Genomic DNA, 40897 nt, shown 5'->3' with positions numbered 1-40897 from the left:
CGCGAGAGGCTCGGCGTGACAAACAACGTGCATGCTGTCGCGAAAGCTTTTCGCCTGGGGCTGATCAGCTAGCCTCACGCAATCGCGTGATGCCGCACCGGTTGGCGATAAACTATTGGGGTGGCCTCGGAATTGGAGGAGAACGGGCTCAGCGACAGGATCGCAATTCATCCTGGCGCGAGGAGCATACAACCCAGACCCCCATCGCCCTTCTGCGGGCAAGCCTCACGGTCCTGCGGTCGCCGAATAGTCTTCGCACCTGGTCGTGGGATATGATCTCCACGTCTATCGGCTCGAGCACCGATCGATGTCGGCGATCAGTTCGTTCGGCGCGGACGTGGCAGAGAATGCCGCCGAAAACACCGCCGCCCGCGATCGAGATCGCGCAGTTGTATGCCCGATTCCATTCCAGGCTGAGCCCGCATTCCGCGATCCGCAGGTCGGCCTCGTCGGCGAATTCGGCCGGCGCAGGTTATTGCCGGGTTGAGAATGCCGCAGTCAAAAGGACGACGGGCCAAAGGCCGGCTCGCGCTGTTCTATAGGGCTGCCGTGCGTCGGTGCTTCGCAGATTTGCAACTGGCGTTTTTCTACCCAAGGAGTCCGGCGGTCGCTCTTGCCTGCAGGCTCGCCGCAACAAGCCGGGTTTTTGGAGACCGAGCTTGCCATTTGTCGCGGAGCGGCGGGTCATCAGAAGCCAGACAGAACCGCTTTTCTTCGGCCGTATTCGATTGCTGGCACAACACGAGGCCGGACACACCGAACGGAAACCACGAACACGTTTTCGGCGCTTCTATCCTAAGCCGATCAATTCACGGCGCCAGAGCCTTACCCGAAGCTCTGTCGAGCAAAGTCCATAGCCTTCCCGCGCTCGCTCGCCAGCTACTTGAACTGGTCGTTGTCTATCACTCGCCGAAAAAGCGGCCGCCCCAATACGTGATGTCAGTCGTTCAGGTCGTCGCATGTCCGACATTGTCGGCTATCGGACAACGCCTTCAAGGTCATAGCCGTTGCTGCAAGCGGCCTTTCCTTTGGCACGGCATTTGCGTGCCTATCGACGACCGGGGCTCCGCCTCGGAAATCAGGAGAAATCATCCCAACCCAGCTCGCCAAACCCGCAGTCATGTCGACGTGATAGCACGACCTTCCCTCGCCACGGGTGGCCTGTTCCTTCACCGCTTCTCCATGGTTCTTGCGGACACGAGCTTACCGCGCGTCGGATTTATCGGCCCGGCGCCGCGTTACCAACGCACTCGGGGAGGCCATGAGCTTTTTTCGACCCAACTCAGCCTTGGTGGCTAACGCCCCTGTGGCAGGAGGTGCCGACTCGGGCCGTTGCTCGCCGGCAAACCGACTTGTCGGCGTCGACCTGGCGCGCGGATTGGCTGTGTTCGGCATGTACGCCGCACATGTCGGACCCGATCCAAGCGAAGGGGGGGGCACCGGCTTCTTTCTAGAACTCGCTCATGGTCGCTCTTCTGCGCTCTTTGCTTTCTTGGCGGGGTTCTCCCTTGTCCTTATTTCTGGAACAGTCCCAAAGACAGGACAGGCAGGTCGCCAAGCTGCGACCAAAATCGTGATACGCGCGCTCATCCTGCTAATCTTAGGTCTGCTGCTGCAGCAGGCCATCGGAACGCGGGTGGAGGTGATCCTCGCCTCTTACGGGCTGTGCTTTCTGCTGGTTCTTCCACTCTGTCGGCTGGATGCGGTCACCCTTGCAGCCATAGCGCTTTCCACGGCACTTGTGTCTCCTCAGCTAAGATTCCTGATTAACGGGGTGATGGATAAGGAGATGGCCTTTGACCAGTTCGTCACCCTGTTGATTAGCGGGATGTTCCCTGCCATCACATGGATACCATTCATGATCGCAGGCATGGCAGTCGCACGTCTGAATCTGACGAAGGTAACCACCCGCCGGTGGTTGGCGACCGCTGGAATGGCGCTTGCCGTCCTTGGATATTTAGGGTCCGCGCTCGCATTGCACTATGTGCCGGGGGTCGCACAGACGATCACCGCGTATGGTGGGGACGTGGGCGATCTCTGGTGGTCGGATGCGGGAGGGTTCTACTCGTTCCGCAAGTTCGGGGGCGAGGCCGATTGGTTGTGGGTGGCCTCACCGCACAGTGAGACCACCTTCTCGATCCTGGGAAACACCGGCGTTGCCCTCCTGGTTCTGGCGATCAGCCTGGCCGTTTCCGACACGCGTCTTCGCATGCTGACCGCTCCAATCTCGGCTGTCGGTTCCATGTCGTTGACGGCTTATGTCCTGCACATCGGGGGAATCTGGGTGGTCAAACCAGGATGGTCACCGTCACTCTACCTGCTGGGAGGCTTCGTGCTCGCAACCAGTGCGTTCGCAATGTTATGGAGGCGCACGTTCGGCCGAGGTCCGCTCGAGGCGCTGATGGGCAAAGCCGCAGACCTGTCTCGCTGCGTGCCTTAGCACTGCGTCAACCGAACAGCATGCGAGATCCGCGGCCATTTGAGGAGCTCCTGCGGTTCCACTACGCCGAGAACTGACCGGCATGTCGGATAACTTTTCGTGTAGATGCGACGGTGGCGCGAATAGCCGCTGTTCATACTCGTGTGGTCCTCGAAATCCTTCAGATCCAGCGTCGCAGCAATTCTTGCAGACGCAAAACGAACCTCGAATCCCGTGCGTCTGTCGCCTCGCCAGCAGGACGTGCTGCGCTGGGCCGCTGAAGGCCTCACCGTCGACAACATCGCTGATCGCCTCAACATCAGCCGCAACACAGCAGACACGCATCTGCGATCGGTGCGCGAGAGGCTCGGCGTGACAAACAATGTGCATGCTGTCGCGAAGGCTTTCCGGCTGGGACTGATCAGCTAGCCTCACGCAATCGCGTGATGCCGCATGGGTCCGCGATGAACCATTGGGTTGGCCTCGAAACTGGAGGACAACCGAGATGCTTCTTGTCGTCACGTCGCAAAATGCAGACGAATATAAGGCGGAGCTGGATCAGGCGTTTAGGCTTCGGCACAAGGTGTTCGTCGAAGAAAAGGGCTGGAACGACCTGCGGCGTGAAGACGGCCGTGAGGTCGACCGCTTCGACGACAGGCGTGCCGTCCACATGCTCTTCACCACGGACAACCGTGTGATCGGCTACCAACGCCTGCTGCCGTCGACGCGACCTCATCTTCTCTCGGACGTCTTGCCGGAGCTGTGCGAAGGCACGCGTCCCGTCGGAGAAAACATCTGGGAATGGTCGCGTTACTGTGTCGAGCCGCAATATCGCGAACGGGGACGGATGCTGAGTCCCGTTGCCAATGCGCTTTTGTCGGGCATCGTCGAGTGGGGCCTCGGCAGCGGGGTCGACACGATCATCGTAGAAATGAACCCGCTCTGGCTGCTGCGCCTGGTTCAGTTGCATTTCAAGGTAACGCCGCTGGGACTGCCGAAAATGATCGGTGCAGAAGAGACGGTCGCGGTGACAGCCAGTTTCGACGAGCGCACGCTGCAAAGGCTTCGTGACACACGCAGCCCAGGCAGCAACAAATCCGCATCGTAATCGCAAGCCTCGGTCCGCGCACGCAAGAGGTGCCATGCGCCGCTCCATCCAACTTCTCACGCTTCATTTTGCGACCGTCGTCGCCGAGGAAGGCAGCTTCCTCGGCGCATCGCGGCGACTGCGGATTCATCATTCCGCGCTCAGCAGGCGCATAAAAGATCTCGAATTGAGGCTGGGCGTGACTTTGTTCGAACGCCACCCCGGCGGGGTCAGAGCAACGGTCGCAGGCCAAACTTTCCTGGCCAAAATACGACACATTCTGAAAGATCTGGACGACACGCTTCAGGGGCTTGAATCAGCGGGCCACGGCGATAGCCAGCCGCTATCGATCGGATCGGACGGGCCACCTTGCCACTGCGGGTTTCTCAGTGCTGTTGTTACCTCCTTGGGCAAAGATCCCAACTTGCTCGCGTTTCTACGCAAGCATCATCCCGAGTTCTGATGCTCGCATTATCGTCCCGCGCGCGAAATTCGCTGCCTTTGATGTCGCGGCGGACCCAAGCGAACGCTCGATCCGTGGCCATGAACGGAGACAACATCGGCGCAATTAATCCGGCCGGATCTGCTTGCGGCCGACCGGCTTGACGGCCGAAGAGTTTGTGGCGTCCAGACTATAGGATCCATGTCTCAGGATCGTTCATGGAGACGCTGAACCGAGCGACTAGAGCTGGTTCTTGGGATGCAAGCGAAGTCCTGCACCTGGGGACGCGGCCAGCGGGACAGCGCGAGGGGTACCGCTCGCAACACGGTTCGCCGAAGACGCTCGGTTTTCGGAGAACCGATGCCGCGACTTTAGCTCACCGATCGTTGGGCGCGGCGCCGACCGACCATCATTGACGACGTCCCGCCTGAGCTCGCGAGGCAGGCCTTTGCTGCTGCGCACAGAGGAAGGATCAGGGACAGCAGCCCATCAACCCAGGATGGCGACGGCGCATACGCCCAGACTTCAATCGCCTTTTACGGCGTGCTTGCGGCGCGCGTGCACTCGCCCAACAATTCGCCCAGTCAGGCCACGGCATTTCCGACCTGTCATCCCTCTTCATCTTTCGTCTTCCGCCGGGTGCGGTTTGGCTTCGGGAAATCCTGTTGTGGAGCCACACAAAGATCTTGTGAGCAAACCTGCTCACCCTTGTAGTTGGCCAGGGCCTGCAGCAATCGCTGTCCAATCCGCCGTTTCGTTTTTTCCGAGAAATTCTGCCAATCGGCGAGCGACTTCAGTGCCACTTCGATCAACTCGATCGCGCGATCCTTGTCGCCGCTCTCGTAAAAGTACTGACCGAGCGCCGGATAATACAGGAACTTGAAGGCGCCGTCGCCTGCCGGGGGATCCAGAGCCAGGATGTGTTCGGATAGCTCCTTGCCCATCGCGAAGCGCTCGGCAGAAGGAAGGTACGAATAGTCCTCCTCCGGATCGAAGAGTTGTTCCAGCGCATCAGAGAGCCAATTCACGCAATTTTGGTTGATCGCGTCGCGAACGAAGAGCTGCATGACCGGCATGCCTGCCCGCATGTCGCGCATTTCGTGAAGCAGCAGATTCGCATGGCACGTGCGGATATTGGGATCGTCCGGGAACAAGGCGACACCCTCTTCGATGGCCGAGAGCGCCGTGTGCCACTCCTGTGCCTTGAACGCCGCATAATACTTCTCAAAAATCGGCATCTTCACCATTCTGGCTTCGTCTTCGGCAATCCGCTTCGCATCACCGGCTTTCGCTTGCTTGCTGGTGCGCCAGCGGCCTTTGATCACTTTGGGCAAGACCTTACCGAGGTCCATCGGATGACCGATAAAGGCGATGGCGCCATCACGATCGACAACGAACGAGGTCGGAATCCCGAGGGAGAGGCTGGGTTCCATCCAAAGCTTGTCCATTTCGCCTGTGAAGTCGAACGCGATCCGATAGTTCAGATACGTGCAGTTTTCGGTCAACCACGCGTCCAACTTGGTTCGCGCCTCGTCCGCGGTTGGAGCATTTTCAGAAGCTGCGACTGCGACGACCTCGAGGCCGCTGTCTTTGTATTTGTCCTGCAGCTCCGCCAGATGGGGCATCGCCGACACGCATGGGCCACACCACGTCGCCCAAAATTCGACGATGTACAGTTTCCCAGGCTGGAAGGCTGTCAGCGGCTCGCCACGCAGCCAGCTCTGCACCTTGATGGCAGGGGCCGGGGAATCCATTCGAAGCACCATGTCGCTCTCCAAAGCTATTGCCAAATGTGTGTCTTTGTCGGAAACGGAACACACAAACTAAAAGATTCGCACGTCTTGCGTGGTCAGCCCTCAGCAGGGTTGCCATTCGTCAGTTTGAGCAAAGGCCGTGCCAGCACGCTCAAGGCACTGCGACCAATGCGGGCCGACCGCTCGAGGGCCAGCAGTTCAACCATCTCGTCCAGCGTGGTGTCCTTGCAAGCCTCGATCAACCCGGCGATGAAGGCTTCATGCGCATCGAGACCGGAGGCGCGCCGCCAGCCCTGTGGCCGAGGCGTTCGCTCGCCGATTTTCGCCGCGCCATCCAACGGCTCGCACTCGATATCCCCACGCCGAACCGCGCCGCCGCCTGTCGCGCCGACGTACCCTCATCGCAAGCCTTCAAAACCAGCGACCGAGGGCCCTCACTGAGTGTTCTTGCTATCATCCACCTCATTAAAGTGGACGTTGAATCAGCTCAGAAAAGCTGTGTCACATCACAATCAATTCATCGATCTGTGGATGTGCTTTAGCGCTCGCTGGCGGTAAAATTGAGGTCGGCTCGTTGAGCAGCAGCACTTCGGAGCTGGCCAAAAGTACGCGCGCGCGGCGCGGGTTGCCGCCCTCTGTCGCGAGCAGGATAGCGTCTTTACACTGCGTTGGCTCCGCACCGTTTGAAAGATCTGGACGACACGTTTGAGGGGCTTGAATCAACGAGCCACGACGATGGCCAGCCGCTGAAGGACGGATCGAAGAGGCCACCTTGCCATTGCGGGTTCGTCAGTGCTGTTGTTGCCTCCTTGGGCACAGATCCCAACTTGCTCGCGTTTCTACGCAAGCATCATCCCGAGTTCTGATGCTCCATCATCGTTCCGCGCGCGAAATTCGCAGCCTTTGGTGCCGCGGCTGACCCAAGCGAACGCTCGATCCGTGGCCATGAACGGAGACAACATGGGCGCAGCTAAATCTGGCCGGATCTGCTTGCGGCCGACCTTGACGGCCAAGAGTTTGTCCAGACTATACGACCCATGTCTCGCCATGTCTCGGGGCATCGATGGAGAAGTTGAACCGAAGGGGCGGCTGCAGAGCTGGTTCTGGGGTGCAGGCGAACTCTTGCACCTTGGCTACGCTGCTAGCAGGACAGCGCGAGGAGTACCGCTTCCAACAAGGTTCGCGCCGAAGACGCTCCGTTTTTTTTTGGAGAACCAATGCCGCGACTTTAGCTCACCGATTTTTTGGCGCGGCGCCAACCGGCCATCATTGACGACGGCCCGCCTGAGCCCGTGAGGCAGGCCTTTGCTGCTGCGCGCAAAGTGGGCTCAGGGACAGCATAACATCCAACCCAGGATGGCAACGGCGCACAGACCCAGACTTCACTCGCCCTTTACGGCGTACTTGCCACGCGCATGCACTCGCCAAAATTCGCCCGATCAGGCCAAAGCATTTTCCGACGTGTCATCCCCTTCATCTTCCGTCTTCCGGGTGCGGTTTGGTTTCAGGAAATCCTTTTGTGGAACCGCACAGAGATCTCCTGAACAAACCTTCTCACCCCTGTAGTTGGCCAGGGCCTGCAGCAACCCCGGTCCAAGGTTCTGTTTCAGTTCGTCTGAGCCATCCTGCCAATCCGCTAGCGACTTCATTGCCACTTCGACCAACTCGATCGCGCGATCCTTGTCGCCGGTCTCGTAAAAGTACTGACCTAGCACCGGATAATATAGGAACTTGAGGTCGACGTCGCCTTCCGGGGGATCCAGAGCCAGGATGTGTTCGGATAGCTCCTTGCCCATCGCGAAGCGCTCGGCAGACGGAAGGTACGAATAGTCCTCCTCCGGATGGAAGAGTTGTTCCAGCACCTGAGACACCCAATTCACGGAATTTCTGTTGATCGCGTCGCGAACGAATTGGCGCATGACCGGCAAGCCTGCCCGCATGTCGCGCATTCTGTGAAGCAGCAGATGCGCCTGAGTCAGGCGCAAATCGAGGTCGTCCGGCAACAAGGCGATGCCTTCTTCGATGGCCGAGCGCGCCGTCTTCCAATCCTTTTTCTCCACCGCCGCCCGAAATTTCTCAAGGATCGGCTTCTTCAGCGCTTGTTCGCGCGCTATGGGTTCGTCTTTCGCAATCCGCTCCGCATCGGCGGCTTTCGCTTGATCGCTGCTGCGCCAGCTGCCGTTGAGCACTTTCGGCAAGACCTCATCGAGTTGCATCGGATGACCGATAAAGGCGATGTGACCGTCACGGTCGACCACGAACGAGGTCGGAATCCCGACAGAAAAGCTGGGCTCCATCCAAAGCTTGTCCATTTCGCCTGTGGAGTCGAACGCGATCCGATAATTCAGATTCGAGAACTTTTCGGTCAACCACGCGTCCAACTGGCTTCGGGCCTCATCGGCCGTTGGAGCGTCTTCAGAAGCCGCGACTCCGACGATCTCGACTCCGCTGTCCCTGTATTTCTCCTGCAACTGCATCAGATGCGGCATCCAGTCCTCACATGGTCCGCACCACGTTGCCCAAAATTCGACGATATACACTTTGCCGGGCTTGAAGCTCGTGAGGGGCTCGCCACGCAGCCAGCTCTGCACCTTGATGGCAGGGGCCGGGGAATCCATTCGAAGTACCATGTCGCTCTCCAAAGCTATTGCCAAATGTGCGAGTCTGTCTTTGTCGGAAACGGAACACACAAACTAAAAGATTCGCACGTCTTGCGTGGTCAGCCCTCAGCAGGGTTGCCATTCGTCTTGAGCAAAGGCCGTGCCAGCTCGCTCAAGGCACTGCCACCAATGCGGGCCGACCGCTCGAGGGCCAGCAGTTCAACCATCTCGTCCAGCGTGATGTTCTTGCAAGCCTTGATCAATCCGGCGATGAAGGCTTCATGCGCATCGAGACTGGAGGCGCGCCGCCAGCCCTGTGGCCGAGGCGTTCGCTCGCCGATTTTCGCCGCGCGATCCAATGGAGCGCACTCGATATCCCCACGCCGAACCGCGCCGCCGCCTGTCGCGCCGACGTACCCTCATCGCAAGCCTTCAAAACCGCCGACCGAACGTCCTCACTGAGTGTCCTTGCCATCATCCACCTCATTAATGTGGACGTTGAATCAGCTCAGCAAACCTCTGTCACATCACAATGAATTCATCGATCCCTGGATGTGCTCTAGCGCTCGCCGGCGGTAGAATGACAGTCGGCTCGTTGAGCAGCAGCACTTGCTGGTCAAAAGTACGCGCGCGATCTCCACGACCTGTCTGCCTCGTGCAGAACAGCCAGCCTGCCTGCCGATCGCTGACTTTTCTCTAGCGCGATTGACGAGGCGCGCGGCGCGGGTTGCTGCCCCTCTGTCGCGAGCTGGATATCATCTTTAGCCCACTGCGCTGCCTCAGCACGTCTTCCTTCTTACGCGGTCCTTCGCCTCAAATGAGGCGCGTGACGGGTTGGGTGCAGACCTCAAGCCTGTCCGACGGCAGCTCAGCGCTGGAGATCGGATCTCCGCATGGGCCTCAGCAGAACGTGGGAGCCGCCAGGCTGATGATCCCTGCCGCCTCAGATTGGTTGCACGGCGGTGTCGACACGGCCCGACCCCATGTTAACGGACTTGTCCTCGCGCCGCTTGCGCCTTGCGGCTGCGATAGCCGCGATCCGATCGCATGAAGGCCTCGAGCATATGGGGGATCAGAGCCGCCGCTTGGACGGGCTCATACAAGCGGCTGTATTCCGCCGCGTAGCGCTCCAGTTCGTCCTTAAGCGGCTCGGGAAGCGCGATCGTCATGCGGACCGTCCCGAATTTCGGCAATGGACCAAGTTTCAGGTTTCCCATGCGCCGCCTCCTATACAAGGTGCGACAGAGTTATGTTGACCGTTCAGAGAATCGGCATAGGCGATCAGATCGCGATGAACGGTCGCCGGCGTGACTGGCCGATCGTCGGGAATTGCAGAGAGTTTCAGCTTGGTCATGATGGATCCTTCGCGCCATATGGCGCCAGCACAAGATCGCGATTGACGATAACGCGAACCGGAAAACCCGGCCGGATTGTTAGCGTCGGCTGGACATTGAGCTGATTGCGCACGATCTGCTGGCCGACATTGCTGAGCGAATCCTGTGCGCCTTCGCGAATGGCCTTGGCGATATCGCTTTCTTCGTTGCTGGAACCAAGCGAGGTGCCGATGCCAAGCAGCGTCGAGAGCGCTGCAGCCCGAAACAGCTGGCCCCAGTGATGGTCGACCTCGTCCTCGAGCCCAGAGAACCCTTCGGCATCCGTGCCCTGCTGGCGCTCCAGCACAATCGAGGTGCCATTGGGCATGATGAGCCGGTTCCACACCAGCAGTACGCGCGACTGGCCGAAGGCGACCTGGCTGTCATACTGGCCAATCAGTTTTGCTCCTTGCGGGACGAGCAGGTATGACCCTGTCGGGCTATCATAGACATTCTCCGTGACCTGAGCGCTGATTTGGCCGGGCAGGTCAGAGCGGATGCCAGTGATGAGGGCAGCTGGAATGACCGTTCCGGCCTGCACAACGTAGGGCGATGCTTTTTCGGCGAGGCGATCGGGACTGACGGTGCGGCGATCGGGCTTAGCATTGACGAAGGCGAGCTTGCGATTTTGAGCCGGGCCCGGCTCGAGCGCCGGCAGTTCGGGCGGCGACGCCAATCCTGACAAGGCGTCGCCGCCGCTATTTGCGCCGCCAGAACTCTGTCGCGCTGAATTGGCCCGCGAATTCGTGTCGGTGAACAGCTTTGCCACGCGGGCGGCCTCGATCTCGGCCAGGCGGCGTTGTTCTTCCGGATCGGCACGCGGTGTTTGGATGTCTGGGACCTGAACCTGCTGGCCTCGCTCTTGCGCGCGCAGGATCGGCCGTCCGAGATCGCCGGGCAATGCAGGCCCGAGTTTCGGGACGCCCGAATAGTCCTTTGGCAGGCCCTGCAGTCCGTCGGCGGTGGTACGGTTTTCCGTGCTGAACAGTTCGGATGACTGCTCGTTGCCGCGCCGTCTGCTATCGAGTGCCCAGATCAGCGTGCCGAGGATCGCGACGCTTGCGACGCCGCCAAGGCCAATGAGCACCTTGCGCGACAGTCGCGTCACCCTTGCGGGCTCTGGTCGCAGCCGCAGCTCCGCTTCGATAGCCGGGCTATATGAATTGGAAGTTTCGCTCATCGAAACAGCCTCACGCGGCGCCGCGGCTTCTTACCGTCGGTGCGCACGATCCGGACGCGCTTTTCGCTCGTTTTGTCGCCCAGCCTCAGTTCGGCCGCGGCAAACAGCCGGTCGACGACATAGTAGTTTTGGCGGGCGCGGTAGTTGACCAGTTGGGAGCCACCTGACGGACCGATGACGAACAGCGGCGGCATTTCACCGTGACCGATGCCAGATGGGAATTCGATATAGACTTTTGCGCCATCGTCGAAAGCGCGCAGCGGCTTCCAGGGTGCTGGGTCGCCCTCGATCCGATAGCGGAAGTTGAGTTTCTGAATGTCGACGCCGGAAGCCACAGGCTGCGCAGCGGAAGCCTGGGCGTTCTGCCGACGCAGGGCAATCAACTGATCCTGCGGGTACTGCCAGGAGACAGAGGCCATGTAGGTTTTCTCGGTCGAGCGTAGCTCGAGATGATAGGTGCGACGGTCACTGTTGATGACTAGGTTGGTCTGGAGATCGGGGCGCGTCGGCTTGACGAGAATGTGGACCTGACGCCGGTCCCCTGCCCCGCTTTGCGTATCACCGATGATCCAGCGAACGGTGTCGCCGGCGGCGACGGGACCGGAGCCGACAAGTTGCTCGCCCGGCTGCAAAGCGATGTCGGTGACCTGGCCCGGGGCGGCATAGATCTGGTAGAGCGCGCCCTCGCTCCAGGGATAAAGCTGGATTGCGTTGATGAAGCCGTCGCGGACGGGCTGCATTCGCGCGGCCTCGTTCGCCTGGCTTATGCGCAGCTTCGGGTCGGCAACCTCCGCCTTCGCTTTGCCGCTGTTTTTGACCGACTTCAACTGACCGGGGAGCGGAAGAGGCTTCGGCAGTTCGACCACCTTCACGGGGCTAGGCGCATCGGCCTTCTGGACGGCAGGCGCGGCATCGTCGTAGTCGATCTCGGGCGGAATGTATTTTTTCGAGGCGCAGCCGACGAGCGCTGTCGCGGATAGCAGGCCTGCGGCAAGCACGCGCGCCGCCCGTTGGCCCCTTGTCGGTGTTCGTGCGGGACGCATCATGAAAGCTCCTTCGACCAGTTTATGGCGTTGACGTAGACACCGAGCGGATTGGCTTTCAGCCGCTCGGCATCGCGGGGTTGTTGAATGATGATGGTGAGGATGGCGGTCCAGCGTTCGGTGCTAGCCAGGCTGCCGTTCTCGTAGCGGCGCTCGGTCCAGGCGACGCGAAACGAGTCCGGTGAGGCACGGATGACGCTCGAGATCTCGATTGCGACCTGGACTTTGCCGACCTTAGCAAAAGGGTCGTTCAGGCGGGCGTAGTCGTTGAGAGAGGTGGCGCCGCGATCGGTTGTGTAGTCGTAGGCGCGCAACCAGTTCTGGCGCACGATGACAGGATCGTCCGCGATACTTCGCACCTGCTCAATGAAGCGGGCGAGATGCCATGCGATGTGCGGATCCGTCGGCTTGAAGTCGGCCATGGCCGGTCCCACCACCTGGGCCTCGCCAAACTTGTCGACCTGAACCACCCAGGGAACGACGGAGCCCCGCGTCGATTGCCAGACCAATGCCGACGCAAAGCCGCCGGCGAGCACGAGCGACCCGAACGCCATCAGCCGCCAGCTTTTCGCCTGCACACGCGCCGAGCCAATGCGCTCATCCCACGCTTGGACTGCGCGCTGATACGGCGTCTCCGGCTGGGTCGTCTTGCCGTACCGGACGGAAGGTCGTTTGAAAGGATTCATCGGTGGTCATCCTGATGGAGAGAAACATTCATCGAGCCGCCGCCATGATCGGCAGAGCGGACGGTATGCGCTGCCAAGCCGGCCCCATGCCTCAGGGTCTGGCCGCGCTTCATGCGAGTGGCCCATTCCGGCGGCGAGCCGGCTGTGGAGTTCGAAGGGGACGCGGTGGCCGGTCTGGCAAAGGAGGGATCGTTTGCGGCTGCGCTCATGCTGCCAACAGGCGATTGCCCGCCGGTAGCATTCCATCCCGCAGACCGACCGGATTGATTGCTGCTGCCGAGCGCCGACGCGGCGCGCGACATGGCTTGCCTGACCGGCTGAAGTGCGACCCCGACCCCGGCTCGAGCGACACCGCCGAGACCGGCGGCGACTGCGCCGGCACCGCGCTGTCCCGACGCTGCGGCGGCGAGCCCATAAGCAGTCGACGTACTTCCCGCTAGATGAGCGCCGCCTCGCACCGCAGCAGCCGACATGCGCCCTGCGGCGCCAACGGCACTTGCGGCACCACTCAGTCCCGCACGCGCGCCCATGTAACCCGCGGCGCCTAGTCCCGCGGCGGCGAGGCTCGTGCCGACTGCGGCACCAGCGCCGAGTTGCGGCGCTCCTGAGACGAGCCCTGTCGCAACGCCCGGGCCGAAGATCGAGAGCCCCATCAGCGACAGAGCGCCGAGCACAAGTGACAGCGCATCCGTGATCGTGGGTTGGTCAGCGAAGCCTTGGGTGAATTCGCCAAAGAGACCCGAGCCGATGCCGACGATGACGGCGAGCACGAGAATTTTCACACCGGAAGCAACGATATTGCCGAGCACTTTTTCGGCGAGGAAGGCCGTCCTGCTGAACAGCGCAAACGGAATCAGCACAAAGCCGGCAAGTGTCGTCAGCTTGAACTCGATGAGCGTGACAAAGATCTGCACGGCCAGGATAAAGAAGGCGATGAGGACAATTGCCCAGGCGATCATCAGAACGGCGATCTGGACAAAGTTCTCGAAGAAGGAGACGTAGCCCATCAACTGGCTGGCGGCTTCCAGGATAGGATTGCCTGCGTCAATGCCAACCTGCGCGACGCGGCCTGGCTGCAGCAGCGCGGCACCGGAAAGTGCCGACCCTCCCGCCTTGAGGCCGAGCCCGGAAAAGCTCTCGAAGACGATGCCGGCGAGACGATTGAAGTTACCGATGATGAAGGCGAAGAAGCCTATGTAGAGCGTCTTCTTCACCAGTCGGTGCAGCACGTCCTCGTCAGCGCCCCAGGCCCAGAATATTCCCGCAAGCGTGATGTCGATGACGATCAGGGTTGAGGTGAGGAAGGCGACCTCACCACCGAGCAGGCCGAAGCCGGAATCGATGTATCGGGTGAAGGTTTCGAGAAAGCGGTCAATGACGCCGGTGTCGTTCATGGCGTCTTGTCCTCGCCGATCGAGCGGTCGATCCGGCCGAACCGGTCGTCGGCCGGCCACGCCGGTTTGTCGCGATTGCTGGGCATGAAGAAGCGGCGTCGGCTTTCTTCCCAGGCCGCCTTACAGGCAATGTCGCGGGTGGCCTGTTCGCCGAGCATGCGGCAACGCGTGAGCTCACGGACCAGCGGACCGCTATCGGGATCGGCCGGGCGCAGGATTGGCGGAGCAGTGTATTTGTCGTCGTTGCGCGAGATGATGGTGATGGCGACCGCCAGTGCGAGCGCCGTTACCCCGATCAAGCGGGCGGTCGTCTTGAAGTCCATAGGAGAAAGTCCTTAGTCGTGGAACATGCGCACGCTGCTCGGGCTGTAGTTTTTGCCTGTCATGAACCGGCTGAACTGTTCTCGCGCCTGTTCCTGGGCGGCTGCTTGCCTGGCGCTCTCAAGGGCTGCGACCCGCCCTTGGGCGGCTATCATTGCGGTGAGGTCGGCGACCTGCCTTGCCTGAACGGCGAGAAGCTGGTTGCCGGCCTGCGTCGCCTGCAGAATACCGACCGCCGACTGGCTGGCGTCGACGGCCGCGCTCGTCTGCTCCCGTGTCCCCTCGATGTTGTCGACGGCGACAGCTCCGGCCTTCAACGAATGCTCGAATGAAGCAACCGAAGTTTGCCAGCGTTCACGCGCATCATCGACAAGCTGCCTGCTGGAGAGATCCGAGCCGAAATTCCCGTAGGTCGACTTGAACTGGCTTTCGATGTCCTGGACCCTGTAGGCAAGCTTGTCGGCCTCGCCGAGCAGGCTCTTCATCTCAGAGAAATTGCCCTCGATCTGGCCAAGCAGCGATGTCGGCAGCGAGGTAAGGTTTCTCCCCTGATTGATCAGCATCTGCGCCTCGTTCTGCAGGGAGGCGATCTGGTTCTGGATCTGCTCCAGCGCGCGCGCGGCCGAGAGTACGTTCTCCGCATAATTCCTGGGATCGAAGACGATCAGTGCCGACGCCGGGCCGCAGGACAGGGCGACGCCGACGGCGACAACACCAGCAGCAGCCAGATGCCGGACGCGGAGACGGTTGTGGACACAATTCATGACGAAACCTCCTTTGCGGATTGGTCGACGATGTTGGTGAGGTAGGGAACGAGGTCAGCGGCCCAGGAGAGACCGCGATCGGCAAGCCAGGCCTCGAGAAAATTGGCAGGGCCGCTCTCCGCGATGATCCGCTCAATTGAGGCCTGATCAGTCTTTGACGAGGCGGCGCAAAGCGCGAGGGCGATCGGACCGAGGCCCAACTCGAACAGCCGGTTGCCGCGCCTGGACTGGCAATAGTAGTCGCGCTTCGGAGTCCCTCGGGCGACGATCTCGATCTGGCGGTCGTTCAATCCAAAGCGGCGATAGATGTCGGTGATCTGCGGCTCGATGGCGCGCTCGTTCGGCAGAAACAGCCGCGTCGGGCAGCTCTCGACGATGGCAGGCGCGATTGGCGATCCGGCGATGTCGGAGAGCGACTGCGTGGCGAAGACGACGGAGGCGTTCTTCTTCCTCAACGTCTTCAGCCATTCGCGTAATTGATCGGCAAAACCGCCGTCGTCGAGCGCCAGCCAGCCTTCGTCGATGATCAGCAGTGTTGGCCTGCCGTCCATCCTCTGCTCGATGCGGTGGAACAGATAGGCGAGCACAGCGGGCGCAGCACCGGTGCCGATCAACCCTTCGGTCTCGAACGCCTGAACGGATGCTTCACCGAGACGCTCGTGTTCGGCGTCGAGCAACCGGCCAAACGGGCCGCCGATACAATAGGGCCGCAGCGCCTGCTTCAATGGCGCGGATTGCAGCAGCACCGACAGGCCGGTGAGTGTCCGCTCCTGGAGCGGCGCACTGGCGAGCGATGTCAGCGCCGACCACAGATATTCCCTTACCTGCGGCGTCACGGGTACGCCTTCGCGCAGGAGAATGTCGACGAGCCAGTCGGCCGCCCAGGCCCGTTCGGGCATGTGATGGATGCCGGCCAAAGGTTGCAGCGAGACGTCGCCGATGTCGTCGGACAGATCAGCCAATTTGAGCAGCCCAAGCGGATCGTCCGGGCCCTGCCCGCTCGATGCACTGCTGCCGAGATTCTGCCAATCGCCCCCTATGGCGAGCACGGCCGCACGGATCGATCCGCCGAAATCAAAGGCAAAGACCTGATTGTCTGGGTAACGCCGAAACTGAAGCGCCATCAGTGCGAGCAGGACCGATTTGCCAGCTCCGGTCGGGCCGACAACAAGCGTGTGTCCAACGTCGCCGACATGCAGGCTGAACCGGAAGGGCGTTGAGCCTTCCGTCCTGGCGAATAACAATGGCGGCGCTCCAAAATGCTCGTCCATTGCCGGACCTGCCCAGACCGCCGAAAGGGGGATCATATGGGCGAGGTTTAGCGTCGATAGCGGTGGCTGGCGGACATTGGCATAGACATGGCCCGGGATACTGCCGAGCCAGGCCTCGACGGCGTTGACACGCTCGACGATCGCCGTGAAATCGCGTGACTGGATGATCTTTTCCGTCAGCCGGAGTTTTTCGTCAGCAATTGACGGATCGAGATCCCACACCGTCACCGTCGCGGTGACGTAGGCCTCGCCAATCTGGTCAGAGCCGAGTTCCTGTAGTGCGGCGTCCGCGTCGGCTGCCTTGTTGGCGGCATCCGTGTCGACGAGGACCGATGCCTCATTGGTCATCACCTCCTTGAGGATCGCCGCGACGGACTTCCTTTTGGCGAACCACTGCCGGCGGATCTTTGTCAGCAGGCGGGTCGCGTCGGTCTTGTCGAGCATGATTGCCCGCGTCGACCAGCGGTATGGGAACGCAAGTCGGTTGAGTTCATCAAGGATCCCGGGAAAGGTCGCGGTCGGGAAGCCTGTGATTGTGAGCGTGCGCAGATGGGACTCGCCAAGCCGCGGCTCCAGCCCGCCGGCGAGCGGTTGATCGACGAGCAATGCATCGAGATGCATCGGCGTCTCGGGAACACGGACACGATGGCGATTGGTTGAGACCGTCGAGTGCAGGTAAGTCAGCGTCTCGGTATCATCGAGCCAGTCGACTTCGGGAACGAAACCTTCGATGAGGTTCAGCACACGGTCGGTGCGGTCGACGAAACTCTTCAAAAGCTCCACGGGGTCGACGCCGCTCTTTTCCCGGCCTTCGTAGAGCCAGTTTTCCAACCGGGATGTTTCCTCGGCCGGCGGCAGCCAGACAAAGGTCAGAAAGTAACTGCTTTCGAAGAGCTCAGCATGGAACTCGCCACAGCCCTGCCCGGGTGATCCATGGTAGGAGCCACCTTCGAACTGTTCGCGGCGTTCAAGGTCGATCAACGCTGACGCGCTGTCAGGAAAAAGCCCTGCCGGATAGTCTTGAGCTGTAAGTCGGGCGGCTTCGACGAAGATCGCCCAGCCGGAGCCGAGACGACGTAGCGCATTGTTGAGGCGGGCCGTCGAGCCGACCAGTTCGGCCGGCGTTGCACTGTCGAGATCGGGGCCGCGAAACCGCGCGGTTCGCTGGAACGAGCCGTCCTTGTTGAGCACGATGCCTGGGGCCACCAATGCGGCCCAGGGCAGATAGTCGGCTAGGTTTTGCGAGCGTTTGCGGTATTCGATGAGGTTCATCATCGAGAAAACCTCTCAGCAGCCGAAATGCGCGGGATAGCGCAGGTGCCGGCGAACCACGTCGAGGAACTGGGCGTCGCGCTTGGCGGCCAGCACGGCCGCGAAATGACCGATGGCCCAGATCACGATGCCGGCGAACCAGAGTCGCAGCCCAAGACCGACCGCGCCGGCCAGCGTGCCGTTGACAATAGCGACCGCGCGCGGTGCGCCGCCGAGCAGAATCGGTTCGGTGAGCGCCCGGTGGACCGGTGCGAAGAAGCCGCGGACATCCTCTTCCATTAGATCTGCGCTCCACCGCCGAACGAGAAGAACGACAGGAAGAACGAACTCGCCGCGAAGGCGATGGACAGGCCGAACACGATCTGGATCAGACGGCGGAATCCGCCCGAAGTGTCGCCGAAGGCGAGCGACAGGCCGGTGACGATGATGATGATCACGGCGACGATCTTGGCGACCGGTCCTTCGATCGATTCGAGGATTTGTTGAAGCGGTTGCTCCCACGGCATGGAAGAACCTGCCGCATGAACAGGGACAACCATCATGGCCCCGATCGCGGTAGCCGTGGCGGCGCGCGGGAGGACCGCGCCAAGCTTAGGGATAGACGATGAAGTGAAGCGGATCGGGGTCATTCTGAAGCTCCATGGATGACTCGGGATTCACGGTTGGATTGGTCTCGATTTTGGCTTCGAGGATGCGGTAGTCGCCGGTGACGGGATCGAGCCCGTCAACGAGCGCGATCTCGACGAGGCGACGGGCTGAACCGCGTCCTGCGAGCACAGCAACGAGATCAATCGTCTCGGCGATCAAAGCGCGAGGAACCGTGACAACGGCCTCCTGTACGAGTTGCTCGAGTCGGCGCAGCGCGCCGAGTGCGGTGCTCGCATGGATGGTACCGATGCCACCGGGATGGCCGGTGCCCCAGGCTTTCAAGAGATCGAGTGCTTCCGCTCCGCGTACTTCACCGATCGGGATGCGGTCGGGGCGAAGCCGCAGCGACGACTTGACCAGATCGGAGAGCGAGGCGACGCCCTCCTTGGTCCGCAGAGCGACAAGATTGGGCGCAGCACACTGCAGCTCGCGCGTATCCTCGATCAGCACGATCCGATCTGAGGTCTTCGCCACCTCTGCTAGCAGCGCGTTGACCAGCGTCGTCTTGCCCGTCGACGTGCCACCGGCGACCAATACGTTCTTACGCTTTTCAATGGCGAGCCGCAGCACGTCGGCCTGCGCATCAGTTATTACGCCGGCGCCTACGTAATCCTGGAGCGTGAACACGGCGACGGCGGGCTTGCGAATGGCAAAAGCGGGGCCGGCTACAACCGGTGGCAACAGGCCTTCAAACCGTTCACCCGTTTCAGGCAGTTCGGCCGAGACACGCGGAGCGCCTGGATGTACTTCGGCGCCGACGTGATGCGCAACGAGCCGGATGATCCGCTCGCCATCTGCCGGGATCAGCATCTCGTCGGCGGGTGACAGGCCTTCTTTCAGCCGGTCGACCCACAGGCGGCCGTCTGGGTTCAGCATCACCTCGACGATCGAGGGATCTTCAAGAAACCCGGCTATAGCCGGGCCGAGCGCTGTGCGCAGCATGCGCGCCCCACGCGACACTGCTTCCCTGCCGGCATTTTGATTGTCTGCCACGATGATCCCCATTTTCTCGGGCGATTTGTTTCGCACCGCTGACGGGGATGATTAGAAGAAGCAGGAATGTGAGCGTTGCAACAAGGAAAACGGCCGGCAGCAACGCGACGTGCAGAGACTTGCAAAATGCGGTGCAGACGAGCTGACCGCCTCGGCCCACTAGCCCGGATGCGACTCAGCCGTGTCCGTCGATGCTGGAGGCGCAATGTCCTCGGCAATTTCTTGGCTGAGCTTTGGCCCCTTGCTCAATCTGCGCCCGAGCGCATCGACGAAAGCGTCATAGCGCTGCCGACCTTTCGCGCGCGCTTCAGGCTGAGCGGCGTCAGGTAAGGCCGGAGTTGAGGTGAGCCAGAAGCGCACGAACAACGCCAGCGTCTCGATCGAGATACCGAGATCGCGTTCGACGCGCTGAACGCGCCGGTCGATCTGGTCGAGCCGCCTTGTGATTGCCGCCTCTTTGCGCTCCTCAGCATCCGGAGACAAAAAAGAAGCGATAGCTGCCTCGGCGATCAGCGACAGCGACACATCTCTCTTGGCGGCGTAGTCGGCAAGCGCATTCATGACCTCCGGTTCCAGATAAGCAGACAGGCGGCGCTTTTTCACGGAGGTCAAAGTTCGATTCCATCTTTGGGATCGAGTGCGGCCTGTCGCGCGGTGCGCCGCATCGTCTGGTCGACCGAACGCCGGCGGGCGGCCTCATCATCGGATTCGTCGCGATCAAGGTCGAATTCATCATTGTGCGCCAGCGTGGGCGCGGGCGCGATATCCTCATGCTCGGGTAGTTCTGGCTGGCGGCGGATACCGCAATTGTCAGGGTCACCGTCTTGCCGGCAATACAATGCGCGCGTTGCCTGCGCCGGCTGCACCTTGGCAACCGACAATCCAGTCCAGTCATCTGGACGCGATACTCCGTCGGTGGTTGTGGGCTTGGGCGGAGGCAGGACGCGCTCGGCAAGCCGCGGATCTGCGAAATAGCGCGCCTTTTTCGCTCGGATCGGGGGCAGTCCAGAGACCATCACAATGGCATCGGTTGGTGGCAACTGCATGATCTCGCCGGGGGTCATCAGCGCGCGGGCGGTCTCCTGTCGCGAGATCATGAGATGCCCAAGCCACGGCGACAGACGATGCCCGGCATAGTTCTTCATCGCCCGCATTTCAGTTGCCGTTCCCAGAGAGTCGGAGACGCGCTTGGCGGTCCGCTCATCGTTGGTCGCGAAACTCACACGCACATGGCAGTTGTCGAGGATGGAATTGTTCGGCCCGTAGGCTTTTTCGATCTGGTTGAGCGACTGGGAAATGAGGAACGACTTGATGCCATAACCGGCCATGAAGGCGAGCGCCGACTCGAAGAAATCAAGCCGGCCAAGCGCCGGGAATTCGTCGAGCATCAGAAGCAAGCGATGCCGGCGATCCTTCGCATGCAGATCTTCCGTCAGCCTGCGGCCGATCTGATTGAGGATAAGCCGGACGAGCGGCTTGGTGCGGCTGATGTCCGATGGCGGTACGACCAGATAGAGCGTCGTGGGTAGCGCGTTCTCAACCAGATCGGCAATGCGCCAATCGCAACGAGACGTCACCTGGGCCACAACTGGATCGCGGTAAAGCCCCAGGAAACTCATCGCGGTCGACAGCACTCCAGAGCGCTCATTCTCCGACTTGTTGAGCAATTCACGTGCTGCCGATGCCACGACGGGGTGCGGACCGGCATCGCCGAGGTGCTTGGTCAGCATCATGGTTCGCAACGTAGTCTCGATCGGCCGCCGCGGGTCGGAGAGAAACTTGGCAACACCGGCGAGCGTCTTGTCATTTTCGGCGTAGAGGACATGCAGGATGGCGCCGACTAGCAGCGCGTGGCTGGTCTTTTCCCAATGATTCCTGCGTTCCAGAGACCCCTCTGGGTCGACCAGCACGTCAGCGACGTTCTGGACGTCTCGCACCTCCGACGCGCCACGCCGGACTTCCACCAGCGGGTTGTAGGCGGCTGACGCAGCATTGGTTGGGTCGAACAGCAGCACACGGCCGAAACGTGCTCGCCAGCCAGCGGTCAGTCCCCAATTCTCACCCTTGATGTCGTGAACGATTGCGCTTCCCGGCCAAGTCAACAGGGAAGGCACGACGAGCCCGACGCCCTTGCCGCTTCGGGTCGGCGCGAAGCACAAGACATGTTCGGGACCGTCGTGGCGAAGGTAGTCGCAATCCAGCTTGCCCAGAACCACACCATTGGCGCCGAGCAAGCCTTCGGCTTCGATCTCCTTTCGCACAGCCCAGCGCGCCGAGCCGTAGGTTGCCACATATTTGGCCTCCCGCGCTCGCCATAGTGACATGCCGATAGCGACAACAATCGCGCTGAAACTGCCGCTGGCCGCGATCACCGCGCCTTCAACAAAGACTGTAGGTGCATAGGCGTCGTAGAAGAACCACCACCAGAAAAATGCCGGTGGCGGATAGATCGGTTGGTCGACGAGTTCGAACCAGGGCGACCCAAGTTGCTCTTGGTAACCTAGTCGCCAGGCCGTCCATTGCGTTGCTCCCCACGTGGTCGTAAGCACGATGGTCAAAACAGCCACGATCTGACCCCACAATATTTTGGTTGCCGGCATCATTATTTTCCGCTTCAAAAATTCGGGAGCGAATAAACAGTGTACGAACAAAGGCAGTGCAATAGGGAAAGGGTTCATCGCGGCAGCCTATAGGATCCAGACCTAAAAAGACTTGCGATCTGCGCTGGCCACTTGTTCTGTAACGATGAATTTCAAGCAGCCCGCGAAAGCAGTTGGGCGACCTCGACGCGGAATCGATGCCGCCTGGTCGGTCACAACCGATCAGGCGCCCATGATGACCATAGGCCATCGCACGTCCCCCTGCGGGGGAATTCAAGCTTGCATCTCGCTCATGCTTTCGAGCTTCAGCTTCTCTTTGTCGGGTCCAGCCAAATCTAATCCGACCACTTCCTCGGTGATGCCAATCAGAAGATCACCTCCTCCTGTGTTTGCGAATGAGGACACGTCTGCAAGCAGTTCGCGCTTCTGCTCCTCATTGTAAGACCGTGATCGCCCTTTGGGCTGGCCATAGCGGGTCTTAAATTCCAGAGTACGGCTTCCTCCACCCCGTTCTCTACAAGCTGGACAAGGTGCTCCGCCGCTATTCATCCCTTTGACCCCGCGACACACAGAGCGGGCCAAGGTGGAAGGCGGTGGCGCCGACGCGACCGATACGAACAACCAGCCAAAAATGCCCACCGGCACACCGCGAGGTTGGCCAAGCTGCCGAAGGGCGCCGAAAGGCGTGATTTGCCCTTCCGGCTCACAAGGTGCAAGGTCGCGCCGCGCCGGCCACACTGAGCCGGTGTATGGCTCGGCCTGCGAAATCTTGTGTCACTCGATGAGCAGGCCGCGCTATCTCGCTATGGCCATTCGGCTGTGGGATGCCGCCGGCCAGGAGATTCTGGAGCGGTTGGTGGTTATCCACTTGGCGCGAGCAAGATGCGTTTGCCTCGCCCTGAACGCTCGTTCCGGTTCCTTCTCAGGATCGATGTGCAGAACGATCTTCGCCACTTCGCGCCAGTCGCCCTTCTCGGCCGCGGCGTCCAGAAGGCGGATCCAGGTGAGCAGACGCTCTTCATCGAAGCCGGTCAGGGCGGAAGAGGTCGGCGTCTCGTCGGCGACATCGGGCGTACGGGCGTGAGCATGACCGTCAGCATGACTAGGTCTCAGGCGCGGGCGTTGAGGCACGCATCGTTGCTGATCGACACTGCTCCGGTAAAGCTGTCATAGAAACCCTGAAGTGTCCTACGATGGTTTGGCATATTGCTCGGCGCTCATGACTCGATGCATGTGAAGTGCTCGCTGCTTCCACCCAGGCGTCATGACCGGGCGGAATCGTATAAGACGTGCCTGGCCCGAACTTTTTTTGTGGGTTCCATCATCCAATTGACGGTGATGGTGCCGGACACGACGTAGCCGACATGCGACACCTGGCAGCTATCCGTCTTGACGACCGGCTTCACGCATTCGGACCATTTTGCAGCCCGGCTCCATATTGAGCCGCCCGAGCGTGAAGCCTGGAAGGCGCACCACCTCAACGCTCAAACGGCCTGATGCCGCGAAACTGCGATTTCGTACCAGCAGGAGCATCCGAGCCCTGCCGCGGGACGGTCTTTCTGGTTGACGAAATATCGGCTCTAGCCTATATCATGGCCCATGGGGTGGACAGTTGTTAAGCTTCCGAAATTCGCTAAAGAGCGTGCGAGGCTTCCGGCGGAATAAGCTGGCTGAGGTGGTCATAGCGCTTGAGGGGATCGGTCCCCAGCTTGGGCGCCCTTTGGCCGACACGCTGAACGGCTCCAAGCATCGAAACATGAAGGAAATTCGGTTCGCCACTGGTGGCGCATGGCGGTTCGCCTTTGCTTTTGATCCGGAACGACGCGCCGTTATCCTCGTTGGTGGCAACAAGGAAGGCACAGCCAGCAGGCAGTTCTACAAATCCCTCATCGCGACAGCGGACAAGCGTTTTGATGAGTGGCTTGAGGCAGAGGAATGAGACAATGACCAAGTTCAAGAAGTCCGAAGCTCCTAATGCTCGCGAGTGGATCGATCGCTTACCAAAGGATCGCCTCGCGAAGGCCGAAAGCGGCGCCGCCGCCATCATTCACCGTGTCCATCTCGCCGAACTGCGAAAGGCTATGGACACCACGCAGGCCCGGCTTGCCGAAAAATCCGGAATGAAGCAGGCCGAGATTTCGCGCGTCGAGCATCACCCGGAAACTGTTCAGATAAGGACCATGGAACGCTACGTCCGCAGCCTCGGCGGCGAACTTAAGATCGTCGCGATCTTCCCCGATGGCACCAGGGCGGAAATACCCATCCACGCGGGCCGCCCTGTCAAATCTCGGATTACGGCCGAGCAGGAGCCGACTGGGAACGATAATTATGGGGAAGCCCGGTTGGGGGCATGATTGCGGCTGTTCGGTGCAGCCGGAATTTCTGATTTGCTCTATGGCGCGCCTGCAGCCAAGTGTTGAAATGTGTTGCTTAGGATAGCTGCCGAGCCGCTTCAATTCAGTGCCGGGCCTCTACCAATGAAAGCATCGGCGCGGAGGCCGGAAACCCGCTCAAGCGACTCGATTATGCGACTGAGCAATATGGCGACGCAATCGGCCGCCAGGCGGTCCTCGTCGGCGATCGATGCCACCGCCGTGGGCAACAGCAAATTGGCCGTGGCGGCAAACGCCAGCGCATCGGCGCTTGACAAAAGGGCGCCGGCCCGGTCCAATCGAGGCATTCACCAGGGGAGTCCCGGCAAGGGGCTGAGATACTGCTGGCTTCGCGGCGCAGTGACCCGTTGAACCTGATCCAGTTCACACTGGCGTAGGGACGGTGCAAGCGCTTTGCGGGAATTCATGCCCGAAAACCTGTTTCGAGCAGGTCGCCCAAGCCGTCTTTTCATCCTTCCGGCACAGAACTGGGTCTCCAATGCAAATGAGCAAAGGAGCCTCAAATGAATGCCTTGACCCCCGCCGTGTCGACGGCACCGCTGTCCGCCTCGCGGAAAACCTACAAGCCCGGCGCCATCCACCCGCAGATCAGGGTGCCGATGCGCGAGATCGCCGTCCACCCGACCGCCGGTGAGCCGCCGGTCACGGTTTACGATCCGTCCGGCCCTTATACCGACCCCACTATCGAGACCAGCATCGAGACCGGCCTTGCCCGGCTGCGCCAGGACTGGATCACGGCACGTGGCGATGTCGAATTCTACGACGGCCGCCACGTCAGGCCGGAGGACAATGGATTTGCGGCGGGCGAGCGCCTGACGCCGGAATTTCGAGTCCGCAACCCTCCGCGGAGGGCCCGGGCCGGCAAGGCGGTGACACAGCTTGCCTATGCCCGCGCCGGGATCATCACCCCCGAAATGGAATTCGTCGCCATTCGCGAGAACCTTGGACGCGAGATCCTGCAAGGCAAGCTGCAGCGGGAGGGCGAGGCCTTCGGTGCCTCGATCCCGGATTTCGTCACGCCGGAGTTCGTGCGTGAAGAGGTGGCGCGGGGGCGCGCAATCATCCCCGCCAACATCAACCACCCCGAAAGTGAGCCGATGATCATCGGTCGCAATTTCCTGGTCAAGATCAACGCCAATATCGGCAATTCCGCCGTCACCTCGTCCATGGCCGAAGAGGTCGAAAAGATGGTCTGGGCGATCCGCTGGGGCGCCGACACGGTGATGGATCTGTCGACCGGCCGCAACATCCACAATATCCGCGAATGGATCGTGCGCAATTCGCCGGTGCCGATCGGCACGGTGCCGCTCTATCAGGCGCTGGAGAAGGTCGGCGGCATCGCCGAGGACCTGAGCTGGGAGGTCTATCGCGATACGCTGATCGAGCAGGCCGAGCAGGGCGTTGACTATTTCACCATCCACGCCGGCGTCCGGCTGCATTACATTCCGCTGACGGTCGAGCGCGTCACCGGGATTGTCAGCAGAGGCGGCTCGATCATGGCGAAATGGTGCCTGCACCATCACCGGGAAAGCTTCATTTATGAGCATTTCGCGGAAATCTGCGACATCTGCCGCGCCTATGATGTGTCCTTCTCGCTCGGCGACGGTCTTCGTCCGGGCTCGATCGCCGATGCCAACGACGCGGCGCAATTTGCCGAACTCGAAACGCTCGGTGAGCTGACGAAGATCGCCTGGGCCAAGGATTGCCAGGTCATGATCGAGGGCCCCGGCCATGTTCCGATGCACAAGATCAAGCAGAACATGCACAAGCAGATCGCCATCTGCGGTGAGGCACCCTTCTACACGCTCGGACCGCTGACGACCGATATTGCGCCCGGCTATGACCACATCACCAGCGGAATCGGTGCTGCCATGATCGGCTGGTTCGGCACCGCCATGCTCTGCTATGTGACGCCGAAGGAGCATCTCGGTCTGCCGGATCGCAACGACGTCAAGACCGGTGTGATAACCTACAAAATAGCCGCGCACGCCGCCGACCTCGCCAAGGGCCATCCGGCGGCGAAAATCCGCGACGATGCGCTGTCACGGGCCCGGTTCGAGTTCCGCTGGGAAGACCAGTTCAACCTCTCGCTCGACCCTGAAACGGCGCGCTCGTTCCACGACGAGACCTTGCCGAAGGAGGCGCACAAGCTGGCGCATTTCTGCTCCATGTGCGGGCCGAAATTCTGCTCCATGCGCATCTCCCATGACATCCGCGCCGAAGCACAGAAGGAGGGAATGGCGGCGATGGCGGAAAAATATCGCGCGGGCGGCGACCTCTATATGCCGGTGAGTGACACCACGCCCAAGGTGCCGGAGCCGTCATGAGGGTGCTGGTCAAAGGGGCCGGCGTCGCTGGCCTCACAGCTGCCTTCGAACTTGCCGCTCGCGGCGCAGCGGTTACCGTGGCCGAAATCGGGTGTGGTCTCGGCGGCGCATCGTGGTTTGCCGGCGGCATGCTAGCGCCCTGGTGCGAACGCGAAAGCGCCGAGCAGCCTGTGCTGGACCTCGGACGCGGCGCCGCCGACTGGTGGGAGGCGGCGCTGCCCGGCCAGGTGACGCGGGCCGGAACGCTCGTTGTTGCAACGCCGCGGGATGCGGGCGAGCTTGACCGTTTCGCAAGCCGCACCTCAGGCCATTGCTGGATCGATGAAGAGGAAATCGCGCGGCTGGAGCCCGATCTCGCCGGCCGTTTCCGGCGCGGGCTGTTCTTCCCCGGCGAGGCGCATCTCGACCCGCGCCAGGCGATGGCAGCGCTTCACGAAAAGCTCGCCGCCAGGGGAGTCGACTTCCGCTTTGCCACGGACGCCCGGCAGCTTTCCGGGTTTGAACGCCAGATCGACTGCATAGGAATGGCAGCGGGTAATGAGAGGCTGCGCGGGGTTCGCGGCGAAATGCTTATCCTGCGCACGCCCGAAATCTCGCTGTCGCGCCCGGTGCGGCTGCTTCATCCGCGCTTTCCGCTCTACGTGGTGCCGCGCAGCGATCACCGTTTCATGGCCGGCGCCACGATGATCGAGAGCGATGACTGTGGTCCGGTCGCGGTCCGTTCGATGATGGAACTTCTCAGCGCTGCCTGCGCGCTCCACCCGGCCTTCGGTGAGGCCGGCATCATCGAGACCGGCGCCGGTATTCGCCCGGCCTTTGCCGACAATCTGCCGCGTGTCGAAGCACGTGGAAATGGCGTCGCCATCAACGGGCTCTACCGCCATGGTTTCCTTCTTGCGCCCGCCATGGCGCGGCTGGCCGCCGCTCTTGTCTTCGATCATGCCAAATTCGAGGAACTTGCTCATGCAACTGATCGTCAACGGCGAAGCGCTTGAGAATGACGCCACGACACTGGCGGCGCTGCTTGCCGCGCTCGACTATGAGGGCGAGTGGCTGGCAACGGCTGTCAACAGCGACCTTGTGCACAAAGCAAACCGGGCAGAATTCCTGTTGAGCGAAGGCGACCGGATCGAGATCCTGTCACCCATGCAGGGTGGGTAGGACCATGTTCGATCTTTTTGGAACGACGCTTCTCTCACGCCTGCTTCTCGGCACCGCCCAATATCCTTCACCAGCCATCCTTGCCGATGCTGTCAGGGCGTCCGGGACGTCGGTGGTGACCGTCTCCTTGCGGCGTGAAATGGCAGGCGGCAAGGCTGGCGAGAAGTTCTGGTCGTTGATCCGCTCGCTCGGCGTCCACGTCCTACCCAACACTGCCGGCTGCCATTCCGTCAAGGAGGCGGTCACGACCGCGAAAATGGCGCGCGAAGTCTTCGGCACAGACTGGATCAAGCTCGAAGTGATCGGCAACCATGATACCCTCCAGCCGGACGTGTTTGGCCTGGTCGAAGCCGCCCGAATCCTGTGCGAAGACGGTTTTGCGGTCCTCCCCTACACCACCGACGATCTTGTCGTTGCGGAACGGCTGCTGGACGCGGGCTGCAAGGTCTTAATGCCATGGTGCGCGCCGATCGGTTCCGCGCTCGGCCCGGTCAACATCCCGGGGCTGCGCTCGATGCGCGGACATTTTCCCGGCGTCCCGCTGATCGTCGATGCGGGGCTTGGACGACCATCACACGCGGCGACCGTCATGGAACTCGGCTTCGACGCCGTGCTCCTGAATACGGCGGTTGCCAAGGCAGCCGATCCGATCGGCATGGCGCGCGCGTTCGGCAAGGCGGTCGATGCCGGCCGTGAAGCTTTCTGCTCGGGAATGCTCGAACCGCGCGATGTCGCCATACCGTCGACACCGACATTTGGCAGGGCGGTTTTTTCATGAAGCTCGACCCCTTCTACCTGATCGTCGACAGCGCTGCCTGGATCGAACGGCTGGTCCCGCTTGGCGTTAAGCTGGTGCAGTTGCGCATCAAGGACAGGGACGAGCCCACGCTGCAGATGGAAATCCGCCGCGCGATCGACGTCTGCACGGTCCATGGTTGTCAACTGATCATCAACGACTATTGGCGGCTCGCCATTGAGGAAGGCTGCGACTTCGTCCACCTCGGTCAAGAGGATCTGGCTGCGGCCGATCTGCTGGCGATTAAATACGCCGGATTGAAGCTCGGGCTTTCGACCCACGATCACGCCGAACTGGAAACGGCGCTCGCGGCCGAGCCGGACTACGTGGCGCTGGGGCCCATTTATCCGACTAGCCTCAAGAAGATGAAATGGGCGCCGCAAGGGCTCGAACGGATCAGCGCGTGGAAAGACAGGGTTGCGCCGATCCCGCTGGTTGCCATCGGCGGGCTCAGCCCTGACCGGCTCGACGGTGTCTTTGAGGCTGGCGCCGACAGCGCGGCTGTGGTTACCGACATCAGCCTGAATGCCGATCCCGAGGCGCGCACGCAAGAATGGATCGAGAAGACCAACCGGTGGCGCTGAGACAAGAGCCACATGTGCTTGTCGTCGGTGGATCGGACTCCAGCGGAGGTGCCGGCGTTGCACGCGACATCGAGACGATCTCTGCCATCGGTGTGCGCACCTGCCTTGCCGTCACTGCGGTGACGGTGCAGAGACACGATGCGGTCATCGCAATCCATCATCTGCAGCCCGGCCTTGTCGCCGACCAGATGCGCGCAGCACTGCGGGCCAACAAGGTGTTGGCCATCAAGATCGGCATGCTCTCAACCGCGCGGGTCATTGTTGCGGTTGCGGCCGTGCTCAGCGAATATCCACGGATACCGGCAGTACTCGACCCGGTGCTGGCTTCCTCTTCGGGCAGGCCGCTCCTGGAGGCGAATGCGATCGGCGTCATGAAGCGTGATCTCATGCCGCTTTGCCATCTCGTAACTCCAAACCTCATCGAACTGGCGGTCCTTGTCGGTGCGGAACTGGCAGCGGACGATGATGACACGCTCCGGCAGGGAAAAAGATTGCTCGCGTGCGGGCCGCAGGCGCTGTTGCTCAAAGGTGGCCATGCGACCGGACCGCGATCCACCGATATCCTGTTGACCTACAATCAGGAACCCATTCGCTTCGACACACCCCGTCTTGCTGGAACAATGCGCGGGACCGGCTGCATGCTGGCCAGCGCCATCGCCGCGCATCTGGCGAATGCGAGGTCGCTTGAAGAGAGCGTTCTCGAAAGCAAGCGATTTGTGCTCAAGAGGCTTAAAGAGAATTCTGCCGGATGATCCTACAAGCCATCCGAGCTTCCATCCAAGAGATTGTGCTTGGCTCCCGGCGCCGGCCGACGCGATTTTATAGTGATTGGCAAACTGAGCGTCATTCCTCGACGTCACAGGTCCCCTCCTCGGGGCGATGAGGTGCAAAGATCGCCGGGGGATTACGGCCAGCAGTTCCGCCGCCCCGCGTTGCGATGGCGGCGAGTGGGTGACAAGCCCGGCCCGGAGCAAAACCGGCCCGGGCTGAACCGTCTCAATGAGGTTTGCTTTCATACATCTCGTTGCCCCAGCACCGTGGTCGATGCTTGGGCGAGATGGAGACATCCTCGACTTGCAGCGACAGGTCTGCCTCGTCTGGCAATTCACCGGCCATAGCGGCGGCGAGCTTCGCCTGGTCGAGCTCCTTTTCCCAGCGCGCCACCACAATCGTCGCTACCGCATTGCCGACGAGGTTGGTCAGCGCCCGGCACTCCGACATGAAGCGGTCGACGCCGAGGATCAGCGCCATGCCGGCAACCGGCACGGAGGGCACGACCGACAGCGTCGCCGCCAGCGTGATGAAGCCAGCGCCGGTGATGCCGGCGGCACCCTTGGAGCTGAGCATGGCGACGAGCAAAAGCAGGATCTGATCCCCGAGAGTGAGCGGCGTGTCGGTCGCCTGTGCGATGAACAATGCCGCCAGCGTCATGTAGATGTTGGTGCCGTCGAGGTTGAAGGAATAGCCGGTCGGGATGACCAGGCCGACGACCGAGCGCTTGCAGCCGGCGCGCTCCATCTTGACCATGAGGCCGGGGAGCGCCGCCTCTGAAGACGAGGTGCCGAGAACCAGGAGCAACTCTTCCTTGATGTAGCGGATCAGCGCCAGGATCGAGAAGCCGTTGTAGCGGGCGACCGCGCCGAGCACCACTAGTACGAATAGCAGCGAGGTCGCATAGAACGTGCCGATCAGCATGGCGAGATTGGCCATCGAGCCGATGCCGTATTTGCCGATGGTGAAGGCCATGGCGCCAAAGGCGCCTATGGGTGCGGCCTTCATGAGGATGGCGACAAGACGGAAAATCGGCGCGGTCAGTGCCTGCAGGAAATCGACGACGGCACGGCCGCTGTCGCCGACCAGCCCCATCGCAATGCCGAACAGCACCGAAAAGAACAGCACCTGCAATACATCGCCCTGCACGAAGGCGCCGGTGATCGTATCGGGAATGATGTTCATCAGAAAGCCGACGATGGTGGTGTCATGCGCCTTTTCGGTAAAGGTCATCACCTTCGATGCGTCGAGTGTGGCCGGATTGATGTGCATGCCGGCGCCGGGCTGGACAACGTTCGAGACGATGAGGCCGATAACCAGCGCCAGCGTCGAGAACACCAGGAAATAGATCATCGCTTTACCGGCGACACGGCCGACTTTCTGCAGGTCGGATACGCCGGCAATGCCGGTCGCCACCGTCAGGAAGATCACCGGCGCGATGATCATCTTCACCAGTTTGATGAAGGCGTCGCCGAACGGCTTCATCGCGGCACCTGTCTCCGGATAGAAATGTCCAAGCAGCACCCCGGCGGCGATCGCCACCAGGACCTGCACATAGAGATGCCGATAGAAGGGAACCTTGCCGCGCGGCTCGGCGGCAGCGATCGTTGTCTGCATGATATCCTCCGTTGCGCCCCGATCGGGAGACCCGACCTCCCGGGACTAAGCTTCAACAGCCTCGCGGCTGCTGAATCTGAGTTCGCAACTGGCGTGCCAGACGCAGCCTGTTGTCGATAAGTCCTGATCTTTAGCGCGTAATCATCAATTCACGCCGCTTGCCTCTGGGCAAAAAGTGCGGTTGCCCGCACAAATATGATTGCCCGTTGTGCGAAATCATGCACAAATGAACGATGCTGCAGCGCCCCGCCTCCGACCTGCCTTCGACGCCCGAGCAACTCGGCAGGCGTGCGGTCCGAGCCTGGTTTGGGTTCGTGGCAATAGGGGTCGCGATCATTGCCTCGGCGCTCCATAGCTCCGGCCTCTACGCTCGGGACATTGAACTCAAAGCGCTGGCGGCGCACGCGCGCACAGATGCGAACCTGAAAGTGGCGCTGCTTACCGCTGTTTTGGAAAATCCACGCGCACTGCCGCTGCTGTTATCGGAGGACCAGCAGGTGCACGATGCTCTGGCACGGCGCGATGCCGTCGCGATCGATGTGCTGAACCGCAAGCTTGAAAGCCTTGTCTCCGGCACCAAGGCATCGGTGCTCTACGTTGCTGGCACCGATGGAATAGCGGCCGCGTCTAGCAACTGGCGCGAGCCGAACAGCTTCGTGGGCAGCGACTACGGCTTTCGCGCCTATTTCTCCAGGGCGATGCAAACCGGAACAGCCGAATATTTCGCGCTCGGCAATGTCAGCAAGCGTGCCGGTCTTTACATTCTCGGCGTGTCGGCAGCGCCTCAGCACCTCTCGGCGTCGTCGTCGTCAAGATGGAATTCGACCAGCTCGAGGCGAACTGGCGCGAGGCGAATCGGCCGACCTATGTCAGCGACGAACATGGTGTCGTGCCGGTCACCAGCATTCCATCCTGGCGCTTCATGACGACAGCAGCCCTTGCCGTGCCCAACGTTGCCGCGATCCGCGACAGCGAGCAGGTCGGAGATGCGCCGCTTATGCCCTTGCCGATCACGCGACCCGAGACATTGAGCCAGGAGGTATCGATTGTCCATGTCATCACGCCAGGCAGCAACGACGCGGAATATCTGCGCCTCTCGAGGCCGGTCCCCACCACACCCTGGCGGCTCGACTATCTCGTCCCTGCGGAAGTGCCGATCGCTGCCGCTGTTCGTGGCATGCGGCTTCTCGCGCTTGGGATCGTGCTTCCGCTCCTCGGCCTGGCTGCGTATCTGCTCTGGCGCCGGCAATCGGCGCAAATGCGGATCGCGACCGAACAGGCGGCGCGCTCCGAGCTCGAACGCCGTGTCGCCGAACGCACCCAGGATCTAAGCCGCGCCCGCGATCGGCTGCAGTCAGAGATCATCGGTCACCGCAGTACGGAAGCGAAACTCCAGGTGGTGCAGCAGGAACTGGTCCAGGCAAATCGACTGGCCATCCTTGGCCAGGTCGCGGCCGGCGTAGCGCATGAGATCAACCAACCGGTTGCTACCATCCGGGCCTATGCCGACAATGCCCGGACCTTCCTGGAGCGCAAACAGACCGCTCCGGTCGAGGAGAACCTCGGCGCCATAGCCGCGCTGACGGAACGCATCGGCTCGATCACCGAGGACTTGAAGGCCTTCGCCCGCAAGGGCCGCGCCGCCGCTGGCCCGGTGGAATTGCGCGGCGTCATTGAGAGTGCAGTAGTGCTGCTAAGAAGCCGTTTTGGCGGCCGGCTCGACGCGCTTGTCGTCGAGCCGGCGCCCGCTCCGTTCAAGGTCATGGGAAACCGGGTCCGGCTCGAACAGGTGCTAATCAATCTGTTTCAGAATGCGCTGGAAGCGCTTGACGGCTGCGACCACGCTAGGGTGGAGGTTTCGGTGGAGGAAACGACTGATGGCGTGGCGCTCAGCGTATTGGACAACGGGCCCGGCATTCCGCCGGCGATCCTGAAGTCGCTGTTCACGCCGTTCAACACGTCGAAGGAAACCGGCCTGGGCCTCGGCTTGGTGATCTCGAAGGACATCGTCGCCGACTATGGCGGCCGCATCGAGGTCGCGAGTGGCGACAGCGGCACATGCTTCACCGTTCATCTTTTGAAGGCAGCGTAGGCGAGCATGACACACCAGAGCGCAGCACTGGTCGTCCTGATCGATGACGACCGTGACCTCCTGAAAGCCACCGCGCAGACGCTCGAACTTGCCGGATTCGCGGTGTCGGCGTTTTCAATGGCATCAAAGGCCCTGGCCGGCATCGATTCCGATTTTGCCGGTGTGGTTGTGTCCGACATCCGCATGCCAGAGATCGATGGCTTACAGCTTTTCGACCGCATCCTGCGGCTCGATCCGGACATCCCCGTCATCCTCATCACCGGTCACGGAGGCGTCCCAATGGCAGTCAAGGCGATCAAGGATGGCGTCTACGACTTCATCACCAAGCCGTTCGCCGCTGATGGACTGACCCAGAGTGTGCGGCGGGCAGCGGAAAAACGCCGCCTGACCATGGAGAACCGGGCCCTGCGCGAGGCGGGCGAGCTGGCGCAGGACAGCTTGCCGCTGATCGGCCAGACGCCGGCGATGGAAAGGCTGCGCCGCACCCTACGGCAAATCGCAGACACCGACGTCGACGTGCTGGTGACCGGGGAGACCGGCTCCGGCAAGGAGGTGGTGGCCGGGTTGCTGCACCGCTGGAGCCGCCGCGCCAAGGGCAATTTCGTCGCGCTGAATTGCGGGACGTTGCCGGAGACGGTGATCGAAAGCGAGTTGTTCGGCCATGAGGCAGGCGCTTTCACCGGCGCGCAGAAGAAGCGGATCGGTCGCGTCGAGCATTCAAGCGGCGGCACGCTGTTCCTCGACGAGATCGAAAGCATGCCGGCGTCGACACAAGTGCGGATGTTGCGTGTGCTGGAAATGCGCGAGGTCATGCCGCTCGGTACCAATGACGTAAGGCCAGTGGATCTGCGCGTTGTCGCCGCCGCCAAGGTCGATCTCGGCGACCCGCGCCAGCGCGGCAATTTCCGGGAGGATCTCTATTACCGGCTCAACGTGGTGACCGTCTCCCTTCCACCGCTACGCGAGCGCCGCGACGATATTGCTCTTCTGTTCGGCTACTTCGCAGAGCGTGCCGCGGCCCGCTTCCGCCGCCCGGTGCCTGCCGGACCGGCGTCGTTGCACCGCTATCTGCACGAGCATGACTGGCCGGGCAATGTGCGCGAATTGGCGCATTTTGCCGAACGTTTCGTGCTCGGGCTGGCACAAGAAATGCAGACACTACCCTCTGATGCGGCTCGGCCGCTGCCCGAGCGCCTGGAGCGCTATGAGGCCGACATCATCCGCGAGACGCTGGGCCGCAACGGCGGCGATGTCAGGCGTACGGTCGAGGCGTTGGGCATTCCGCGGAAGACCTTTTACGACAAGTTGCAGCGCCACGGCATCGTAAGGGGCGATTTTTCCAAGTAGTCGGCAATCTTCAAACTCGGTGGAAAAGCTCGACGCGCTCGAAAGGCAGGCCGCAGGTGCTACAGACAGGCCCGAAATTCATTCTTCTTCTCTCGTTGTGGAATTGAACTCGGTTGTCGGTCCTCCTAAAGAAACGTCCGGAGAGGACGAAGCGCGACCTGTTCTCTGCTGCGCGGTGGCGGCCGAATCATATCTTCATAACGCAAGCTAAGAGTCTCCTCCCGGACCGCATCTTCGGCCTTGGATCGCTGCTGGTCCGCGCGGTAATCCCTTCGCCGTCCGCGTCGATCTCTTCGAGATGCAGCAGGCAATGGTCGCGTGGACCATGCACCACCATGTTCAATCCCTCGGGCATGTGTCGCCGTGGCGGAGGGCCTTCCCCATCCTGCCGAGATGGACCAGCACATCTATGTCGGGCCTAGTTGAGCCTGCCGGCTCGGCGCGCTTCCTGATTTCTGACCGCCGGTCGTGTTCAGCATCGACCTTGTCGAACATTGCCTCGCAATCGAGCCGTCCGCCATCCTCGCTGATCGTGTTGAAGTCGTTCTCCGAACCCGCGTTCAGGATCCGACAGCGACCATCTTGTTCGCCATATGAGTGCATCTTATCTTGTCGCTATGTCGAAACCACCAAGTCCCCTAAAAAGCACCATTATGTAACTCAGGCGCAGCTGCGTCACTTTGCGCGTGACAACGGGCACACGCAGATCCACGTCTTCGACAAGACGACCGGCCAGAGCTTCACGTCGTCGATCACCGCAGAACGATCCGGCATCGTTCAGCCATCGACCGCGCCACACGACGCCGGCGAAGCTGACGCTCAAGATAGGCCCGCTCATCCGCACTCAACACCAGCGGCGAAATCGGACGTCCAGTCGCATTGGCCATCGACTCGCTCCTTCTTCAGTCACGAGCACAACCCTATAATGAAAATGAAACTTCAGTTCCAAATGACTAGCCCGAGAGCACATTAGGCGCGCATCGACGAAGCGGCGATCGTTTCATCCGCATTGAGAAACCGTACAATTGGCGGATGCAGTGATGCTACCCTTAACGAAGCCCCGGGGGTTCTTCACGCGACAACCATTCCTCGTACGCCGATGCTATTGTGCGAATCTCGAAGACCGGGTGACTATATCGCCTAAGACAGCACGGAGAAGCATTCTAACTTCCTGTTCGGCGAGCCCCGGCGCAACTCCTGATTCGGACAGTTGGACGAGTATTGTCTTGACGGTGCTGCGCCAGAAGGCATTTGCGTCCTCCCCGTTCTTGGATTCCAGGACCCGGGCGATAGATTCGACCAATTTTCGCCGACGATGCAGCGGAAACGCGCTTATGTTTGATTCACCCATCGACCACCTATTGCCTTCAGTCTCGCGAATAACCCGTCGCGGGTTAAAAAATTTCGTTAACAGCGCCTTTTTTGGACATCCGGGGAAACGCTCGCCTAAACCGGCTGACGCATCGCAGGGCCGCTGAAACCGCTCCGCGGGGCCTCATTAGCCCACCGAACCGGAATTTCGCTCCCCGCGAAAGGGTCCCGAATATGGGGTCCTGGGGCTTATCCGTTCCCTCCTACCGGCGGGCCGACAACCATAATGGCGGGCTCGCCCGAAAGCAGCTTCTTGGCCGCTGCCTTGACCTGGTCGAGCGTCACCTGATCGATGAGGGCAGCGCGGCGCTGGATGTAATCGATGCCGAGCTTGTCGAGCTGCCACTCGATGAGCGTGGCTGCAATCGTGATGGAGGAGCCCAGTTTGCGGATGGCATAGGCGCCGATCAAACATTTCTTGCTCGCCTCGAGCTCGGCCTCGGTCGGACCTTCTTCCGCTATCTTCTTCACCACCTTGCGCACCAGGTTCAGCGTCCCGGCCGCCCTGTCCGAACGCGTCGCCGTCATAACCTGCAGCGCGTTGGAATGCTGGTGGTCGACCAAGCTGGAATAGGCGCCATAGGTCAAGCCGCGCTCGCGCACCTCCTGCCACAGGCGCGACGTGACGGGCGAGCCGCCGAGGATTTCGTTCAGCAGCTCCGCGGCGTAGAAATCTGGCGCGCTGCGCTTCACCCCGGGATAAGCCAACCGCAGCAACGTCTGCGGCAGATCGTAGTCGACCGCCAACTGTTGGCCGAGCTTCGGATCGACATCGGCGACGGGGGCGCGCGACTGGTTATGAGGCAAATCGCCGAACAGCTGGTCGAGCTTTTTACGCAGCGTCTTCGCATCGATGTCGCCGACCACCGCGACATGCAGGCCGTCGCGGGCAAAAGTGGCCTTGTGGAAGGAGCTGAGATCGGCTGGTGTGATGCCAGCGAGGCTCTCTTTAGCGCCCTCGGCCGGCCTCGAATAGGGATGTGTGCCGTAGATCGCGCGCAGCCATTTGCGCTCGGCGATCGCCTCGGGGTCGCGCTCATTGGCGATGATGCCGGAAAGGATCTGGGCGCGGATGCGGTCGATCGGCTCCCGGTCGAAGCGCGGCCTGTTGACGGCGAGCCAAAGCAAATCGAAAGCGGCGTTCTGCTGCTCGGACAGCATGCGCATCGCGCCATGAATGCCGTCGCGCTGCGCCTTAAAGCTCATCTCGGCGCCGGCATCGTCTAGTTTCACCTGGAAGGCATCGCTGTCGAGATCGCCGGCGCCCTCGGCCAACAGGGCGCTCATCAGATTGGCGAGCCCCTCCTTGCCGGCCGGGTCCTGCGTGGTGCCGCCGTCGAAGACGAAGTTAATGGCAGTGATCGGCGTCGTGTGGTCCTCCACCAGCCAGGCGTCGATGTCTTTTTCAGATTTCACGTCCTGGATGTTCAGGCGTTTAGCGCCGGCAGGATGAGGAACGAAATCGCGAGGAGAAGGGTCGCCGGCGGCGTGGCGAGGCGCGCTGCCCTCCCTTCTCCAAGGAGAGCGCGCCTGTGCGAAGACGCCACAGCGTTGGTTCGTCATCACATCAAATTCTCCGTCTTGGGCAAGAGATAGCCGGTGGTCGAATGGTCGAACGCGAGATATCGGGCGGCGACCGCCTTCACCTGATCGGCGGTGACCTTGCGGATGCGGTCGGGCCATTCCTCGACGTCCTGCACGGTGCCGCCGGTGGCGAGCGTGGAGCCAAACAAATTGGCCACATGGTACTGCTTGCTGCGGGCGAAGATCCGCGAGCGGACACAGCGGTTCTTGGCCTTTTCCAGCTCGTCATCGGTCACACCGTCCTTGACGATGCGGGCGATCACTGCATGGGCCGCCGCCTCCAGATCGGCGAGCTTGGCATCGCCGCGCGGCGAGCCGTAGATGGTGAGCCTGGTGGCATCCAGCATGGCGCCCTGGAAATAAGCGCCGGCCTTGGCGGCAATGCCCCCTTTCACCAACTGCTGATAGAGCCGGCTGCGATTGCCGCCGCCGAGAATTTCGGCCAGGAGCTCCAGCGCCTCGGCCTCACCGGGCTCGGCCGTCCGATAGGACGGCACCACCCAATGGGTGGAAAAGCTGAGCACCGAAACGCGTGCGTCGCTAAGCGTCACCGTGCGCCTGGTGTTCTGCTCCGGTTCGACCGGGCGGGTGCGCGGGGGTAAATCAGGACCCGGCGCGAGCTTGCCATAGGTCTTCTCGGCCAGCTCCTTCACCGTCTCCGGATCGACATCGCCGGCCACCACCAGCACGGCGTTGTTGGGCCTGTAATATTTGTCGTAGAAGGCGTTAGCGTCGTTCCAGGTCAGCTTCTCGATCTCTTGCATCCGGCCGATGATCGGGATGCGGTAAGGCTGGTTCTGCCAGAGGGTCGCGTCAACCTGCTCTTCCAGCATCGTGTGCGGATTGTTGTCGATGCGCAAACGGCGCTCCTCCATGATCACGTCGCGCTCGGTCTTGATATCATCGTCGGTGAGGATGAGGTTGACCATGCGATCGGCCTCGAAGCTCATCATCTGTTCCAACGCCGAAGGCGCTACCATTTCATGGTAGGCGGTGAAGTCGTAAGAGGTGAAGGCATTGATCGAGCCGCCGATGGCCAAGACGGCGCGGCCAAGCTCGCCGGCCGCATGGTTGGTTGTCGCCGCCTTGAACATCAGATGCTCGAAGAAATGGGCAAGGCCAGATTTGCCCGGCGGCTCGTCGGCGCTGCCGATCTTATACCACCCCATATGGGTGACGATCGGCGCACGGTGATTGGGGATGACGACCACCTCCATGCCGTTGTCGAGCAGGAAATTCGTCACCTTGCGGCCGCCCGTGACGGCCAGAGCCGGAGCGCTGGTCACCAGGGTGGTCGCAGCAGGCATTCTGCGCAGCCCGTCAGACAGAACTTTCATCAATGGCTCCGGTTGTAGTGGTGGGGCGAGGGCAAGGTTCTGGGCAAAGTGAGTTGGTCCTCGGTTTGAGGACGTTGGGTACCTCCCTCCCTCTCTGGGGGTAGGTGGATCGCGGGCAGCGCCGCGCCGGAGCAATCGTCTTCATGTCGCCAGGCCTCACTCGAGCGTCATCCTTGGCGGATCGGGAGACCCGCGGCGGCGGTGGCTTTCGGGGAGGTGATCATGGAACGTCTTCTCCTTGTCCCTGACGTGTCTGCGGATGACCGCGCATGTACCATGCCAAATGAGAAAACCGTTCAAAGGCAATGTGATAGATTTGGCTCTGCTACGTTGCGCGTCCGATATTGTTGGACATTGGACAGCGCCGAACGTGTGGTAGGTTAGGGACACACATTGCTCGTGCGAGCCACGATTGAGCGTGCTGCCGCGCAAGCGGATAGGATGCGCCTCGAACTGGCCGAGCACTGAGAGTGTTGGAATTGAGTGGAAGCTGGCGAAGGCCTGGAGACTAGGGTGGTCGGCGCGGAACGCTGTCCTCGACAGGCAGGCTAGGACCGCAACGAGCACAGAAGTCTAGAGCGTGGCTGGCCAGGAAGGGGAACCGGCCGCCAGGCGACTCGCCGTGGAAGAATGCAGCATCGAGCATTCCCCGCTCGAATAGATGAATGACCGCCCACCCATTCGGCAATTGACCGAAGCCGCTTGGGCCGAACGAAGGGCGGCCGTAGCAGTGCCGTTATCCAAGCTCGAATTTTAGCGTCGGGGCCTGTTCCTCGAGCGTGCGCTGGTTCATCATGTGGTCGGTCGTCGGTGGTTCCTTCAAATCAGGCTGGTGTCAGCAACCCGACCTTACCGGGGAATATCGATGACCACTGCGACGCTGCTCGCTTGCTTCTGCGCTGTTGAGGGCGCTCTCGCAAGCACCTTCGTCAACGCCGACCTAAGCCACGTCGCTTCGATGTCATCGTCTGCGAAATTCAACCACGCGCCATCATCAAGACTGACCGAGTTGAGGGAGGCCTTTTCGTTGAATCACGCGGCTGTGCCTGGCCGTTCCAGTACGGCCTAGTAAGTGCCTCAATTCTGGATGCCGCGGTTGGTCAGCACCTGCCTTAGTTTAACTCCTGATTGACGAGCGAATAGCAGCTTTCTGGTGTTCTTACTCGGCTGGGCTGGCGGATACGCAGTAAACGGCCCTTCTTTCGAGCTTTGCGCGGAGCGATGTCGTCGATTTGCGCGCGGACAATAGCTGGTAGATCCCGCTGCTACGCTTCGATGAGGAAGCGGCCTGCGGTTTCATTGGGCCTGAATGGTTGCGAGGCGTGTCCGGGCGAGGCAGCACAGCGGCTTGCAGCTTGTATAAGAGCGGCAAGCGCCGGCATTTCTGAGGTCTTCAGCTTCCGGCATGGTTGCCCATCCACGCCCGGATCGGTCCAAGGGCCCAGTCGCGAACCCGCGCCAGCAAGGCCGCGTCCGACCACGGCGCCTGTCCCACGAAATGCAGCAGAGACTGACGCTTGGCCGCCACCCGCGACGGCGGCCGCGGGTTGTCAGCACGTCAAGGGCCATGCTGTCGACCGCGTGGCGAGCTTGGCGCCGACGGCGTCCACGTCGACTGAATCTGCTGACAATGAGGACTTGTAGGATCCCCCAGTAGGCGAAAACCCATG

38 protein-coding genes, 5 pseudogenes and 1 riboswitch are annotated in these 40897 nt (G+C 61.3%); of the genes and pseudogenes, 15 read left to right on the top strand and 28 right to left on the bottom strand.

Annotated features, from left to right (window positions below):
• The first annotated feature begins 307 nt into the window (after positions 1–307).
• From ACWTU8_RS30500 to ACWTU8_RS30480, 5 genes are all read left to right on the top strand, one after another.
• A complete protein-coding gene (locus ACWTU8_RS30500; protein ID WP_455851054.1) occupies positions 308–487 on the top strand; it encodes a hypothetical protein in 180 nt (59 codons plus the stop codon).
• 774 nt (positions 488–1261) lie between these two features.
• Positions 1262–2440: a heparan-alpha-glucosaminide N-acetyltransferase domain-containing protein gene (locus ACWTU8_RS30495; RefSeq protein WP_455851053.1), complete on the top strand. Its 1179-nt coding sequence runs from the start codon at positions 1262–1264 to the stop codon at positions 2438–2440.
• A gap of 213 nt (positions 2441–2653) precedes the next feature.
• Positions 2654–2848 (top strand): response regulator transcription factor, encoded by a 195-nt coding sequence (locus ACWTU8_RS30490; RefSeq protein ID WP_455851052.1) that lies wholly within the window; start codon positions 2654–2656, stop codon positions 2846–2848.
• 76 nt (positions 2849–2924) lie between these two features.
• Positions 2925–3527 carry an acyl-homoserine-lactone synthase gene (locus tag ACWTU8_RS30485; protein ID WP_455851051.1) on the top strand — a complete coding sequence of 201 codons (603 nt, stop codon included), beginning with the start codon at positions 2925–2927 and terminating at the stop codon, positions 3525–3527.
• 34 nt (positions 3528–3561) lie between these two features.
• Entirely contained in the window at positions 3562–3969 is a 408-nt protein-coding gene (locus ACWTU8_RS30480) for a LysR family transcriptional regulator (RefSeq protein ID WP_455851050.1), read from the top strand.
• On the opposite strand, the pseudogene ACWTU8_RS30475 reads toward ACWTU8_RS30480, so the two are convergent.
• The 22 genes and pseudogenes from ACWTU8_RS30475 to ACWTU8_RS30370 form a co-directional block, all read right to left on the bottom strand.
• Positions 3905–4111 (bottom strand): annotated as a pseudogene (locus tag ACWTU8_RS30475) (DUF2274 domain-containing protein); the annotation flags it as partial. The gene ACWTU8_RS30480 and the pseudogene ACWTU8_RS30475 overlap by 65 nt on opposite strands.
• Before the next feature lie 445 nt (positions 4112–4556).
• On the bottom strand, positions 4557–5714 hold the full coding sequence (locus ACWTU8_RS30470) for a TlpA disulfide reductase family protein (protein ID WP_455851049.1): 1158 nt from the start codon (positions 5712–5714) through the stop codon (positions 4557–4559).
• 125 nt (positions 5715–5839) lie between these two features.
• Positions 5840–6156, bottom strand: a pseudogene (locus ACWTU8_RS30465) (IS630 family transposase); the annotation flags it as partial.
• Between the two features lie 385 nt (positions 6157–6541).
• Positions 6542–6715: a hypothetical protein gene (locus tag ACWTU8_RS30460; protein ID WP_455851048.1), complete on the bottom strand. Its 174-nt coding sequence runs from the start codon at positions 6713–6715 to the stop codon at positions 6542–6544.
• Positions 6716–7141: 426 nt separating this feature from the next.
• Positions 7142–8332, bottom strand: coding sequence for a TlpA disulfide reductase family protein (locus ACWTU8_RS30455; RefSeq protein WP_455851047.1), 1191 nt, complete (start codon positions 8330–8332; stop codon positions 7142–7144).
• A 128-nt stretch (positions 8333–8460) separates the two neighbouring features.
• Positions 8461–8777, bottom strand: a pseudogene (locus tag ACWTU8_RS30450) (IS630 family transposase); the annotation flags it as partial.
• A 511-nt stretch (positions 8778–9288) separates the two neighbouring features.
• Positions 9289–9519 (bottom strand): DUF2274 domain-containing protein, encoded by a 231-nt coding sequence (locus ACWTU8_RS30445; RefSeq protein ID WP_455851046.1) that lies wholly within the window; start codon positions 9517–9519, stop codon positions 9289–9291.
• Positions 9507–9656: a DUF2274 domain-containing protein gene (locus ACWTU8_RS30440; protein ID WP_084646964.1), complete on the bottom strand. Its 150-nt coding sequence runs from the start codon at positions 9654–9656 to the stop codon at positions 9507–9509. Before ACWTU8_RS30440 ends, ACWTU8_RS30445 begins: the two co-directional genes overlap by 13 nt.
• Positions 9653–10855: a TrbI/VirB10 family protein gene (locus ACWTU8_RS30435; RefSeq protein WP_455851045.1), complete on the bottom strand. Its 1203-nt coding sequence runs from the start codon at positions 10853–10855 to the stop codon at positions 9653–9655. Before ACWTU8_RS30435 ends, ACWTU8_RS30440 begins: the two co-directional genes overlap by 4 nt.
• On the bottom strand, positions 10852–11898 hold the full coding sequence (trbG, locus tag ACWTU8_RS30430) for a P-type conjugative transfer protein TrbG (protein ID WP_455851058.1): 1047 nt from the start codon (positions 11896–11898) through the stop codon (positions 10852–10854). Before trbG ends, ACWTU8_RS30435 begins: the two co-directional genes overlap by 4 nt.
• Positions 11898–12584 (bottom strand): conjugal transfer protein TrbF, encoded by a 687-nt coding sequence (gene trbF, locus ACWTU8_RS30425; protein WP_455851044.1) that lies wholly within the window; start codon positions 12582–12584, stop codon positions 11898–11900. Before trbF ends, trbG begins: the two co-directional genes overlap by 1 nt.
• The gene (gene trbL, locus ACWTU8_RS30420; protein ID WP_455851043.1) at positions 12581–13978 is read right to left on the bottom strand and encodes a P-type conjugative transfer protein TrbL; all 1398 of its coding nucleotides are present in this window, start codon (positions 13976–13978) and stop codon (positions 12581–12583) included. The genes trbF and trbL overlap by 4 nt, the downstream gene beginning before the upstream one ends.
• Positions 13975–14301, bottom strand: a complete 327-nt coding sequence (gene trbK-alt / locus ACWTU8_RS30415) for a putative entry exclusion protein TrbK-alt (protein WP_455851042.1) — start codon at positions 14299–14301, stop codon at positions 13975–13977. Before trbK-alt ends, trbL begins: the two co-directional genes overlap by 4 nt.
• A gap of 12 nt (positions 14302–14313) precedes the next feature.
• On the bottom strand, positions 14314–15063 hold the full coding sequence (trbJ, locus tag ACWTU8_RS30410; RefSeq protein WP_455851041.1) for a P-type conjugative transfer protein TrbJ: 750 nt from the start codon (positions 15061–15063) through the stop codon (positions 14314–14316).
• Positions 15060–17609, bottom strand: a complete 2550-nt coding sequence (trbE, locus tag ACWTU8_RS30405; protein WP_455851040.1) for a conjugal transfer protein TrbE — start codon at positions 17607–17609, stop codon at positions 15060–15062. Before trbE ends, trbJ begins: the two co-directional genes overlap by 4 nt.
• Positions 17610–17621: 12 nt before the next feature.
• Positions 17622–17885: a VirB3 family type IV secretion system protein gene (locus ACWTU8_RS30400; RefSeq protein ID WP_455851039.1), complete on the bottom strand. Its 264-nt coding sequence runs from the start codon at positions 17883–17885 to the stop codon at positions 17622–17624.
• Entirely contained in the window at positions 17885–18148 is a 264-nt protein-coding gene (locus ACWTU8_RS30395) for a TrbC/VirB2 family protein (protein WP_245269048.1), read from the bottom strand. Before ACWTU8_RS30395 ends, ACWTU8_RS30400 begins: the two co-directional genes overlap by 1 nt.
• A gap of 49 nt (positions 18149–18197) precedes the next feature.
• Positions 18198–19196 carry a P-type conjugative transfer ATPase TrbB gene (gene trbB, locus ACWTU8_RS30390; RefSeq protein ID WP_455851057.1) on the bottom strand — a complete coding sequence of 333 codons (999 nt, stop codon included), beginning with the start codon at positions 19194–19196 and terminating at the stop codon, positions 18198–18200.
• A gap of 210 nt (positions 19197–19406) precedes the next feature.
• Complete coding sequence (locus ACWTU8_RS30385) at positions 19407–19808, bottom strand: CopG family transcriptional regulator (RefSeq protein WP_455851056.1); 402 nt, start codon at positions 19806–19808, stop codon at positions 19407–19409.
• Between the two features lie 47 nt (positions 19809–19855).
• A complete protein-coding gene (locus tag ACWTU8_RS30380; protein WP_455851038.1) occupies positions 19856–21847 on the bottom strand; it encodes a conjugal transfer protein TraG in 1992 nt (663 codons plus the stop codon).
• Positions 21848–22120: 273 nt separating this feature from the next.
• Entirely contained in the window at positions 22121–22396 is a 276-nt protein-coding gene (locus ACWTU8_RS30375; protein ID WP_455851037.1) for an AlbA family DNA-binding domain-containing protein, read from the bottom strand.
• A gap of 246 nt (positions 22397–22642) precedes the next feature.
• Positions 22643–22978, bottom strand: coding sequence for a DUF2285 domain-containing protein (locus ACWTU8_RS30370; protein ID WP_455851036.1), 336 nt, complete (start codon positions 22976–22978; stop codon positions 22643–22645).
• 511 nt (positions 22979–23489) lie between these two features.
• Between ACWTU8_RS30370 and ACWTU8_RS30365 the strand changes: the two genes are divergently transcribed.
• Both ACWTU8_RS30365 and ACWTU8_RS30360 read left to right on the top strand, forming a co-directional pair.
• Positions 23490–23786, top strand: coding sequence for a type II toxin-antitoxin system RelE/ParE family toxin (locus ACWTU8_RS30365; RefSeq protein ID WP_455851055.1), 297 nt, complete (start codon positions 23490–23492; stop codon positions 23784–23786).
• Positions 23787–23790: 4 nt separating this feature from the next.
• Positions 23791–24201, top strand: a complete 411-nt coding sequence (locus ACWTU8_RS30360; protein ID WP_198032720.1) for a helix-turn-helix domain-containing protein — start codon at positions 23791–23793, stop codon at positions 24199–24201.
• A 98-nt stretch (positions 24202–24299) separates the two neighbouring features.
• Here ACWTU8_RS30360 and ACWTU8_RS30355 read toward each other — a convergent pair whose 3' ends face one another.
• A complete protein-coding gene (locus ACWTU8_RS30355) occupies positions 24300–24527 on the bottom strand; it encodes a hypothetical protein (protein ID WP_455851035.1) in 228 nt (75 codons plus the stop codon).
• Positions 24523–24638: riboswitch (TPP riboswitch) on the top strand. (Overlaps the previous gene by 5 nt.)
• A 105-nt stretch (positions 24639–24743) precedes the next feature.
• Here ACWTU8_RS30355 and thiC point away from each other — a divergent pair.
• Genes thiC through ACWTU8_RS30325 form a run of 6 tightly spaced genes read left to right on the top strand, consistent with a single transcriptional unit; the run spans position 24744 to position 29860 of the window.
• The gene (thiC, locus tag ACWTU8_RS30350; protein WP_455851034.1) at positions 24744–26567 is read left to right on the top strand and encodes a phosphomethylpyrimidine synthase ThiC; all 1824 of its coding nucleotides are present in this window, start codon (positions 24744–24746) and stop codon (positions 26565–26567) included.
• A complete protein-coding gene (thiO, locus tag ACWTU8_RS30345; RefSeq protein WP_455851033.1) occupies positions 26564–27562 on the top strand; it encodes a glycine oxidase ThiO in 999 nt (332 codons plus the stop codon). The genes thiC and thiO overlap by 4 nt, the downstream gene beginning before the upstream one ends.
• Entirely contained in the window at positions 27531–27728 is a 198-nt protein-coding gene (gene thiS, locus ACWTU8_RS30340; RefSeq protein ID WP_455851032.1) for a sulfur carrier protein ThiS, read from the top strand. Before thiO ends, thiS begins: the two co-directional genes overlap by 32 nt.
• Positions 27729–27732: 4 nt before the next feature.
• Positions 27733–28506, top strand: a complete 774-nt coding sequence (locus tag ACWTU8_RS30335) for a thiazole synthase (RefSeq protein ID WP_455851031.1) — start codon at positions 27733–27735, stop codon at positions 28504–28506.
• Entirely contained in the window at positions 28503–29108 is a 606-nt protein-coding gene (locus ACWTU8_RS30330) for a thiamine phosphate synthase (RefSeq protein ID WP_455851030.1), read from the top strand. Before ACWTU8_RS30335 ends, ACWTU8_RS30330 begins: the two co-directional genes overlap by 4 nt.
• Positions 29099–29860 (top strand): hydroxymethylpyrimidine/phosphomethylpyrimidine kinase, encoded by a 762-nt coding sequence (locus ACWTU8_RS30325; RefSeq protein ID WP_027155672.1) that lies wholly within the window; start codon positions 29099–29101, stop codon positions 29858–29860. The genes ACWTU8_RS30330 and ACWTU8_RS30325 overlap by 10 nt, the downstream gene beginning before the upstream one ends.
• A 244-nt stretch (positions 29861–30104) precedes the next feature.
• Here the strand turns inward: ACWTU8_RS30325 and ACWTU8_RS30320 are convergent, their stop codons facing one another.
• On the bottom strand, positions 30105–31496 hold the full coding sequence (locus tag ACWTU8_RS30320) for a dicarboxylate/amino acid:cation symporter (RefSeq protein ID WP_051505803.1): 1392 nt from the start codon (positions 31494–31496) through the stop codon (positions 30105–30107).
• Between the two features lie 233 nt (positions 31497–31729).
• Here ACWTU8_RS30320 and ACWTU8_RS30315 point away from each other — a divergent pair.
• Positions 31730–33588, top strand: a pseudogene (locus ACWTU8_RS30315) (sensor histidine kinase).
• 6 nt (positions 33589–33594) lie between these two features.
• Positions 33595–34935: a sigma-54-dependent transcriptional regulator gene (locus tag ACWTU8_RS30310; protein WP_455851029.1), complete on the top strand. Its 1341-nt coding sequence runs from the start codon at positions 33595–33597 to the stop codon at positions 34933–34935.
• A gap of 755 nt (positions 34936–35690) precedes the next feature.
• On the opposite strand, the pseudogene ACWTU8_RS30305 reads toward ACWTU8_RS30310, so the two are convergent.
• The 4 genes and pseudogenes from ACWTU8_RS30305 to ACWTU8_RS30290 all read right to left on the bottom strand — a co-directional run.
• Positions 35691–35822 (bottom strand): annotated as a pseudogene (locus ACWTU8_RS30305) (IS630 family transposase); the annotation flags it as partial.
• A gap of 215 nt (positions 35823–36037) precedes the next feature.
• Positions 36038–36286 carry a DUF6074 family protein gene (locus ACWTU8_RS30300; RefSeq protein ID WP_455851028.1) on the bottom strand — a complete coding sequence of 83 codons (249 nt, stop codon included), beginning with the start codon at positions 36284–36286 and terminating at the stop codon, positions 36038–36040.
• Positions 36287–36495: 209 nt separating this feature from the next.
• Positions 36496–37722 (bottom strand): M16 family metallopeptidase, encoded by a 1227-nt coding sequence (locus ACWTU8_RS30295; protein WP_455851027.1) that lies wholly within the window; start codon positions 37720–37722, stop codon positions 36496–36498.
• Positions 37723–37868: 146 nt separating this feature from the next.
• Positions 37869–39227: a M16 family metallopeptidase gene (locus ACWTU8_RS30290; protein WP_455851026.1), complete on the bottom strand. Its 1359-nt coding sequence runs from the start codon at positions 39225–39227 to the stop codon at positions 37869–37871.
• Between the last annotated feature and the right edge of the window lie 1670 nt (positions 39228–40897).

The organism is Mesorhizobium sp. BHbdii, assembly GCF_053848045.1.
This window is presented reverse-complemented; position numbering and strand designations above follow the sequence as displayed.

Excerpts from the sequence above, each read along its gene's own strand:
- ACWTU8_RS30500 (WP_455851054.1), top strand. The coding sequence starts at position 308 with ATGTCGGCGATCAGTTCGTTCGGCGCGGACGTGGCAGAGAATGCCGCC.
- ACWTU8_RS30495 (WP_455851053.1), top strand. The coding sequence starts at position 1,262 with ATGAGCTTTTTTCGACCCAACTCAGCCTTGGTGGCTAACGCCCCTGTG.
- ACWTU8_RS30485 (WP_455851051.1), top strand. The coding sequence starts at position 2,925 with ATGCTTCTTGTCGTCACGTCGCAAAATGCAGACGAATATAAGGCGGAG.
- ACWTU8_RS30480 (WP_455851050.1), top strand. The coding sequence starts at position 3,562 with ATGCGCCGCTCCATCCAACTTCTCACGCTTCATTTTGCGACCGTCGTC.
- ACWTU8_RS30470 (WP_455851049.1), bottom strand. The coding sequence starts at position 5,714 with ATGGTGCTTCGAATGGATTCCCCGGCCCCTGCCATCAAGGTGCAGAGC.
- ACWTU8_RS30455 (WP_455851047.1), bottom strand. The coding sequence starts at position 8,332 with ATGGTACTTCGAATGGATTCCCCGGCCCCTGCCATCAAGGTGCAGAGC.
- ACWTU8_RS30445 (WP_455851046.1), bottom strand. The coding sequence starts at position 9,519 with ATGGGAAACCTGAAACTTGGTCCATTGCCGAAATTCGGGACGGTCCGC.
- ACWTU8_RS30440 (WP_084646964.1), bottom strand. The coding sequence starts at position 9,656 with ATGACCAAGCTGAAACTCTCTGCAATTCCCGACGATCGGCCAGTCACG.
- ACWTU8_RS30435 (WP_455851045.1), bottom strand. The coding sequence starts at position 10,855 with ATGAGCGAAACTTCCAATTCATATAGCCCGGCTATCGAAGCGGAGCTG.
- trbG (WP_455851058.1), bottom strand. The coding sequence starts at position 11,898 with ATGCGTCCCGCACGAACACCGACAAGGGGCCAACGGGCGGCGCGCGTG.
- trbF (WP_455851044.1), bottom strand. The coding sequence starts at position 12,584 with ATGAATCCTTTCAAACGACCTTCCGTCCGGTACGGCAAGACGACCCAG.
- trbL (WP_455851043.1), bottom strand. The coding sequence starts at position 13,978 with ATGAACGACACCGGCGTCATTGACCGCTTTCTCGAAACCTTCACCCGA.
- trbK-alt (WP_455851042.1), bottom strand. The coding sequence starts at position 14,301 with ATGGACTTCAAGACGACCGCCCGCTTGATCGGGGTAACGGCGCTCGCA.
- trbJ (WP_455851041.1), bottom strand. The coding sequence starts at position 15,063 with ATGAATTGTGTCCACAACCGTCTCCGCGTCCGGCATCTGGCTGCTGCT.
- trbE (WP_455851040.1), bottom strand. The coding sequence starts at position 17,609 with ATGATGAACCTCATCGAATACCGCAAACGCTCGCAAAACCTAGCCGAC.
- ACWTU8_RS30400 (WP_455851039.1), bottom strand. The coding sequence starts at position 17,885 with ATGGAAGAGGATGTCCGCGGCTTCTTCGCACCGGTCCACCGGGCGCTC.
- ACWTU8_RS30395 (WP_245269048.1), bottom strand. The coding sequence starts at position 18,148 with ATGATGGTTGTCCCTGTTCATGCGGCAGGTTCTTCCATGCCGTGGGAG.
- trbB (WP_455851057.1), bottom strand. The coding sequence starts at position 19,196 with ATGCTGCGCACAGCGCTCGGCCCGGCTATAGCCGGGTTTCTTGAAGAT.
- ACWTU8_RS30385 (WP_455851056.1), bottom strand. The coding sequence starts at position 19,808 with ATGAATGCGCTTGCCGACTACGCCGCCAAGAGAGATGTGTCGCTGTCG.
- ACWTU8_RS30380 (WP_455851038.1), bottom strand. The coding sequence starts at position 21,847 with ATGCCGGCAACCAAAATATTGTGGGGTCAGATCGTGGCTGTTTTGACC.
- ACWTU8_RS30375 (WP_455851037.1), bottom strand. The coding sequence starts at position 22,396 with ATGAATAGCGGCGGAGCACCTTGTCCAGCTTGTAGAGAACGGGGTGGA.
- ACWTU8_RS30360 (WP_198032720.1), top strand. The coding sequence starts at position 23,791 with ATGACCAAGTTCAAGAAGTCCGAAGCTCCTAATGCTCGCGAGTGGATC.
- ACWTU8_RS30355 (WP_455851035.1), bottom strand. The coding sequence starts at position 24,527 with ATGCCTCGATTGGACCGGGCCGGCGCCCTTTTGTCAAGCGCCGATGCG.
- thiC (WP_455851034.1), top strand. The coding sequence starts at position 24,744 with ATGAATGCCTTGACCCCCGCCGTGTCGACGGCACCGCTGTCCGCCTCG.
- thiO (WP_455851033.1), top strand. The coding sequence starts at position 26,564 with ATGAGGGTGCTGGTCAAAGGGGCCGGCGTCGCTGGCCTCACAGCTGCC.
- thiS (WP_455851032.1), top strand. The coding sequence starts at position 27,531 with ATGCAACTGATCGTCAACGGCGAAGCGCTTGAGAATGACGCCACGACA.
- ACWTU8_RS30335 (WP_455851031.1), top strand. The coding sequence starts at position 27,733 with ATGTTCGATCTTTTTGGAACGACGCTTCTCTCACGCCTGCTTCTCGGC.
- ACWTU8_RS30330 (WP_455851030.1), top strand. The coding sequence starts at position 28,503 with ATGAAGCTCGACCCCTTCTACCTGATCGTCGACAGCGCTGCCTGGATC.
- ACWTU8_RS30320 (WP_051505803.1), bottom strand. The coding sequence starts at position 31,496 with ATGCAGACAACGATCGCTGCCGCCGAGCCGCGCGGCAAGGTTCCCTTC.
- ACWTU8_RS30310 (WP_455851029.1), top strand. The coding sequence starts at position 33,595 with ATGACACACCAGAGCGCAGCACTGGTCGTCCTGATCGATGACGACCGT.
- ACWTU8_RS30300 (WP_455851028.1), bottom strand. The coding sequence starts at position 36,286 with ATGGGTGAATCAAACATAAGCGCGTTTCCGCTGCATCGTCGGCGAAAA.
- ACWTU8_RS30290 (WP_455851026.1), bottom strand. The coding sequence starts at position 39,227 with ATGAAAGTTCTGTCTGACGGGCTGCGCAGAATGCCTGCTGCGACCACC.